This is a genomic window from Streptomyces lacrimifluminis, from assembly GCF_014646095.1.
Lineage (GTDB): Bacteria > Actinomycetota > Actinomycetes > Streptomycetales > Streptomycetaceae > Streptomyces > Streptomyces lacrimifluminis.
The window spans coordinates 1-57,671 of the sequence record NZ_BMMU01000013.1 but is presented as its reverse complement, the minus strand read 5'-3'; the positions used below and the strand labels follow the sequence as shown (position 1 = coordinate 57,671).

The following is a 57,671-nucleotide window of genomic DNA, read 5'->3' as shown; positions in this document are numbered from 1 at the left end:
GTCGGCGGGGCTGTGCCCGTACCGGGGGCGGTCGTGGGCGGTGTGGTGGGCTCGGGTGGTGGGGGAGCGGGCGGCTCAGCGGGCGGGGCGGGGGCCGGGCCGGCGGCGCCTGTTTCGTTGAACACGGCCACCACGGATCAGCTCGACACCTTGCCGGGGGTCGGCCCTGTGCTGGCGCAGCACATCATCGACTACCGCACCCAGCACGGCGGATACCGGTCCGTGGACGAGCTGCGCGACGTCAACGGCATCGGCGAGCGCCGCTTCGCCGATCTGCGCAACCTTGTGCAGCCATGAGCCGGGTACCGCACACATCGCGATCCGAAGGCCCGCCCGGGCGTGAGACAGCCGGGCCGGCACCGGACGAGCCCCGCACGCCCGACGACCGGCTCACCCCCGCCCGCCGATCACCTCGCGCCCGCCGGCCCGTGCACGCGGCCTCGGGGAAACGGCTGGGGGAATCCCATCCCCGGCAGAAGGGGCCGACCGACCTGCGGTTGGTGCCGCCCGCACTGGCAGCCTGGGCGACGGCGGCGCTGGCGCTGGATGCCCCGCCCGGGTGGGTCACCGGCGTCGCGGTCGCCTGTTCGGTCGCGGCCGGCTTGCTCCTGCTGGTCCGCCGTACTTCCGGGGGATCCGGTCTCCCGCCGACGGGACAGCCCCGGTGGGGCACCTGGTCGCGGGTTTCCGTGGCTGCCGTGCTGCTCTGTGTCGCCGCGGCTGCCGTCTCCGCCGGGCTGCACGGAGCCGATCTGCGGCGGGGGCCGGTACCGGGGCTGGCCCGGCAGTACGCCCATGTGACGGCCGAGTTGGAGGTCACCTCCGATCCGCGACTCACCCGGCCCCGCATCCAGGGCGCCCACGCCCTGCCGACCGCCGTACTGCTCGACGCCGATGTCCGGCGCGTCCAGAAGCCGGACGGAAGCACGGTGGCGACTCGGACGCCCGTGCTCGTGACCGTCGCCGTGGGCGCGAAGCCGACGCGCACGGGACCGTTCCGCCGGGCGGCGAAGGCGGCGGACGGGCCGGAGCGGTCACCCTGGCTGGGGCTGTTGCCGTCCACACGCCTACGGGTGACCGGACGGCTCGTGCCCGCGTTGACGGGCGGTGACCGGGTCGCGGCCGTGCTGCGGGTACGGGACCGGGCGGCGCCGGAGGTGGTCAGGGAGCCCTCGGCGGCGCAGCGGTTCGCGGGGCTCCTGCGTGCGGGACTGAGGGACGCCACCGACGACTTGCCGGCGGACGCGCGGGCGCTGCTGCCCGGGCTGGTCGTCGGGGACACCTCACGCGTCACTCCCGAGCTGGACGAGGCGTTCAAGGAGACCGACCTCACTCATCTGATGGCCGTGAGCGGGGCGAACTTCACGATCCTCCTCGCCCTGCTCATCGGACCACCCGCCCTCGCCCAGCAGGTCGAACGGCGTGGCCTCGCACCCCGCCTGGGTATCTCCCTCCGGACCACGGCACTGCTCGGTGGCGCGCTCACCCTGGGATTCGTCGTCGTGTGCAGACCCGACCCGAGTGTGCTGCGTGCCGCGGCCTGCGGATCCGTCGCGCTGCTCGCCCTCGCGACCGGGCGCCGCCGGTCGCTGATTCCGGCGCTCGCGACAGCGGTTCTGCTGCTCGTGCTGTACGACCCCTGGCTGGCCCGGAGTTACGGCTTCCTGCTCTCCGTCCTCGCCACCGGCGCACTCCTCACCCTCGCGCCCCGCTGGAGCCCGGCGTTGCGCAGGCGTGGGGTGCCGCCGCGCCTGGCCGAGGCGCTGGCCGCGGCCGGTGCGGCGCAGGCCGTGTGCGCGCCCGTCGTGGCCGTGCTGTCGGCACGGGTGAGCCTGGTGGCGGTGCCGTGCAACCTGCTCGCGGAGTTCGCCGTCGCCCCGGCCACGGTGCTGGGCTTCGCGGCGCTGGCCACGGCTCAGGTGGCGCTGCCGGTGGCCAAGGTGCTGGCCTGGGGCGCGAGTTGGCCCGCGGGATGGATCGTGGACATCGCCCGTACCGGAGCCGCGCTGCCCGGCGGAGGAGTGGACTGGCCGGGCAGTTGGACGGGCGCGCTGCTGCTGGGGCTGTGCATGGTGCTCGTCGTGTTCGTCGGCGCGCGCCTGCTGAAGCATCCGGGGTGGTGCGCGGCCTGCGGGGTGCTGCTGCTCCTGGTGGTGCTGCGGCCGGCGCCGCTGACCAGGGTGATCACGGGGTGGCCGCCGCCCGGGTGGCGGTTCGCGATGTGCGACGTGGGGCAGGGCGACGCGACCGTGCTCGCGGCGGGGGAAGGCGCCGGTGTGGTCGTGGACGCCGGACCCGACCCGGCACTGGTCGACCACTGTCTGCGCGAACTCGGCATCACCAAGGTGCCCCTCGTGATCCTCACCCATTTCCACGCGGACCACGTTGCCGGGCTGCCCGGCGTGCTGCGCGGGCGCTCGGTGGGCGCGATCGAGACAACGGGGTTCGAGGAGCCCGAGGAGCAGGCCGAGTTCGTACTTAGGGAGGCGGCGGCGCGGCGCATCCCGGTGACGCGTGCCGTCGCCGGTGAGCGGCGGCGGACGGGTGACCTCGACTGGGAGGTGCTGTGGCCGAGGCCGGCCCCGGCCCCCGAGCCGGAAGGCGCCAACGACGCCAGTGTCACGCTGCTCGTCCGGTCGGCCGGGCTGCGGCTGCTCCTCCTCGGGGACCTCGAACCCCCGGCCCAGCGCGCGCTGTTGAGTTCGCCGGCCGCCGCGCAGGTGCGTGCCGTGGACGTACTCAAGGTCGCCCACCACGGGTCGGCCTATCAGGACCCGGACCTCATACGGGCGGCGGCCCCGAGGCTGGCGCTCATCTCGTGCGGCGCGGAGAACACGTACGGGCATCCCGCTCCCAGCACGGTGGCGGCGCTCAGGGAGGCAGGAGCGGTGGTGCTGCGGACGGACGAGGACGGGGCGTTGGCGGTCGTCGGTGCGGGCCGGGAGCTGAGGGTGGCGAGAAACTGAGGCCATGAACTCCGCACAGGCTGATGCCTACCTCCGTCGGCTGGGCGCCGAGCGCCCGGCGTCGCCCACTCCCGGTGTACTGCGCGAGCTGCAACTGCGGCACCTGGTGTCGGTGCCCTTCGAGAACCTCTCGATCCATCTCGGTGAGGACATCGCCCTGGAGGAGAACCGGCTGTTCGACAAGGTGGTGGGCGCCCGTCGGGGCGGGTTCTGCTACGAACTGAACGGTGTCTTCGGTGCGTTGCTCACGGCGCTGGGCTTCGACGTCACGTTGCTCGCGGCGCGGGTGTACGGCGACGGGGAGCGGCTCGGGATCCCCTACGACCATCTCGCGCTGCGGGTGCGGACGGGGGACGGCGGCGACTGGCTGGTCGACGTGGGCTTCGGGGCGCACAGCCACTGTCCGCTGGCGATCGGGCAGCGGGGCGAGCAGGAGGATCCGGGCGGTACGTTCCGGATCGTCGAGGCGGGGGCGGACGGGGCGGGTGTACGGGGAGGCGGAGTGGGCGGGGACTCCGGCGACCTGGATGTGGTCCGGGACGGCCGTCGTTGTTACCGGCTGGAGCTGCGGCCACGTGTGCTCGGGGACTTCGTGGCGGGGGCCTGGTGGCACAGCACCTCGCCGGAGTCCCACTTCACGCGGTCCCTGGTCTGTTCGCGGGTCACGGAGGACGGCGGGCGGATCACGCTCAGCGGCCGGAGTCTCACGGTGACGGCCCCAGACGGGCAGAGGGAGGTGAGGGAGCTGGGGGAGCTGGGGGCGGACAGCGAGGTGCTCGCTGTGTACCGGGAGCGGTTCGGGGTCGAACTGCCGGGTGTGCCGACGATTCGGGGATCGGGCAGGGGCGACTGAGGCGGCTGCAGCGACTGGACCAAGCTTCGGAGTAGCGGAAAATGGCTGCGTGAGCGATGTGAGACATGTGCTTGTGCTGCCCGACCGTGATGCCGCCGAGGACGTGGTGGAGGCGCTGCGTGACCGGTTCGGCCTCGACGAGGAGCCGCAGCTCGTACGGGACGCGCTGGCCGGTGAGGACGACGCGGAGGACGCGCAGTGGCTCGTGGTGCTGCGGGACGAGGTGGGGCGGCTGGATCCGAAGGAGCTGGACGAGTTCGCGGGGGAGTGGGAGGGATGGCGGGAGGAGCCGTAGTTCGTGTGGAGCCGTAGCCGCCGTAGCCGCCGTAGCGGTTGCCGTGTCGGTCTGCCGGAGGCGTCGGTGGGCTTGGTGGGCGGCGGCGTTGTCAGTGGCTCGTGGGATGCTTTCGGGGATGGCCAAGAAGAGCGCACATGACGACCCTCTCGCCCCCGTCACGCTTGCCGTGGGCCAGGAGGACCTCCTGCTCGACCGCGCGGTGCAGGAGGTGGTGGCCGCCGCCCGGGCCGCCGACGCCGACACGGACGTACGGGACCTGACCTCGGACCAGTTGCAGCCGGGCACGCTGGCCGAGCTGACCAGTCCGTCGCTCTTCGCGGAGCGCAAGGTCGTGGTCGTGCGCAACGCGCAGGATCTGTCGGCCGACACGATCAAGGACGTGAAGGCGTACTTCGGGGCGCCCGCGGAGGAGATCACCCTCGTGCTGCTGCACGCGGGGGGAGTCAAGGGCAAGGGGCTGCTCGACGCGGCGCGCAAGGTGGGGGCGCGGGAGGTGGCGTGTCCCAAGATGACGAAGCCGGCGGATCGGCTGGCGTTCGTGCGGTCGGAGTTCCGGGTGACGGGGAGATCGGCAACGCCCGAGGCGTGCCAGGCGCTCGTCGACTCGATCGGGAGTGATCTGCGGGAGCTGGCGTCCGCGGTGACCCAGCTCGTCGCGGATGTCGAGGGGACGATCGACGGGGCCGTGGTCGGGCGGTACTACACGGGGAGGGCCGAGGCGTCGAGCTTCGAGGTGGCCGACCGGGCTGTCGAGGGGCGGGCGGCTGAGGCGCTGGAGGCGTTGCGGTGGTCGTTGTCGACCGGGGTCGCGCCGGTGCTCATCACCAGTGCGTTGGCGCAGGGGGTGCGGGCGATCGGGAAGCTGTCCTCCGCGCGGGGTGGACGGCCGGCGGATCTTGCGCGGGAGCTGGGGATGCCGCCGTGGAAGATCGACCGGGTGCGGCAGCAGATGCGGGGGTGGACTCCGGACGGGGTCGCTGAGGCGTTGCGGGCGGTTGCCGTGGCCGACGCGGGGGTGAAGGGGGGCGGGGACGACCCCGAGTACGCGTTGGAGAAGGCGGTCGTGGTGATTGCTCGGGCGGCTCGGTCTCGGGGGCGGGGGTAAGGGCGTGGGGGTGAGGGGGTGGGGGTTTCGCCCCCGCCGCCCCTACCCGTCCCATCCCGTCCTGGGGGCTGCCGCCCCCAGGCCCCCGTTGTCGGCCCTGAAGGGGCCTCGTCCTCAGACGCCGGACGGGCTGAAAGGTGCCGGACGGGCTGAAAGGTGCCGGACGGGCTGAAAAGGGTGCTGGCCGACGCTGCAAGGGCACTGTCCAGGGCATACCGAAGGCCCCTGTGTCCGGTTCATGCCGAAGGCCCCGTCGCTGTCCTGGGGTAGGACAGTGGGCGGGGCCTTCGGGCGGAACGTTCTGCTTGGCTTCACGCCCGCGTGGCGAACGCAGGTCGTGCGTGGAGCCTGGGTGCCGGTGGGAGCGGGAGAGAGGGCCCGCTGGGTCCTTCCGGCGGTTGGATCAGATCAACCGAAGAGAGGTTCAGCCCTTGAGGGAGGCGACCTTGGAAGCAAGCGCCGACTTCTTGTTGGCGGCCTGGTTCTTGTGGATGACGCCCTTCGCGACGGCCTTGTCGAGCTGACGCGCGGCAGCGCGCTGAGCCTCGGTGGCCTTCTCGACGTCACCCGCGGCAGCGGCCTCGCGGGCCTTGCGGACCGCGGTCTTCAGGGAGGACTTGACGGCCTTGTTGCGCAGCCGGGCCTTCTCGTTGGTCTTGATCCGCTTGATCTGGGACTTGATGTTCGCCACGAATGAGCCTTTTCAGGTTCAGGCGCACGAGGGCATGCCTCATACGCCGTTTGATTGCTTCTTTGTTGCACTGCGTTTGACCGCACCTGTGTCTCCTGCTGAGAGGGCATGAGACACAGCGACCCAGGCTACCAGCCACCTTCCGGACAGCCCAATCCGGCTGCCGGGCCCCCGCGCGGACCGCGCGAAACCATCCAAACCGGTCCCCGGTCCCCGCCCGTGGGACGATGGAGCCTACGTATCGATCCGACCCGAGACCGCAGACACTGCGGACGCCTCAAGAATCAGGACCCTGCGTGCCCGCGATCCCTAGCCATGTGCCCGAGCCGAGCCGTACCGACCCGGCGCTGCTCCGCAACTTCTGCATCATCGCGCACATCGACCACGGCAAGTCCACGCTCGCCGACCGGATGCTCCAGCTGACCGGAGTGGTCGACCAGCGGCAGATGCGCGCCCAGTACCTCGATCGCATGGACATCGAGCGCGAGCGCGGCATCACGATCAAGTCCCAGGCGGTGCGCCTGCCGTGGGCCCCGACCGACGGGGACGGTCAGGCCGGGACTCACATCCTGAACATGATCGACACCCCGGGTCACGTCGACTTCACGTACGAGGTCTCGCGGTCGCTCGCGGCCTGTGAGGGCACCGTTCTCCTGGTCGACGCCGCTCAGGGCATCGAGGCCCAGACCCTCGCCAACCTCTACCTGGCGATGGAGAACGAGCTCACCATCGTCCCGGTGCTGAACAAGATCGACCTGCCGGCCGCCCAGCCGGAGAAGTTCTCCGAGGAACTCGCCAACCTCATCGGCTGCCAGCCCGAGGACGTGCTCAAGGTCTCGGCGAAGACCGGCATCGGCGTGGACGCGCTCCTGAACCGGGTCGTCCGCGACGTCCCGGCCCCGGTCGGGGTCAAGGACGCCCCGGCCCGCGCGATGATCTTCGACTCGGTCTACGACTCCTACCGGGGCGTGGTCACGTACGTCCGTGTCATCGACGGCCAGCTCAACAAGCGCGAGCGCATCAAGATGATGTCGACCGGCGCCACCCACGAGCTCCTCGAGATCGGCGTCTCGTCCCCCGAGATGACCCCGGCCGACGGCATCGGCGTCGGCGAGGTGGGCTACATCATCACCGGCGTGAAGGACGTCCGTCAGTCCAAGGTCGGTGACACCATCACCAGCAAGGACAAGGGCGCCACCGAGGCTCTCGGCGGGTACAAGGACCCGAAGCCGATGGTCTTCTCGGGCCTCTACCCGCTGGACGGCTCGGACTACCCCGACCTCCGCGAGGCGCTGGACAAGCTCCAGCTCAACGACGCCGCCCTGGTCTACGAGCCGGAGACCTCCGCGGCCCTCGGTTTCGGCTTCCGCGTCGGCTTCCTCGGCCTGCTGCACCTCGATGTCATCCGCGAGCGCCTGGAGCGCGAGTTCAACCTCGAACTCATCGCCACCGCGCCCAACGTGGTCTACCGCGTGATCATGGAGGACGGGAAGGAGCACACGGTCACCAACCCGAGCGAGTTCCCCGAGGGCAAGATCGACAAGGTCTTCGAGCCGGTCGTCCGGGCCACGATCCTCGCTCCCAGCGAGTTCATCGGCTCGATCATGGAGCTCTGCCAGACCCGCCGCGGCACCCTTCTCGGCATGGACTACCTCTCCGAGGACCGGGTCGAGATCCGTTACACGCTCCCCCTCGCCGAGATCGTCTTCGACTTCTTCGACAACCTGAAGTCCAAGACCCGCGGCTACGCCTCCCTGGACTACGAGCCCACCGGAGAGCAGGACGCCCAGCTCGTGAAGGTCGACATCCTGCTGCACGGCGACCGCGTGGACGCCTTCTCGGCCGTCACCCACAAGGACGCGGCGTACGCGTACGGGGTGCGGCTCGTCGCCAAGCTGCGCGAGCTGATCCCGCGACAGGCCTTCGAGATCCCCATCCAGGCCGCCATCGGGTCGCGGGTCATCGCCCGCGAGACCATCCGCGCGATTCGCAAGGACGTTCTAGCCAAGTGCTACGGCGGTGACATCTCGCGTAAGCGGAAGCTGCTGGAGAAGCAGAAGGAGGGCAAGAAGCGGATGAAGATGGTGGGCTCTGTGGAGGTTCCGCAGGACGCCTTCATCGCCGTCCTGTCGAGCGACGAGAACGCGGGGTCGGGCAAGGGCAAGAAGTAGCCGACGCCCACTCGTGGGAATCGGGAGAACGGGGGCTCGCCGCGTGAGTACGCGGCGGGTCCCCCTTCGTATGCGTACCGTCGGGCCTGGGGGAGCGAACAGTCGCTCTCTGTAGGAAGTGACAGGCCGTCGCCCCTTACGCGCCGGGCGGTCGCCCCTTACTCTGATCTCTGCTCGGTAGTTACTCGCGAGTCACTCAGGTTTCGCCTCGTGATGTGCAGGTCGGTCGCGCCCTGCTGACCTGCTTTTCTGCTGGGGGTCCGGGGTTCGTCCCCCGGGAAGACGCAGTAACAACAGCCGCAAATGAGCCAGCCGCCGCACTGCCGCGGGCCCCGGAGGATGTCGTGAGCGACACACAGACTTTGATCGAGAACCGTCCGCCGTCCGTCGCCGGTCTTTTCCTGGATCGCGTGGCTGCCACGCCGGACGCCGAGGCCTACCGCTATCCGGTGCCGCCGGCCGCGGGTGAGGGCCCCGACGAATGGAAGTCGCTGACCTGGGCACAGGCCGCCGAGCGGGTCTACGCCATCGCCGCCGGCCTCATCGAACTGGGCGTGCAGCCGGAGCAGCGCGTCGCGCTCGCCTCCGCGACCCGCGTCGAGTGGATCCTCGGTGACCTGGGCATCATGTGCGCCGGCGCCGCCACGACCACGGTGTATCCGCAGACCAACGCCGACGAGTCGGCCTTCATCCTCTCCGACTCGGCCAGCAAGGTGCTGATCGCCGAGGACGTGACCCAGCTCGCCAAGGTGCAGGAGAAGCGCGCCGAGCTGCCCGAACTCACCCATGTCGTGGTCATCGACCCGGCCGGAGTCGAGAGCGGCGAGGGGGTGCTCACCCTCGCCGAGCTGGAGCAGCGCGGTGCCGCGTACCTGGAGAAGAACCCGGACCTGATCAAGGAGCGGGTCGGGGCCATCACGAAGGACCAGCTCGCGACCCTCATCTACACCTCCGGCACCACCGGCCGCCCCAAGGGGGTCCGGCTGCCGCACGACAACTGGTCGTACATGGCGAAGGCGATCGCCGCGACCGGGCTGGTCGGCGCGGACGACGTCCAGTACCTGTGGCTGCCGCTCGCCCACGTGTTCGGCAAGGTGCTGACCTCCGGCCAGATCGAGGTCGGGCACGTCACGGCCGTCGACGGCCGCGTCGACAAGATCATCGAGAATCTTCCGGTCGTGCAGCCGACGTACATGGCCGCGGTGCCGCGCATCTTCGAGAAGGTCTACAACGGGGTCGCGGCCAAGGCGCGGGCCGGTGGTGGCGCCAAGTACAAGATCTTCCAGTGGGCCTCCGAAGTCGCCCGCGAGTACGCCAAGGTCAGCCAGGACAACTTCCGGCGCACCGGTACCGCCTCCGTGCCCTTCGCGCTCTCCGCGAAGCACAAGGTCGCCGACGCGCTCGTGTTCGCCAAGATCCGCGAGGCCTTCGGCGGCAACCTGCGCGCCTGTGTCTCCGGATCGGCAGCCCTCGCACCCGAGATCGGCTTCTTCTTCTCCGGCGCCGGCATCCACATCCTGGAGGGCTACGGCCTCACCGAGTCCTCCGCCGCCTCCTTCGTCAACCCGGGCGAGGCCTACCGCACCGGTACGGTCGGCAAGCCGGTGCCCGGCACGGAGGTGCGCATCGCGGACGACGGCGAGATCCTGCTGCGCGGGCCCGGCATTATGGAGGGCTACCACGGCCTGCCCGAGAAGACCGCCGAGGTACTGGAGTCCGACGGCTGGTTCCACACCGGTGACATCGGCGAGCTGTCGCCGGACGGCTATCTGCGGATCACCGACCGCAAGAAGGACCTGATCAAGACGTCCAGCGGCAAGTACATCTCGCCCGCCGAGGTCGAGGGGCAGTTCAAGGCGGTCTGCCCGTACGTCTCCAACATCCTGGTCCACGGCGCCGACCGGAACTTCTGTACGGCCCTCATCGCGCTCGACGGGCCGTCCATCCTGGGCTGGGCGAAGGACAACGGGCTCGACGGGAAGTCGTACGCGGAGGTTGTCGCCGCGCCGGGCACGGTGGCTCTCATCGAGGGGTACGTCAAGGAGCTCAACGGAGGGCTTCAGCGCTGGCAGACCATCAAGAAGTTCCGGCTGCTGCCGCGGGATCTTGACATCGAGCACGGGGAGATCACGCCGAGTCTGAAGTTGAAGCGACCGGTTGTCGAGCGGGAGTACAAGCATCTGATCGATGAGATGTACGCGGGGGCGCGGGAGGCGTAGCGCGTTCGCACAGGGGGTGTGGGGGACCGGCGGCGGCTGCGGCGGCGCTCGCTGGGGCTGATCGCCGGTTCCCTGCGCCCCTGAGGTCCGGACGGGCGGCGCGGTTACGGGCCGGCGCGGTCTCGGGCCTGCGCGGTCAGCCGGGACGCCGTCGCGTTGACCGCTTCGGGGCCGTGTCCCGCCAACTGCCCGACAGGCCCTGCACCTTGGCGCGTCCGCCGAGCCGCCCCGCCGTACCGACCTCGCGCGGTCCGGGGCACCTCGCCGGTGGACGACGGCACCTGGTCGACCACCTTGTGCACGATCAGGCTGAGCCGGCGCAGATCACCGCGCAGCTCCCGTTTCCCGTCGTGCGGATCGTCCGCTGGGCCGGATGGCCGTCGGGCACCGCGTCCCGTACGCGTGCCGCGTTCGCCGCCCTGGGCGCGAGGGCGCCATGCGGGTTGTGGGTTGAGGGTTGCGGTCCATGATCTGGTTGGACCGGGCCGGTTTCCGCCACCTCGGTGAAGTCGTCGGCCGGGCCGCTGCCGTCCCGGTGAGCGGTGGACGCGGATCGGATGCCCGAATCTGTCCGTCTTCGAGCACTTCCGTAGCACTGTTCTCACCCATGGCGGCCCACTTCGTCACTCGGCGCTCATGGGCGTGGTCGGTCTGTCACTCTGTCCGCGTCCACTGAGGTGTATTCGTACGAACTGCCCGGGGAGCTGCCCATGGGGGTCATTCCGACGCAACGGGAGACCGCGCCCCGTGCGCCGTCCCGCGCGCCCGGCACGCCCGCGCGTCGGGGTGCGGACCGGCGCGCGGTCGCCCACGCCACGCTCGGCGGCGGCCCCCTCGCGCCCGGCGTCGCCCGGGGCCTCGTACGCGCCGCCCTCGCCGAATGGGCCAGGCTCGGGCTGCCAGGCGCCGCCTCGCTGCCCGACCGGCTCACCGACGACGCCATGGTAGTCGTCAGCGAACTCGTCACCAACGCCGTCGTCCACGCGGGGACGGACGTGGAACTGCAGTGCCGCCTGGAGGCGTCGGGAGAGCCGGAGGAGAGCGAGAGGGGTGAGGAGGGGGAGGGAGAGGGGGAGGTCGGCGTCGCGCTCGTCGTCGAGGTGTCCGATCACCATCCCTCCCGCGCGCCCCGGGACGGTAGCGTCGAACTGCCGTACGAGATACCGGAGTACGGGCGTGGCCTTCGCCTCGTCTCCCTACTCTCCGAGGCCTGGGGGGTCACCTATCGCACCGGCATCAAGACGGTCTGGGCGCGGCTCCCCGCCGAAGGCATGACGGTCGACGACGACCTGGACGCGTACGCCGGCACACAGGCCCTCGGGCACGGGTTACGGGTCGCCGAGATCCTCGCCCCCGAGCCGCAGCGCAGCCCAGGTGATCAGGAGTGGCTCGATCACGGCGCCCTCTCCTTCCTCGCGGAGGCCTCGGACCTGCTCGCCGGGCAGCTCGACGAGGACCTCGTCGCCGCGCTCACCGGACAGCTCCTCGTGCCGCGCCTCGCCGACTGGTGCGCGGTGTGGCTGGAGGACGAGTCCATGGGACGCGGAAGCTGGGGCGACGGAGGCGTAGGCGGGGACGCGGGGCACACCGGGCCGGGGCCGCGGCTCGCCCGGGTCTGGCACGGCAGCGAGGACCGTATCGAGGAGCTGCGCCGCGCCCTGGAGAAGGACCCGCCGCGCCCGCCCGACACCACCAGGACCGGGCCGGTCACCGTGCCCTGGCCCGGCGAGGCGCTCGGCGGGCACGCGGAGATCGGCTCCGCGCTCGCCTACCGGCTGGTCGCGGGCGGTCGGCCGCTCGGCACGCTGGTCATCGGTCGGGCCGGGACGATCCGCTTTCCCGACGAGGTCACCGGCCTGGTCGAGGATCTCAGCCGCCGCGTCGCGCTCGCCATCGGCGCCGCCCGTCAGTACGCCCGCCAGGCCACCATCAGCCGCATCCTCCAGCGCGGCCTGCTGCCCGGCGCCGTCGCCGAGATCCCCGGCGTCACCAGCGCCCTCGTCTACGAACCCGTCGACAAGGGCGGGCCCAGCGGAGACTTCTACGACCTCTTCCCGGCCGGCGACGGCCGCTGGTGCTTCGCCGTCGGCGACGTCCAGGGCAAGGGTCCGGAGGCCGCCGTGGTGATCGGTCTCGCCCGGCCCTGGCTGCGGCTGCTCGCCCGCGAGGGCTACCGCGTCGCCGACGTCCTCGACCGCCTCAACCAGCTGCTCCTCGACGATGCCACGGAGACGGCGGACGCGGCGGCCCGCGCGCTGGTCGCGGCGGAGGGACGTCCCGCTGTGCCGGTGGGGGTGGTGGGTCCGGCGGGTTCGGTCACTTCGGCTGTCCCCGGTGTCCTGGCTTCGGCACGGCCCGGCGAGGGGCCGCAGACCCGCTTCCTCTCCCTCCTCTACGGCGAACTCGTGCCCTTCGACGGAGGCGTGCGCTGCACTCTCGCCTCGGCCGGGCATCCGCTGCCCCTGGTGCTCCGGGCGAGCGGTGACGTCCGTACCGCCGCCGAACCGCAGACGCTGCTCGGGGTCGTCGAGGACGAGACGTACACGAGCGGGAGCTTCGAGCTGCGGCCCGGCGACAGCCTGCTGTGCGTCACCGACGGGGTGACCGAGCGGCGCTGCGGGCCCCGTCAGTTCGACGACGGCGACGGGCTGGCGACCGCCCTCGCGGGCTGCGCCGGACTGAACGCGCAGCTGATCGCGGAACGTATCCACCAACTCGTGCACGAGTTCGGGGACAAGCCGCCCGAGGACGATCTGGCGCTGCTGGTGCTCCAGGCGGAGTCGCTCGGCGGGTGACTCGCGCCCGGGGCCGGGCAGGGCATCCGGTCCGTCGCGCGGGCCGCCCCGCCGGTGCTGGACAATGGAAGGCATGCCCTCCGCACTCCCCGACGGCGAACCCGTCCCCGAAGACGGTTCCCTGCCCGCCCCCGCGCTCGCCGGGGCCGCGGACCGTCCCCTCGGGTTCTACCTCCACGTCCCGTACTGCGCGACCCGCTGCGGATACTGCGACTTCAACACCTACACGGCGACCGAGCTGCGCGGCACGGGCGGTGTCCTGGCCTCCCGCGACAACTACGCGGACACCCTGATCGACGAGGTACGGCTGGCGCGGAAGGTCCTGGGCGACGACTCGCGCGAGGTCCGCACGGTCTTCGTGGGAGGCGGTACGCCGACGCTTCTGGCCGCCGACGATCTCGTACGGATGCTGGGCGCGATCCGTGACGAGTTCGGCCTCGCGGCGGACGCGGAGGTGACGACGGAGGCGAATCCGGAGTCGGTGGACGAGCGGTATCTGGCCACTCTGCGCGAGGGCGGATTCAACCGGATCTCGTTCGGGATGCAGAGCGCGCAACAGCACGTACTGAAGGTGCTGGACCGTACGCACACGCCCGGGCGTCCTGAGGCGTGCGTGGCGGAGGCGCGGGCCGTGGGGTTCGACCATGTGAACCTCGACCTGATCTACGGCACCCCGGGGGAGTCCGACGACGACTGGCGGTCCTCGCTGGAGGCCGTCCTCGGGGCCGGGCCGGATCACGTCAGCGCGTACGCCCTGATCGTGGAGGAGGGGACGCAGCTGGCTCGGCGTATCCGCCGGGGCGAGGTTCCGATGACCGACGACGACGTCCACGCGGACCGGTATCTGATCGCGGACGAGGTGCTGGGCGCGGCGGGTTACGAGTGGTACGAGGTGTCCAACTGGGCGACTTCGCGGGCTGCCCGGTGCCTCCACAACGAGCTGTACTGGCGCGGCGCCGACTGGTGGGGCGCGGGGCCCGGGGCGCACAGCCATGTGGGGGGCGTGCGGTGGTGGAACGTGAAGCATCCGGGGGCGTACGCGGGGGCGCTGGCGGCGGGGCGGTCGCCGGGGGCGGGGCGTGAGGTGCTGTCGGAGGAGGACCGGCGGGTGGAGCGGATCCTGCTGGAGCTGAGGCTGCGGGAGGGGGTGCCGTTGGCGCTGTTGCGCTCCGCTGGGCTGGTGGCTGCGGGGCGGGCGTTGGGGGAGGGGTTGCTGGAGGCGGGGCCCTATGGGGAGGGGCGGGCGGTGTTGACGTTGCGGGGGCGGTTGCTGGCGGATGCGGTGGTCAGAGATCTCGTGGACTGAGGGGCCGGGTTTCGCCCCCGCCGCCCCTACCCGTCCCATCCTGTTCCTGGGGGCTGCGCCCCCAGACCCCCGCTTCGGCCCTGAACGGGGCCTCGTCCTCAAACGCCGGACGGGCTGGATAGTCAGCCCCTCCGGCGTTTGAGGAGCGGGGGTTCGGGGGCAGCGCCCCCGAGGATGGGACGGGGTAAGGGCGGCGGGGGCGACAGACCGACTGGGGCTACTCCGGCGCCGTGACGAAGTCGATCAGTTCCTCCACGCGGCCCAGCAACTCCGGCTCCAGGTCCCGGTACGAACCCACCCGCGCCAGAATCGCCCGCCACACCGCCCCCGTGTTCTCCGGCCACCCCAGCTCCCTGCAGACCCCCGTCTTCCAGTCCTGGCCGTGCGGGATCCGGGGCCACCCCGGGATGCCCAGTGACGCCGGTTTCACCGCCTCCCACACGTCGATGTACGGATGTCCGACCACCAGCGCGTGTTCGCTCGTCACCGACTGCGCGATCCGGAACTCCTTCGTGCCCGGCACCAGGTGGTCCACCAGGATGCCCAGTCGTGCGTCCGGGCCCGGGGCGAACTCGGTCACGATCGCGGGGAGGTCGTCGATGCCCTCCAGGTACTCGACGACCACGCCCTCGACCCGCAGGTCGTCGCCCCACACCTTCTCGACCAGTTCGGCGTCGTGACGCCCCTCGACATAGATCCGCCCCGCCCGGGCCACCCGTGCCCGGGCACCGGGAACCGCCACCGAACCGGAAGCCGTACGGGACGGACGTACGGAGGACGAAGCAGAAGACGATCCCGGAGACGGGCGTACGAGGGTCACTGTCCTGCCCTCCAGCAGGAATCCGCTCGGCTCCAGCGGGAACACGCGGTGTTTGCCGAAGCGGTCCTCCAGGGTGACCGTGCCCGCCTCGCAGCGGATCACCGCGCCGCAGAAGCCCGTAGCCGGCTCCTCGACCACCAGGCCCGGGTCCGCGGGGACCTGCGGTACGGGCTTGGGCTTCTTCCACGGCGGGGTCAGGTCCGGAGAGTACTGGCGCATTCGCATGACGATAGGAGAAGCGGCGGTGTCGTCAGTCCACCGGCTCCCGCGACACGCCGAAACGCGTTGCCAGGGTGTCCCGTTGGGCCCGTACGAACGCCGCGTCCACCACCGCGCCGTGGCCGGGCACGTACAGGGCGTTCTCGCCGCCCAGGGAGAGGACGCGGTCGAGGGCCGTCGGCCAGTGCGACGGTACGGCGTCGGGGCCCGCCTGGGGTTCGCCCGACTCCTCGACCAGGTCGCCGCAGAAGACGACGGTCGGGTCGTCGCCGTCATCGGCACCGGGTACGACGACCACCAGGTCGTTGCGGGTGTGGCCCGGGCCGACCGTCCTCAGGAGGACTTTCGGGCCGTCGCCCAGTTCGATGTCGACGGTGAGATCCGCCCGGATGCGTCGGTGCGGGACGACCAGGGTGTCCGCCGCCTCCTCCGCGGCACGGACGTCCAGCCCGTTGCGCACCGCGTCCGCGCACAACGCCTCGCGCCCCGCTCTCCCGAATTCACCCCCTGTGGCCCCTCCAGCCCCTCCAGCCCCTGCGCCGTCCGTGCCCTCCGCGGCCAGGACATGCGCACCCGCGAACGCCGCCGCCCCGAAAACGTGATCGAAGTGGGGGTGGGTGAGTGCGACGAAGTCCACACGGCGGCCGGCGAGCTTCTGGGCCTCCAGGCGGAGTCGCGCGCCCTCCGCGAGGCTCGATCCCGCGTCGATCAGCAGGGCGCCGCCCGGCCCGGTCACCAGCCCCACCGTGCAGTCCCAGACCGGCAGCCGGCACCGGCCCACCCCGGCCGCCAGGCGCTCCCAGCCCAGGTCGTCCCACCTCGGCTCTTCCCAAGTCACCTTCATGCGGCGACGCTAGCCCGGAGAGGGCCCGAGGAGTGGGCGGACAGGTTGCTGCGGACACGACATCGCAGGGCAGGTCGGTACACGTCGGCAGATCGGCGCAGGCCGCCCTTGCCGGGGGTGTACCCGACAGCCGTACACTGGGCCGGGGAACTCTGGCACTCGCACGCGAAGAGTGCCAGGGAAGGCCAATGAAGGCCGAAGAGCCGAAGGATGGCCCGGGCGGGAGACCGGGTGCCGGGTAGGGCCGGGTAGGCGCAACAGGGGACGACAGCAGCTGGAGGTGTGCGCGATGCTCAGTGAACGCAGGCTCGAAGTGCTGCGCGCGATCGTCCAGGACTATGTCGGCACCGAGGAGCCGGTCGGGTCCAAGGCGCTCACCGAGCGGCACAACCTCGGGGTCTCGCCGGCGACCGTCCGCAACGACATGGCGGCGCTGGAGGACGAGGGCTTCATCGCCCAGCCCCACACCAGCGCCGGGCGCATTCCTACGGAAAAGGGCTACCGGCTCTTCGTCGACAGGCTCGCCGGCGTCAAGCCGATGACGGCGCCCGAGCGGCGTGCCATCCAGAACTTCCTGGACGGCGCTGTCGACCTCGACGACGTCGTGGGGCGGACAGTGCGGCTGCTCGCCCAGCTGACGCGGCAGGTCGCCGTCGTGCAGTATCCGTCGCTCACCCGGTCGACCGTGCGGCACGTGGAGCTGCTCTCGCTCGCTCCCGCGCGCGTGATGCTCGTGCTGATCACGGACACCGGCCGCGTGGAGCAGCGGGTGATCGACTGCCCGGCGCCCTTCGGGGAGACCTCTCTGGCGGATCTACGCGCGCGGCTCAACAGCCGGGTCGCGGGCCGTCGCTTCGCGGACGTTCCGCAGCTCGTGCAGGACCTCCCGGACGCCTTCGAGGTGGAGGACCGGGGCACGGTCGCGACGGTGCTCTCCACCCTCCTGGAGACGCTCGTCGAGGAGGCCGAGGAGCGGCTGATGATCGGCGGAACCGCCAATCTGACCCGCTTCGGACATGACTTTCCCCTCACTATCCGGCCGGTACTGGAAGCTCTGGAGGAACAGGTCGTACTTCTCAAACTCCTTGGTGAGGCCGGGGATTCGAGCATGACCGTACGAATCGGTCACGAGAACAAATACGAGGGACTCAACTCAACGTCCGTCGTGTCGGTCGGCTACGGTTCGGGCGGCGAGGCAGTGGCCAAGCTCGGCGTGGTCGGACCGACCCGCATGGACTACCCGGGAACGATGGGAGCGGTACGCGCAGTGGCACGGTACGTCGGACAGATCCTGGCGGAGTCGTAAGTGGCCACGGACTACTACGCCGTACTCGGCGTGCGCCGCGACGCGTCCCAGGACGAGATCAAGAAGGCGTTCAGGAGGCTCGCCCGCGAGCTGCACCCGGACGTCAACCCCGATCCGAAGACGCAGGAGCGGTTCAAGGAGATCAACGCCGCGTACGAGGTGTTGTCGGACCCGCAGAAGAAGCAGGTCTACGACCTCGGAGGCGACCCCCTCTCGCAGGCGGGCGGTGGCGCGGGCGGCTTCGGCGCCGGTGGCTTCGGGAACTTCTCGGACATCATGGACGCGTTCTTCGGAACGGCGTCCCAGCGGGGGCCGAGGTCGCGTACGCGGCGCGGCCAGGACGCGATGATCCGGCTCGACATCGAACTCGACGAAGCCGCCTTCGGGACGACCAAGGACATCCAGGTCGACACGGCCGTGACGTGCGGCACCTGTAGTGGTGAGGGTGCGGCGCCGGGGACCTCGGCCCAGACCTGCGACATGTGTCGCGGGCGCGGTGAGGTTTCCCAGGTGACGCGGTCCTTCCTCGGACAGGTCATGACGTCGCGGCCCTGCCCGCAGTGCCAGGGGTTCGGGACCGTCGTCCCGACGCCGTGCCCCGAGTGCGCGGGGGACGGACGGGTGCGCTCGCGCCGGACGCTGACCGTGAAGATTCCCGCGGGCGTCGACAACGGTACGCGGATCCAGCTCGCCGGTGAGGGTGAGGTGGGGCCCGGTGGTGGTCCCGCCGGTGACCTGTACGTCGAGATCCATGAGCTGCCGCACGCGCAGTTCCAGCGGCGCGGGGACGATCTGCACTGCACGGTGACTCTTCCGATGACGGCGGCGTCGCTGGGTACGAAGGTGCCGTTGGAGACGCTCGACGGGCTGGAGGAGGTCGACATCCGTCCGGGCACGCAGTCCGGGCAGTCGATTCCGCTGCACGGGCGGGGAGTGACGCATCTCCGGGGTGGCGGGCGCGGTGATCTCCTGGTGCATGTCGAGGTCATGACTCCTTCGAAGCTTGATCCCGAGCAGGAGCGGTTGCTGCGGGAGCTGGCGAAGCTGCGGGGTGAGGAGCGGCCCATGGGGCAGTTCCAGCCCGGGCAGCAGGGGTTGTTCTCGCGGTTGAAGGACGCGTTCAACGGGCGCTGATGGTGGGGGCGGGGGAGTTTTTCGCCCCCGCCGCCCTTACCCTGCCCATCCCGTTCCTGGGGGCTGCGCCCCCAGACCCCCCATCGCGCTGAACGCGCTCGTCCTCAAACGCCGGACGGGCTGGATGGTGGCTGTCAGGCGTAAGGCCTGTTTCGGACTTGTGCGGGGGACGTGACACCATGCCGTCATGTCCTCCGCGCTGACCGATCTCTTCCCTCACCCGATCGTGCAGGCCCCCATGGCGGGCGGCGTTTCCGTCCCGCAGCTCGCCGGAGCCGTCGCCGAAGCGGGCGGGCTCGGGTTCCTTGCCGCCGGGTACAAGACCGCGGACGGGATGTACCAGGAGATCAAGCAGTTGCGCGGGCTCACCGGGCGTCCGTTCGGCGTGAACCTGTTCATGCCACAGCCCGAGCACGCCGAGCCCGCCGCCGTCGAGGTCTACGCCCATCAGCTCGCCGGTGAGGTCACCTGGTACGACACCGAGCTGGGCGACCCGGACAGCGGACGCGACGACGGTTACGACGCCAAGCTCGCCGTGCTCCTCGACAACCCGGTCCCGGTCGTCTCCTTCCACTTCGGGGTGCCCAGCAGCGACGTACTGGACTCCCTGCGCCGCGCCGGCACCCTCACGCTGGTCACCGCGACCACCGCCGAGGAGGCCCTCGCCGTACAGCGGGCCGGGGCCGACGCGGTGATCGTGCAGGGCGTCGAGGCCGGTGGCCATCAAGGCACCCATCGTGACAACGCCGAGACGGACGGGTCCGCGATAGGGCTGCTCTCCCTCATCGCCCAGGTCCGCGAGACCGTCGATCTTCCCCTCGTCGCCGCCGGCGGGCTCATGCGCGGCAGCCAGATCGCCGCCGTCCTCGCCGCGGGCGCGTGCGCCGCCCAGCTCGGCACCGCCTTCCTCGCCACCCCGGAATCCGGCGCCCACGCCCTGCACAAGCAGGCGCTGACCAACCCCCTCTTCGTCCGTACGGAGCTGACCCGCGCGTTCTCCGGCCGGCCCGCCCGGGGACTGGTGAACCGTTTCCTGCGTGAGCACGGCCCGTACGCGCCCGCCGCCTACCCCGAGGTCCACCACCTCACCTCGCCGCTGCGCAAGAAGGCCGCCGCGTCCGGCGACGCGCAGGGCATGGCGCTCTGGGCGGGCCAGGGGCACCGGATGGTCCGCGAACTTCCGGCGGGGGAACTGGTCAGGGTGTTGGCGGACGAGATCGAGGTTGCGCGGGCCGTGTTGCTGGACGGGGGCGAGCGTTCGTGACCGCTCCCGTTTTCGTCGTCGAGACCTTTCCCCCGCACCTTGCCGCCGCCGGTGGCGGGCAGTACGTCCTGGACGGGGCCGAAGGGCGCCACGCCGTCTCCGTGAAGCGGATGCGGGCCGGTGAGACGGTCGTCCTCACCGACGGGGCCGGGCGCTGGGCGGAGGGCGAGGTCATCGCCGCCGAGGGCAAGGACCGACTGGTTCTGCGACTCGGGGTGGTGGTCGAGGAAGCGGTGGAGTCGCCTCGCATCACCGTCGTCCAGGCCCTTCCCAAGGGTGACCGGGGCGAGTTGGCCGTCGAGACGATGACCGAGACGGGCGTCGACGCCATCGTTCCCTGGGCCGCCTCGCGGTGCGTCACGCAGTGGCGGGGGGATCGTGGGCTGAAGGCGCTCGCCAAGTGGCGGGCCACCGCCAGGGAAGCCGGTAAGCAGTCCCGCCGGGTGCGTTTCCCCGAGGTCGCGGACGCCGCGTCGAGCAAGCAGGTCGCCGCGCTGCTCACCAAGGCCGACTTCGCCGCCGTACTGCACGAGGACCGTGCGTACGGCAGTGCCGCGCTCGCCACCGCCCAACTCCCGTCCGCCGGCGAGATCGTGCTGGTCGTCGGACCCGAAGGAGGCGTCTCCCCCGAGGAGTTGGCCCTCTTCGAGGAGGCGGGGGCGAAGGCGTACCGGCTCGGGGCCAGTGTGCTGCGTACCTCCACGGCCGGTACCGCCGCGACGGCGCTGTTGCTCGGCCGTACCGGTCGCTGGTCCTGACCTCGTTCCCTCGTACGGCAGTTCGTTCTCCGGCGATCCTTCGCGAAGTTGCTTGCGCGCATGTCCGCATACACCCTTCCGCGGGGGGCGGGACGGTGGCAGGCTGCCCTTCCATGGTGGCTTTGAGGCGGATTCGGCCTCGGCCGCGCGGGCGCCGCAGGGCGGTCGCGGTGGCCGGACTCGTGGCGGCCGTCGTGGGGGGTGTCGTCGCCTGTGATCCCGGTGGGCTCGGTTCCGCCACCGTGGCCTACACCACCGACCAGACGACGACGAAGGAGCTGGAGCGGCGGAACGTCGGCGTCCAGTGGCTCACCTGCACGGCCTCGGTCGACAGCGGCAACAGCAACAGCAACAAGGTCTCCACGTCCGGGAGTTCGCCCACGCCGAGCGAGATCCCCGTCGCCGACGTCGACTGCCAGGGCAAGACGACGGACGGCAAGGACATCACCGTCACCGGCAAGGTGACGCGCGCCGTCAACGGCAGGTGCGTACGCGGGGACCTCACCGCCAAGGTCGACGGCAAGCAGTGGTTCCGCGTCAGCGGCCTCGGCAACTGTGACGCGCCCAGCACCCCGACGCGCACCGCACCCGTCACCTGGCAGCCTCCGGACGACGGACAGCCCGCGCCGACCGTGACCGTCACCGTGACGAGGACCATCTGGTGCCAGGAGAACCCGAACTGCCTGCCCGTCGAGGGCAAATGAGCGGGTCAACAGAGCGCCCGGGCCTCGGTGGGTTGTGCATCAAGTGATCCAAACCCCTGTCCGGAGGCGTGCTCGTTGCCTAGGGTGATCGGGTGACTCAGCCCTCTTCGCCTGCGTATCTCCGGTTTCCGCATCTGCACGGCGACCTGGTCGCCTTCACCGCCGAGGACGACGTCTGGGTCGCCCCGCTCGACGGCGGCCGGGCCTGGCGCGTCAGCGCCGACAACGTGCCGGCGAACCATCCCCGTATCTCGCCGGACGGCACCCGTCTCGCCTGGACCTCCACCCGCGACGGCGCACCCGAGGTGCATGTCGCCCCGATCGACGGCGGGGCCACCAACCGGCTGACCTACTGGGGCAGTTCGAGGACCCAGGTGCGCGGCTGGACACCGGACGGGCAGGTCCTCGCCATCAGTACCCAGGGGCAGGCCAGTCTGCGCCGCTCCTGGGCCCGGGCCGTGCCCCTCGACGGTGGTCCGGCAACCGTCCTGCCGTACGGGCCTGTTGGCGATGTCGCGTACGGTCCGGCGACCGTTCTTCTCTCCGCTCCCATGGGGCGTGAGGCGGCCTGGTGGAAGCGCTATCGGGGTGGTACGGCGGGCAAGTTGTGGATCGACAGGGACGTCCGCGACGGGGAAGGCGCCGGCGAGTTCGTACGGCTGCACGCCGATCTCGACGGGAACCTCGAATACCCGGTCTGGGTCGGGGAGCGCATCGCCTTCCTCTCCGATCACGAAGGGGTCGGGGCGCTGTACTCCTCCCTGGCCGACGGGGCCGACCTGCGGCGGCACACTCCGATCGACGGGTTCTACGCCCGGCACGCCGCGAGCGACGGCAGCCGGGTCGTCTACTCCTCCGCCGGTGAACTGTGGCTCCTCGACGACCTGGACGGGGCCGAGCCGCGTCGGCTCGACATCCGGCTCGGCGGGCAGCGCGTCGACCTCCAGCCCCATCCCGTCAGCGCCTCCCGGTGGTTCGGGTCCGGTGCGCCCGACCACACCGGACGCGGCAGCGCCATCGGGGTGCGCGGGTCCGTGCACTGGGTCACCCACCGGTCCGGTCCGGCTCGGGTGCTCGCTTCCGGGCACGGGGTACGGGCCCGGCTGCCCCGCGCCTTCCGCGTGGACGGCGAGGAGTGGGCCGTGTGGGTGACGGACGCGGAGGGCGACGACGCGCTGGAGTTCGCCCCGGCGACCGGTGTCGCACCGGGGACCACTCCGCGCCGGCTCGCCGCCGGGCAGCTCGGGCGCGTCCTCGGCCTCGCCATGGCGCCCGACGGCAGCCGGGCCGCGGTCGCCTCCCACGACGGGCGCGTCCTGCTCGTCGAGCGGGAGTCGGGGGAGGTGCGCGAGGTCGACCGCAGCGGCGACGGCGATGTCTCCGGGCTCGTCTTCTCGCCCGACTCGGCCTGGCTGGCCTGGTCCCACCCGGGGCCGCGTCCGCTGCGTCAACTCAAGATCGCCAACACCACCGATCTGTCGGTGACCGAGGCGACGCCGCTCCGGTTCCGGGACTACTCGCCCGCCTTCACCGCCGACGGCAAGCATCTCGTCTTCCTGTCGGCGCGGTCCTTCGACCCCGTCTACGACGAGCACGTGTTCGACCTCGCTTTTGTCGGAGGTTCGCGTCCGCACCTCATCCCCCTCGCCGCGACCACGCCCTCGCCCTTCGGGCCACAGCGGCACGGGCGGCCCTTCGAGGCACCGGACAAGGACGAGACCCCCGACAGCGAGGGCGCCCCGGCCACCCGTATCGACCTCGACGGGCTCGCCGACCGCATCGTGCCGTTCCCGGTCGAGGCCGCCCGCTACTCCAACCTGCGCGCCGCCAAGGACGGCGTCCTGTGGCTGCGCCACCCGGTGCGCGGAGTCCTCGGCTCCTCCCGGGCCACCCCGGACGACCCCGACCCCAAGACCGAGCTGGAGCGGTACGACCTCGCCCAGAACCGCATCGAGCACCTCGCCGGAGACGCCGACCACTTCGCCGTCAGCGGCGACGGCAAACGCGTCCTGCTGTGGACCGACGGCAAGCTGAAGGTCGTACCCAGCGACCGGCGCGCCTCGAACGACGACGAGAGCGACTCGAACATCACCGTCGACCTGTCGCGCGTACGGCAGAGCGTCGACCCTGCCGTCGAGTGGCGGCAGATGTACGACGAGAACGGTCGCATCATGCGCGACAACTTCTGGCGGCCGGACATGGGCGGCACCGACTGGAACGGCGTCCTCGACCGCTACCGGCCGATCCTCGACCGGGTCGCCACCCACGACGACCTCGTCGACCTTCTCTGGGAGGTCCAGGGCGAGTTGGGCACCTCGCACGCCTACGTCACCCCGCGCGGCGGACGCGGCCACGGCGAGCGGCAGGGCCTCCTCGGCGCCGACATCTCCCGGCACGAGGACGGCCCCCAGGACACACCCCTGTGGCGCGTCGACCGCATCCTGCCCGCCGAGACCTCCGACCCCGACGGCGTCTCCCCGCTCGCCGCACCCGGCGTCGCGGTGCGCCCGGGTGACGCCGTCGTCGCGGTCGCCGGACAGCCCGTCGACCCGGTCGCCGGGCCCGGCCCGCTGCTCGTCGGTACGGCGGGCAAGCCCATCGAGCTGACCATCTCGCCGTCCGGCGGCGGCGACCCGCGCCACGTGGTCGTCGTACCCCTCGCGGACGAGGAGCCGCTCCGCTACCACGCGTGGGTCAACGACCGCCGGGCGTACGTCGCCGAGAAGTCCGGTGGGCGGCTCGGTTATCTGCACGTGCCCGACATGCAGGCGCCGGGCTGGGCCCAGATCCACCGTGACCTGCGGATCGAGGTCGCGAAGGAGGGTCTGGTCGTCGACGTCCGGGAGAACCGGGGCGGGCACACGTCCCAACTGGTCGTCGAGAAGCTGGCGCGGCGGATCGTCGGCTGGGACCTGCCGCGCGGGCTACGGCCGTACAGCTATCCGGAGGACGCGCCTCGCGGGCCCGTCGTCGCCGTCGCCAACGAGTTCTCGGGGTCGGACGGGGACATCGTCAACGCGGCGATCAAGGCGCTGGGGATCGGGCCGGTCGTCGGCACGCGGACGTGGGGCGGAGTGATCGGCATCGACAGCCGGTACCGGCTCGTCGACGGGACGCTGGTCACGCAGCCCAAGTACGCGTTCTGGCTTGAGGGTTACGGGTGGGGCGTGGAGAACCACGGGGTCGATCCGGATGTGGAGGTCGTGCAGGCTCCGCAGGACTACGCGGCCGGGCGGGATGTACAGCTGGACGAGGCGATTCGGCTGGCGCTGGAGTCGCTGGAGGAGCGGCCTGCGAAGACGGCGCCTGGGTTGCCGGAGCTGTAGGGGGTGCGGTGGGTGGGGGTGGGCGTGGGGTTCCTCGCCCCCGCCGCCCCCACCCGTCCCGTCCCGTTCCTGGGGGCTGCGCCCCCAGACCCCCGCTGTCGGCCCTGAAGGGGCCTCGCCCTCGAACTCCCCCAGAGGGGGGACCCCCAGACGGGCTAGAGGTGCGGGCCTCGGTTCAGGAAGGCCGGGCGGGTCGAAGTGTCAGGAGCGCTCGATACGATGCCGACGTAATGACGGTCGGCGCGAGGAGGCACACGCATGGCGGACGAGAGCGGGACACCGCAGGACGACTGTCTGTTCTGCAAGATTGTTGCCAAGCAGATCCCGGCGACGATCCTCCGGGAGACCGACACGACCCTCGCCTTCCGGGACATCAACCCCCAGGCGCCGACGCACGTCCTGGTGATCCCGAAGGTCCACCACCCCGACGCGGCCTCCCTCGCCGCCGCCGAACCGGGCGTCGCCGCCGATGTGCTGCGCGAGGCCGGGGAGATCGCCGTCGAGGAGAAGCTGGACAGCTACCGCGTCATCTTCAACACGGGCAGCGGTGCCGGCCAGACCGTCTTCCACGCCCACGCGCACATCCTCGGCGGGCGTGGCCTGCAGTGGCCGCCGGGGTAACGGGCCTTGTCCGCACGTGAACTGGTGGTCCTCGGCACCGCCAGCCAGGTACCCACCCGGCACCGCAACCACAACGGCTACCTCCTCCGCTGGGACGGCGAGGGGATCCTCTTCGATCCCGGCGAGGGCACACAGCGCCAGATGCTGCGTGCCGGGGTCGCCGCCCACGACCTCAACCGGATCTGCGTCACGCACTTCCACGGGGACCACTCGCTCGGGCTCGCCGGCGTCATCCAGCGCGTCAACCTCGACCGTGTCCCGCACGAGGTGACCGCGCACTATCCGCGCTCCGGGCAGAAGTTCTTCGACCGGCTGCGGTACGCCACCGCCTACCGCGAGACCGTCGAGATCGGTCAGGCGCCGGTGGCGGGGGAGGGGGGAGTGCTGGCGACGACGGGCGGGTATCGGCTCGAAGCCCGGAAGCTCTCGCACCCCGTCGAGTCGTACGGCTATCTCCTCGTCGAGCCCGACGGGCGCCGCATGCTGCCGGAGCTGCTCGCCGCGCACGGGATCAAGGGGCCGGACGTCGGACGCCTCCAGCGAAAGGGCTCCCTCGGCTCCGTCACCCTCGACGACGTCAGCGAGCTGCGGCGCGGACAGCGGTTCGCCTTTGTGATGGACACCCGGTTGTGCGAGGGGGTGCACGCGCTGGCCGAAGGGTGCGACATGCTCGTCATCGAGTCGACCTTTCTCGACGAGGATCTGCAACTCGCCGCCGATCACGGGCACTTGACCGCCGGGCAGGCGGGGGCCGTCGCGCGGGAGGCCGGCGTACGGCATCTCGTCCTCACCCACTTCAGCCAGCGCTACTCCGATCCGGCCGAGTTCGAGCGGCAGGCGCGGGCGGCGGGGTACGAGGGGGAGCTGACCGTCGCCTACGACCTACTGAGGGTGCCGGTTCCGAAACGCCGGTAAACCGGTCGTACGATTCTTTGATGTCCCTCCCCAAAGCTGAACTACACCTCCATATCGAAGGCACCCTCGAACCCGAGCTGGCCTTCGCGCTCGCCGCTCGCAACGGTTTCGCGCTGCCGTACGCCGACACCGACGAGCTGCGGAAGGCGTATCTCTTCGAGGACCTGCAGTCCTTTCTGAACCTGTACTACGAGCTCATGGCCGTCCTGCGCACCGAGCAGGACTTCGCGGACCTCGCGAACGCCTATCTCGCGCGGGCCGCCGCGCAGGGCGTACGGCATGCGGAGATCTTCTTCGATCCGCAGGCCCACCTCGCCCGGGGTGTGAGCATGGGGACGGTCGTCGACGGGTTGTGGCGGGCGTTGGGGGAGAGCGAGTCCGCGCACGGCATCTCCACTCAGCTCATCATGTGTTTCCTGCGCGACGAGTCCGCCGAGTCGGCGATGGAGACGCTGGAGGCGGCCAAGCCGTACCTCGACCGGATCGCCGGGGTCGGGCTCGACTCCGCCGAGGTCGGGCATCCGCCGGTGAAGTTCCGCGAGGTGTACGAGGCTGCCGCCGGGCTGGGGCTGCGGCGGGTGGCGCACGCGGGGGAGGAGGGGCCGCCGGAGTACATCACCGAGGCCCTCGACATCCTCGGCGTCGAGCGGATCGACCACGGGCTGCGCTGCATGGAGGACCCGGAGCTGGTCGCGCGGCTCGTGCGGGAGCGGGTGCCGCTGACGCTGTGTCCGCTGTCCAACGTGCGGCTGCGGGCCGTCGACGTCCTGGCCGAGCACCCGCTGCCCGCGATGCTCGACGCCGGCCTCCTGTGCACGGTCAACTCCGACGACCCCGCCTACTTCGGCGGCTACGTCGGTGACAACTTCGGGGCCGTACGGGAAGCCCTGGGCCTGGGCGAGGAGCGGCTGCGGGAGCTGGCACGGAACTCCTTCCTCGCGTCGTTCCTGGAGCACGACGAGGAGCGCCGGGCGCGGTACCTCGCCGAGGTGGAGGCGTACGAGTTCGGGGGGTGACCGTCTCCCGCAGGCGCCACGTGCGGGTTCCGGGGCGGGAGCGACGGGTTGCTGTCAGTGGTGTGGTGCAGACTGGCCTGATCCGCACCATCGTCAGGGAGCGCACCGTGATCGCGTCCACCGCGTCCACCGGAGAGGGATCGTCCCACCGCCAGGCCCAGGTCGATCCCCTGGCCGCCCTGCGCACGCCCGGCGAACCGCCGTGGGACGTGTATCTGACGGGCACCGTCTTCCTCGACATCATCTTCACCGGGCTCGCTTCCGCCCCCGTGCGCGGCACCGAGTCCTGGGCGCGCGGGATGGGGTCCAGCCCTGGCGGGGTCGCCAACATGGCCACCGCGCTCGCCCGGCTGGGGCTGCGGACCTCCCTCGCCGCCGCCTTCGGCGACGACCACTACGGGGAGTACTGCTGGGACGCCCTCGAACAGGGCGAGCACATCGACCTCTCCACGTCACGCACGGTCCCCGGCTGGCACTCCCCGGTCACTGTTTCGATGGCGTACGAGGGCGAGCGCACGATGGTCTCCCACGGCCACGAGCCGCCTCACGAGGAACCGGCGCCGGAGTGTCCGCCGCACTCCCGCGCCGCCGTCGCCTCCCTCACCCCGGGTGTCCGCGCCCCCTGGATCGCCCAGGCCGCCCGTAAGGGGGCCAGGATCTTCGGCGACGTCGGCTGGGACGACACCGGCCGCTGGGACCTCGCCGGCCTCGCCGACCTGGAGCACTGCGAGGCCTTCCTGCCCAACGCGGAGGAGGCGATGCGCTACACCCGCACCGATTGCCCCCGCAAAGCCGCCCGCGCGCTCACCGACCATGTGCCGCTCGCCGTGGTCACCCTCGGTGCCGAGGGCGCGTACGCGGTGGACGGGCGCACGGGGGAGACGGCCGAGGTGCCCGCCATCGCCGTCGAGGCACTCGACCCCACGGGCGCCGGCGATGTCTTCGTCGCGGGCTTCGTCACCGGCACCCTCGCCGACTGGCCGCTCGCCGACCGCCTCGCCTTCGCCGGTCTCACCGCCGCCCTCTCCGTCCAGGACTTCGGCGGCTCCCTCTCCGCACCCGGCTGGTCCGAGGTGGGGGCGTGGTGGCGCGAGATCCAGTCGCACCAGCACCAGGACCCCACTGCCCTGCGCCGGTACGCGTTCCTGGCGGACCTGGTGCCCAGGAGCGCCAGACCGCGCCCCTGGCCCCTGCGGCGGGCCGTTCCGACGATCGGTTTCCGCGGCTCGGCCTGAGCGTGGCCGCGGACCCACCGCGGACGCCGGACCCTGACCGCGGACGCGGGACGCGGGCCCCTGGACCCTTTCCGCGGATGCTGGACCCGTGCCGCAGAGCGGACCCCGGCCTACCGGCGCGCAGATGCCCGACCGTGACCGTGTACACCGGACCGTGAGCGAAAAGCCCTACGGCGTTGTCAGTGCACCGTCGTAGGCTGGGAGCGGAAGGCTACCCACGTGGTAAGCGAGCCTCATTGAGGAGGTCGTGCAGGCCTACAGGGCCGGCCCATGACTCAGACACCCACAGCTCAGCCCCCTGCGCGGGGGCAGGCACGAGCGCAGTTCACCGTCCCGGCCGCCCACCCCATGGTGACCCTGCTGGGTTCCGGCGACTCCCTCCTGCGCGTGATCGAAACGGCCTTCCCGGGGGTCGACATCCATGTCCGGGGCAATGAGGTCAACGCCACTGGCGAAGCGGGCGACGTCGCCCTCGTCCAGCGGCTGTTCGACGAGATGATGCTGGTGCTCCGCACCGGACAGCCGATGACGGAGGACGCAGTGGAACGCTCGATCGCCATGCTCAGAGCGAGCGGGAACGGGGAGGGCGACGGCGAGGAGACCCCGGCCGAGGTCCTCACGCAGAACATCCTGTCCTCGCGGGGGCGCACCATCCGCCCCAAGACCCTCAACCAGAAGCGCTATGTCGACGCCATCGACAAGCACACCATCGTCTTCGGCATCGGCCCGGCGGGTACCGGCAAGACGTACCTCGCCATGGCGAAGGCGGTGCAGGCGCTTCAGGCCAAGCAGGTCAGCCGCATCATCCTGACCCGCCCGGCGGTGGAGGCGGGGGAGCGCCTCGGCTTCCTGCCCGGCACGCTCTACGACAAGATCGACCCGTATCTGCGCCCGCTGTACGACGCGCTGCACGACATGCTGGACCCGGACTCGATCCCGCGCCTGATGGCGGCCGGGACGATCGAGGTCGCGCCGCTGGCATACATGCGAGGACGCACCCTTAATGATGCTTTCATCATCCTGGACGAGGCCCAGAACACCAGCGCCGAGCAGATGAAGATGTTCCTCACCCGCCTCGGCTTCGAGTCGAAGATCGTGATCACGGGTGACGTGACGCAGGTCGACCTCCCCTCCGGGACGAAGTCGGGTCTGCGGCAGGTGCAGGACATCCTCGAAGGCCTCGACGACGTCCACTTCTCGCGGCTCACCTCCCACGATGTCGTCCGGCACAAGCTGGTCGGCCGTATCGTCGACGCGTACGAGAAGTACGACAACGAGAACGGTACGGAGAACGGCACCCACAAGGGCGTCCGGGACAGCCGCAACAAACGGAAGTAGACAGACCAGCACCATGTCGATCGACGTCAACAACGAGTCCGGAACCGAGGTCGACGAGCAGGCGATCCTCGACATCGCCCGCTACGCGCTCGCGCGGATGCGCATCCACCCGCTCTCCGAACTCTCGGTGATCGTCGTGGACGCCGACGCCATGGAGCAGTTGCACATCCAGTGGATGGACCTGCCCGGTCCGACCGACGTCATGTCCTTCCCCATGGACGAGCTGCGTCCGCCGTCGAAGGACGACGACGAGCCGCCGCAGGGGCTTCTCGGTGACATCGTGCTCTGTCCCGAGGTCGCCGAGAAGCAGGGCAAGGAGGCCGAGACGCAGCACTCCATGGACGAGGAGCTCCAACTCCTCACCGTCCACGGCGTGCTGCACCTCCTCGGGTACGACCATGAGGAACCGGACGAGAAGGCCGAGATGTTCGGTCTCCAGGCCGCCATCGTCGACGGCTGGCGCGGCGAAAAGGGAATGACCGGCCCGTCGCCCGCCCCGACGGTGTCATGAACCCCCAACTCGTCACCGGTGCCATAGCGCTGGTCGTCGTCGCCTGGCTCGCCGCCTGCGCGGAGGCGGGCCTCGCGCGCGTCTCCAGCTTCCGCGCCGAGGAGGCCGTACGCAGTGGTCGGCGGGGCAGTGCCAAGCTCGCGCAGATCGCCGCCGACCCGACCCGCTATCTCAACGTGGCGCTGCTGGTGCGCGTGGCCTGTGAGATGGCCGCCGCCGCGCTCGTCACGTACGCCTGCCTCCAGGCGTTCGACCGGACCTGGCAGGCACTCGCCGTCGCCATCGGCGTGATGGTGCTCGTCTCGTACGTCGCCGTCGGGGTCTCGCCGAGGACCATCGGGCGTCAGCATCCCCTCAACACGGCCACGGCAGCCGCGTACGTCCTGCTGCCGCTCGCCCGTGTGATGGGGCCGATCCCCTACCTCCTCATCCTCATCGGCAACGCCCTCACGCCCGGAAAGGGCTTCCGGCGCGGCCCGTTCGCCTCCGAGGCGGAGCTGCGAGCGCTGGTCGACCTGGCCGAGAGGGAATCGCTGATCGAGGACGACGAGCGCCGCATGGTGCACTCCGTCTTCGAACTGGGCGACACCCTCGTTCGCGAGGTCATGGTCCCGCGTACGGATCTGGTCGTCATCGAGCGGTACAAGACGATCCGGCAGGCGCTCACTCTCGCGCTGCGCTCCGGGTTCTCGCGCATACCGGTCACCGGGGAGAGCGAGGACGACGTCGTCGGGATCGTGTATCTGAAGGACCTGGTCCGCAAGACGCACATCAGCCGGGACGCGGAGAGCGAGCTGGTGTCGAGCGCCATGCGGCCCGCCGCCTTCGTACCCGACACGAAGAACGCCGGTGACCTGCTCCGCGAGATGCAGCGCGACCGCAACCACGTCGCCGTCGTCATCGACGAGTACGGCGGCACGGCCGGCATCGTGACCATCGAGGACATCCTGGAGGAGATCGTCGGCGAGATCACCGACGAGTACGACCGTGAACTCCCGCCCGTGGAGGAACTGGGCGACGAGCGTCACCGCGTCACGGCCCGCCTCGACATCACCGACCTCGGTGAGCTGTACGGCCTTGAGGAGTACGACGACGAGGACGTGGAGACGGTGGGCGGGCTGCTGGCGAAGGCGCTGGGCCGCGTACCGATCGCCGGGGCCTCGGCCGTCGTCGAACTGCCCGACGGGCGCGAACTGCGGCTCACCGCGGAGGCTGCGGCGGGGCGCCGGAACAAGATCGTGACGGTGCTGGTGGAGCCGGCCGATCAGGCCGGTTCACCTGAAGAGGAGAAGGAGAAGGAGAGGGGCGAGGTGTGACTCCGCAGGAACTGCGCGCGTTCTGCCTGTCCTTCAACTCCGCTGCCGAGGACTTCCCGTTCAGCCTCGAGATCTCGGTCTTCAAGGTGCTGGGCAAGATGTTCGCCCTGTCCTGGACGGACAACCTGCCCCTGAAGGTCAACCTGAAGTGCGGCCCGGAGGACGCGATCCGGCTGCGCGCCGATCACCCGGGGCTGATCATCCCCGGCTACCACATGAACAAACGGCACTGGAACACGGTGACGGTGGACGGGGAGTTGCCCGATCAGCTCGTCCGGGAGCTGATCGAGGACTCCTACGACCTGGTGGTGGCCGGTCTGCCGCGCGCGGAGCGGTTGCGGCTCGACCGGCCCTGACGGGCTGTGACCGGATACGGTCCCGGTCCGACCGGCTCCGGTCCTAGTGCCGCTCTAGCACTCGCCGCGCCAGGTCACCTTGGTGAAGACGACGTCTTTGTTGAAGGTCATGGAGATTGCGCCCGGGTCGGGGTTGTAGTGCAGGCAGACCGAGGAGCCGCCGCCTATGCCGTCCGCCCATCTCCAGTCGACCTGGATGTGGTCGAAGCCAGGAAACGGTGTGCCGTTGTTGAAGATGGACCGGCCGGTCACCCCGCCCGACCAGTTGCCCTCCGACTTCAGGACGAGCCGACCCGTCTCCCATTCACCCGAGTAGACGCAGAAGTTGCCCTTGTCGCAGCCCGGCGGATCCGGGACGGCCGAGGCCGTCGGCGCCGCCCCCAGCACGCCGGCGAACGCCGCCACCGCGGCCAGGGCTCCAAGTGCGCGCTTGTTCATCACAGTTCTCCCTTTTGCTTCGAGGTCGTCTCACCACGAGGACGGCGAGTCGGCCCGCGCCGTATGAGTCCCGGGCCGTTTTCCGCCGCCCGGTCAGCAGACCGGTACTCCGGGAACCTGGTTCTCCGGCACGCTGAGGTAGATGTTCGTCATGTAGCCGCCGTACTGCGGCAGTTGGGCCCACCAGTCGTTGACGTAGGGCGGTTGGCTGACCTGCTGGCCGCGCTTCTGGCAGCCGACCAGGACCTCGACGCCGTCGGGCAGCGTCGTGATCGCGCCGGAGGTGGTCGTCGCCTGGGTGCGGACACGTACGCCGCTGCCCCAGGTGCCGACCCACGTACCGGCCGGGCGGGTGGCGCCGGGGACGTTCAGCGAACGGGTCAGCCGGCCGATGTCCGTGTAGGCCTTGCCGTAGGACGTTCCGCTGGGGTGCAGGGTGAAGACCGCCACGATGGAACGGTCGCCCGCGCCCACCACACCCGTCGAGTGGAGTGCCGGACGAGCGAGGTCGACGGCGTCGGCGCCCGCCTGCGTCCGTGCGGCCTTTCCGGTGGCCTCCTTCGCGACCGCTCCGTCCTGCTGCTTCGCGACCGCCGCGTTCGGCGCCGTGCATCCGCCGGAACTGAAGCCCGACCAGCCCTGCTTGACGGCCCAGGGCCGGTTGAAGGAGCCGGCGATGCCGAAGTGCTGGTCGTAGCCGTCGGTGGCGCAGCGGGTGGACTGCCGCAGGTCGCCGAGGAGGTAGTCGCGTGTCGCCGCGGGAGCGGAGTCCAGCATGTGGCGGTAGATCTTCACGGTGTCACGGGCCGAGAGAGCCGTGTAGCCCCAGTAGCCGGGGTGGGTCGACGGCGGCCGGGCGGTGTCGGTCAGGCCGAGCCGCGTGACCATCCGGTCGACGATCGCCCCCGAGCCGTTGCTCGCCCAGAACGTGCTCGCGGCCGTGTCGTCGCTGCCGCGCAGCATGGTGTCGATCCTGGCCCGGTCGGTGGCCGACAGGGCGTCGGGGCTGCGGTTCCAGAGAACGTCCAGGGCGATCAGCAGCTTCACCACGGACGCGGACCGGAACTGCCCGGCGCTGTTCACCTGCTCGGTGAACGTGCCGGTCTGGCGATCGAAGACGGCGACGCCCGCCGTCACCCCGGCCGGCACGTCGGCCTGAACCGCCGGGAGCGGTGAGGAGGAGGGTGATGCCGTGTTCGCGGCGGTCGCGGTGGTGCACACGAGCGCGGTGAGGGTGGCGGCCAACACGCCTGCCCGCACCGCGCCACGGCGGGCGGACCGGACAACGGTCCCGCCACGTGAGCTGCTCAAGGTCATCATGGTCATCCTCGGGATGGGTGGAAGACGTGCGTCGCTCGCACTACAGACAGGACGGCGTCACGTCCCGCGCCGTATGAGAACCCGGTCGATGCTTCTGCGAACGCCGGATGCCCCCGGGACCTGTCGTGGTCCCGGGGGCATCCGGTTGGTGCGGGTGGCCGTTCAGCAGGTCGGCAGACCCGTGTCCGGCTCGTCGTTGCCGCCTCCGACGAGGAAGATCTCGCTCATGTACGCGGACGGGGCAACGCCCACCGCCGGGGTCTTGACCCACCAGGTGTGCCAGTAGCCGTCGTAGGTCGCCCGGCCGCCCTTGGTCTGGCACAGCACGCTGAGCCAGCCGCCGGCGGGTGACGTCGCGGTGACCGGGGCCTGCGGGTCGGGGGCGGAGCGCAGATTGACGTTCGACCCCCAGATCGGGCACCGGTACCACCCGCGGCGGTCCGGGTCGGGGGTGCAGGGCGCCGAGTCGGCGGCCCGCGCGGACGAGGTGAGGCCGGGGGAGAGGAGCAGCGCGGCGGCCAGAGCTACCGCCGCGGCACCCTTCGTACCGGTGAGGGCGCCGGTCAGCGGCATTCGTCCACCCCCGGCAGCCAGGCGGCGGGGTGGTCGATGTAGATGTTGGTGATGTAGCCGCCGAGCGCCGGGATGAAGGACCAGGCGTTGTTGCTGTAACCCTCGGCGTTGACCGTGTCGCCGCGCTTCTGACACTGCACGAAGACCGCCGTCGGCCCGGTCAGCGTGCGCACGACCGGCGCGTTCAGCTGCGGCTCGGTGCGCACCCGGACCGAGGTGCCCCAGGTGGTGAAGTTGTTGCCGGGGCTGGGCGTCCCGCCACCGCCGCCCGGGGTGCACGGCAGGCTCACACCGCGCGCCGACAGGTAGTCGACGGGGTTCATGCCCCGGCCGGCGGACGACGAAGCGTACGTCCTGAGGTGCAGGTGGTTGCCGCTGGAGACGCCTTCGGAGCCCATGCGCGCGATGTGCTGACCGGCGCTCACCCGCTGGTTCACGAAGACGAGACGCTCGTACATGTGGCCGTACTCGGTGATGGTGCCGTCGTCGTGCTTGATGCGGATCCACTGGCCGTAGCCGCTGGCGGGGCCGGAGGCGATCACGGTGCCCGACCCGGTGGCGTAGATCGCCGTACCGCGGCCGTTGGCGATGTCGACGCCGTCGTGACCGGAGTGCCACCCCTGGGTCACCGTGCCGGCGGCCGGGCAGGAAGCGGCCTCGGCGGCCTTGGCGGGGGCGGCGTCGGCCTGGCCGGCGGCCAGCGGGATCAGCCCGGCCGCGGCGACCGTGGCGACGAGCATGCCGATGGACTTGGAGCGCTTGAGTACGCGCATGACGAAATCTCCTCTGTGGGGAAATGAAGGAAAAGAAGGCAAAGAAGGGGAAGAAGGACGAGCGGGTTGGTTCGGTGGTGTGCCGGTCTCGCGGATCAGCACTCGGGAACCCCGGGCAGCCAGGCCGCCGGGTCCTGGATGTAGATGTTCGAGATCCACGCGTTGTACTTGGGCAGGTACGACCAGGCGTCGTTGGTGTAGCCCTCGGCGGTGACCCTCTCCCCGTGCGCCTGGCAGAGCACGTCCACGGCCGTGGGGCCGGGCAGCCGGGTCACGGGAGGCTTCTGGGTGCTGGGATCCGGACGGAGGCCCACGTTGGTGCCCCAGGTCATGAACCGCTTCGTACCCGCGGGCGGCTGCTCGCCGCCGCCGGCGATGCGCAGGGCGCCCGCGTACTGGGAGTTCAGGCGTACGTCACTGACCATCACGAGCGTCCCGGACTCCCGGGCCTCGACCATCTTGCCGTTGCCGAGGTAGATGGCGATGTGGTGCACACTGCCGAGGTTGGCCGGGTCCGACCCCCACAGCAGCAGATCGCCCGGCTGCAACGGGGCGATCCCCTGGTCGCGGGTGAACCGGGCGGTGGCGCCGCTCCACTTGGCCTGGTTCCACGACCCCTCCGGCAGGGCGATGCCCGCTCCCTGCCAGGCCGCGTACTGCACCAGGTGCGAGCAGTCGAAGCCCTTCACCTGGCTGTCGTGGGCGCCGGGACCGCCGCCGGGGTAGTCCTGACCGAACGTCGGCCCGTGGATGGAGCCGCCGCCCCACGAGTACGGCACCCCGATCTGCGAGCACGCGGCGTTGACGATCGCCTGTGCCTGGGCGGTCGCGGTCGCCAGGGCACGGCATTCGGCGGCGGCCACGGACGTCGAGGGGAGCGGCGATGCGGTGGCCATCGCCGTGCCGGTACAGGTCAACGTGGTGGCGAGCAGCAGTCCTCCTGCCACCGCGAGTGTGCGGTTCGTGCGACGCGTCATGGGTTCCCCCTGGTGTGGTTCGCGTGAGGTGCGGAGCAGCGGTACGGGTGAGCCGTGCGCGGATGGACCGCGTACGGGTGAGTGGTGTCCGATGGTCGGTCGGACCGCCTCATATCGTCGTCGTGCAGGCCGCCGGGGCGGGCAGTGTGGGTCGGCCGCCCACCCTCGTGCCGGGTATCGGGGCGAAGGCCGGTTCGTACGTGTCGAGTGCGGCGCGGATCTTGGCGAGGCCGCGCATCCGGTTGCGCTGCACCGTGCCGCGGTGCGCGCCGAGCCGTTCCCCCGCCATGTCGTGGGTCAGGCCCTCGATGTCGACCAGGATCACGGCGGCCGCCTCCTTGGGGGACAGCCCGCGCAACAGCCCGGTCGCCACCGTCTCGGCCTCCCTGCTCGCGAAGCCGCCGTCCCAGCTCCGTTCCGGCAGCCGGTCGGTGCAGCGCTCCTGGCGCGAGGGATGCCGCCACAGGTCGCGCAGCAGGTTCAGCGCCGCCGCGCAGGTGTAGGCGTACGGCTGGTGCTGACGCGCCAGGGTGTGGGCACGCGCCCGGCGGGAGAGTCTCAGATACGTCTCCTGCAGCAGGTCGTCGGCGTCGTGCGGATTGCCGGTCAGGGCCAGCAGCCGGAGCCGCAGCCTCGGCATCACCGCCGTGAACGCCTCGTCGAACTCGGCCGGGGTCATGTGGTCGGTGATGGTCGTGGTGGTCGTCGTGTTCGCGGTCGTGACTGTTTCGGCGGTTGTGGACGACGTGGTCATCGTCGTCGCGATGCAGGTGTCCTTCACGGTGTTCCCCCGGGGTCTGTCTGTCTCAGACTGCGGTCGGGCAGGTGCCTTCGGACGAGCGGCGCTACGGGTGGCTCAGAGCGGCGGGACCGTACCTGGCGGCGGGCGCCTCGCTCAGCAGCGCCCAGTACCGGTCTCCGTACGACCAGTGCCACCACTCCGTCGGGTAGTTGACGAACCCCGCGGCCGTCATGGCCCGGCCCATCGCCGCCCGGTTGGCCCGGGCGGCGTCGTCGATGTTGAGCGCGGCGGTGCGGCAGCCGCCCTCGCTCTCCTCGGGGGTGGCGTTGACCTCCGTACCGAGGGAGAGCTCGACACCGTCCTCGGTGCACAGCGTCAGATCCACCGCGCCGCCGCTGACGTGCGGGGCGACCTCCGGGGGCGAGATGTACGCGCTGGCCAGCTCGCGTATCCGGTCCGGCCCGGCGTCCGGATGGGCCGTGCGCAGTGTCGCCGCGTACTCGTCGAAGTAGCTGCGCTGCAGCGCGGGGGGCCGGAAGCCCTCCACCATCAGCAGGTGAACGCCCGGGGGCAGCGCGTCCTGCGCGAGCAGGAGCCGGCGCAGCACGTCGGTCCGCAGATGTGCGTACGAGCCGTCGTCGTCGGCCTTCCGTGTGTCGACCCGCAGTGCGGCGACCTCCCGGACGTCGACCAGGGGTTCACCGTTCTCGGCGACACGCGTGGCGGCGACTCGGTGGTCCGAAAGCAGGATGATGTCCGTCACGCTCACAGCGTGGAGGCGGGCTCTGCAGGAACGATGCAGATCCTCTGCAGGACGTATGCAGCGCCGGTACGGAGCGCCTGCAGCGCCGCACATGAGGGGCGTTCCTACGGCGGGGCGGTTACGTCCGTCCACGGGTCGAAAGTCGGACAGTCTTTTCTTCGTATTGGGGGGAATTCTCACCGGAAACCCAGCGAATTCCAGCCACCCGCACTCCCTACCGGTCTGCCGTGAAAAACGGGCGGTCCGGTGCGAGGCATGACTGTCGGCGGGTGCCGGTATGTTGTCCCCGACTGCGGGAACGTGAAATCGGGGGACACGGGTGGACGTTCGCCTTCTGGGTCCGGTCGAGGTGTCGAGCGAGGGACACCGCATTCCGCTGAACGGCGCCAAACCGACGGCGATACTCGCGGCTCTCGTCGTGCATCTCGGTGAGGTGTTGTCCGCCGAGCGGTTGGTCGATCTGACCTGGGAGGAAGAGCCACCCGCCACCGCGCGGGCGCTCGTCGCCTCGCACGTCTCCGGACTGCGCCGCGCCCTGGCCGGTACGCGCGCCGGCGACGCCATCCGCACCCGCTCCCCGGGTTATGTCGCCGAGTTCCCGCCCTCCGCCGTGGACGCCCGGCGCTTCGAGGAGGCGTTCGCAGCCGGTCGGAGTGCGGCCCTCGCCGGGCGGGCCGAGGAAGCCGTCGACACCCTGCAGGCGGCGTTGGGTCTGTGGCGCGGCCGGGACGCCCTGGAAGGGGTCGGCCAGTCCTTCGCCCGTGTCGAGGCCATGCGTCTGACGGAACTCCGGCTCGAGGCGAAGGAGTTCCGCTTCGCCGCCGAGCTGGACCTGGACCGTGGCACGGATCTCGCCGCCGAACTCGTCGCCCACGTCGCCGCCCACCCCCTCCGAGAGCGCCCGCGCGGCCAGCTGATGACCGCCCTGTTCCGTACCGGCCGGATGCCCGACGCGCTGCGCTGCTACGACGAGGGCCGCCGCCTGCTCCGTACGGAACTGGGCGTCGACCCCGGCCCGGAACTGCGCGCGCTGCACCAGGCCCTGCTCCGGGCGGACACGACCGTGCTGGGAGCACCGGCCCGCCGAACGGCCACGCCCTCGGGGAAGGCACCCGGACACGCGGAGGCGGCGGCTCCCCCGCGCCCGGACGAAGACACCCCGTCACACCACCGTTTCGAGCAGTCCCACGACGACACAGGTCGTCCGGCGCCCTCCCAGCTCCCTCCCGACGTCGCCGACTTCATAGGCCGCACCGAGCAGATCGCGTGGGCGACCGCTCTCCTGGAGGGGGTGCGGAACCCGCTGCGTACCGCGCCGCCCATCGGGGTGATCTCCGGCCGGTCGGGCACCGGCAAGACCGCCCTGGCCGTCCACGTCGGCCACCGCACCGCCGAGCTCTTCCCCGACGGACAGCTCTTCGTGGACCTGCGCGCCTCGGACTCCGAGCCGGTACGGACCGCGGACGCCCTGGCCCGGCTGCTGCGCGCCCTCGGGGTGGACTCCGAGACCCCGGCGCGCGACGAGGAGGACCTCCTCGGCCTGTACCGCACGCACATCGCGCGCCGCCGGGTCCTGCTCATCCTCGACAACGCCGTCAGCGAAGCCCTGCTGCGCCCGCTGCTCCCACCGGGCGGCGGCTCGGCCGTGCTGATCACCGGCCGCCGCCGGCTCGTCGCCCTGGAAGGCGCCGCCCACCTCGATCTGGGTGTGCCCTCCGAAGCGGAGGCACTGGACCTGCTGGCCCGCGTCGCCGGACCGACACGGCCCAGCCTGGAGCCCGACCGGGCCGCCGAGATCGTCGCGCTGTGCGGCCGTCTCCCGCTCGCCGTCCGCGTCGCCGGCGCCCGTCTGGCCGCCCGCCCCCACTGGACACCGGCACGGCTCGCGTCCCGCCTCCGGGACGAGCGCCGCCGCCTGGACGAACTGCAGGCGGGCGACCTGGAAGTGCGCGCGAGCCTCGGACTCGGCTACGCGGACCTCGACACGCAGGAGCAGCGTGCCCTGCGCCGCCTGGCCCTGATGGATCTGCCCGACTTCGCCGCCTGGGTCGCCGGGCCGCTCCTCGACGTGGGCGAGGACGACGCGGAGGACGCGGTCGAGCAGCTCGTGGACTGCCACTTCGTGGAGGTCGTACGCACCGACGAGACGGGCAGAACGCGCTACCGCATTCACGACCTGGCGCGCGAGTACGCCCGGGAACGCTGTCTGGCCGACGAGACCCGGCAGGACCGGGAGACGGCGGTCCAACGGCTGGTCGACCGCTGGCTGGTCATGGCCCGCAGCGCGGCGGCCCACGGACCGGGCGGCGCGTCGCGGCTCCTCCCGGTCACCACGACGGGCGGGTCCCCACATGTCGCGGACGACCCGGCACCGCTCACGGAACCGTCGGCACACCTGGAGGGTGAGCCGGCCGCGTGGTTCGCGGCCGAACAGCGGTGTCTGCTGGCCGCGGTCACCCACTGCGCGGAACACGGGATGTTCGACGCGGCGCGCGGACTCGCCGCCACCCTCATGGCCGCCTCCGCGGCCCTCTACAACCAGTTCGACGCCTGGTCCCACTCCCACGACGTGGCCCTGGAGGCGGTGCGCCGCGGCGGGGACGTCGAGGGCGAGGCCCGGCTGCTGAACGGTCTCGGCCAACTCCGCCTGGAACAGGACCGCTTCGACGAGGCTCACGCGTTCTTCGCGGCGGCACTGCACCTGTTCGAGGAGCGCTCCGTACGAAGCGGCCGTGCGGACGCGTGGGCCGGCATGGGCGCGGCCCGCCGCGAACAGGGCCGCTTCGACGAGGCACTGACCCTGCTGACCTCGGCCCTCGACCAGTACCGGGAGCCGGAGGACATCGCGGCCATGGCCCATGTGCTGTACGGCATCGGATACGTCCACCGGGAACAGGGCCGCGACGACGAGGCATGGGAGGCCCTGTCCCGCGCGCACCGGCTGTACGTGACCGCCTGGGACCGGCACGGTGAAGCGCTCGCGCTGCGCTCACTGGGCCTGTGTCACCGGGCGCGGGGTGACATGCCGAGTGCGGAGACGCTGCTGCGGCAGTCCCTCGCCATCTTCGAGGAGACGGACGACGTCTTCGGCGTCATGTACGCGAGTCAGTCCCTGGCCAAGGTCGAGTTCCGGCAGGGCCGGATGACCGAGGCCCGGCAGCGTCTCGACCGGTGTCTGGAGACCACCCGCGAGCGCCAGGACATCTTCGGCGAGGCCCTCGTCCTGCGCACCATCGGCGAGTGGCATCTCGCCGCGTCCGACTGGGAGAGCGCGTCCGAGACCCTGCGACGGGCTCTCGGACTGTGGGACAAACTGGATCTGCCGCTGTGGCGCGCCCGCACCCTGCGGGACCTGGCCCGCGCCGAACGGGCCAGGGGCGCGGCCGGAACGGGGCGCGAGCTGGAGGACGAGGCGTACGGGATCTTCCTCCGACTCGGCAGCCGCGAGGCGCGGGAACTCCCGGAGCCGTAGGACGCGCGCCGGGAAAAAATTGCGAACAGGTCCGCGACACCGTCATACGGGCACGCATCCCCTTCCGTCACAGAGCCGAACAGGAAACATCCACGGCCAAGGGGAAAACAATGGCGAAGACCTCCACCAGACTGGCGGCGATGGGGCTGGCGCTCGGCGCGGCCCTCACCCTCCTCGGCACGACGGGCAGTGCGCACGCTGCCGCACAGGCTTCCGGCACCACCCTGCAGCCCAACAGCAACGTCCGGGCGGAGCCCAACACCAGCAGCCGTGTCTTGGGCACCACCACGAGCCAGGCCCTGATGTATATCGTGTGCTTCAAGCACGCCCAGTACGTGAAGGTCGGCAACTACGGCACTGACGTCTGGTACTACGGCGACGTCGACGACCGGGGCACGAACCCGATGACCTGGTACCACAACCCGTGGGTGTGGGGCGGCAACGTGAACGTGGGCGCCGACCCGGCCCCCGGCATCCGCGAGTGCTCATGACCAGGCGAAGTGTGTCGACCGCGGCTGCCGGGCTCGTGCTCGGCGTCGCCGGGACCGCCGGGGCCGCGCCCTCCGGTTCCTCCCGGCTACGCGATGACCGTGCAGCCGAACAGCAACCTGCGCGAAGCCCCCAACACGAGCAGCCGGATCGTGCGCACCACGATTCGGGAGTTGGAGGGCGGCATCGAGTGCTACACGCGCGGTCAGTACGTGAAGGTCGGCAACCACGGCACCAACGTCCGGTACCTCGGCACGGTCCTTGAGACCGGCATCGGCCAGTTCCTCAACGACGTGTGGATGTGGGGCGGCAACGTCAACGTCGGTGCCGACCCGGCCCCCGGCATCCCCGTCTGCTGACCGGTTCACCCCGCCCGATCCCTCTGCGCATGTCGCCCCCGAGGCCTCCGTCCTGTACGGAGACTCGGGGGCGCGGTCGTGTGCGGGACGATGCACAGCTCGGGTCCTAGTACGGCAGGATGCGGCCCGAGGGCGTCCTGCGGTCGATGGGGAGGTCGCGGGGCGAAGGAGCGCTGGGCCGACGAATGACGCGGATGCGGGTCTGGCGGTTCATAACGCCTCCTCATGGCTCGCGGTTCCTGGGTCATGCCCTGATCGCCCGTACCTGATACCTGTTCTTGTGTGACTTCCTTGTGTCATGACGCCCCAGGCGGCCTCAGCAGGGGACAAACCGCGTAAGTATGCTCGGGGCATGACCGAAAGCACCGCGCCGGACCTCGATCCCGAGGACCGCAAGATCGTCACCCTCGCCCGCTCCGCCCGGGCCCGCAACGGCGTCCCCGAGGGGGCGGCCGTACGGGACGAGACCGGGCGTACGTATGTCGCCGGGACGGTCTCCCTCGACTCGCTGAAGCTGAGCGCGCTGCGGACGGCCGTGGCCATGGCGGTGGCGTCCGGCGCGAATTCGCTGGAGGCGGCGGCGGTCGTGACCGCCGCGGCGGAGGTCCCGGCGGAGGACCTGGCGGCCGTACGGGATCTGGGCGGACCTGCGACCCCCGTGCATGTGGCCGCGCCGGACGGAGTCGTACGGGTGACGGTGTCCGCCGGGTGAGGTGAGCCCCGGGCGCCTGGGCGAGGGTTGTTCTTCGGCCACTTTCGCGGCGCCCCGCAAGAACCCGTCGAGCGTCTCTTGCAATCGCGAGCAACCCACGCATCAATGGAACCCGCTCTTCCGACGGACCGTCAGATTCCCCCGCGCGGCGCCCCGCACCCGCCCCGCGGCTGACCGCACCCGGCCGCCGTACCCCCCACATCGCAATTCCCCACATGGCAATTCCCGTACCAGGGAAGGGAATCCGATCGATGAGAAGCACGTCAGTACGCCCGCCTGCGCGCAGGCGGTTCGGTATCGGTGCGGTACTCGCGGCGGGCTCGCTCGCCGTCACCGGTCTGGCCTTCGCTCCGGCAGCCGCGGCCGTCGCCCCCACCTCCGCGACGGTCGCCTACAACTGCGGTCTGTTCGGCGGCGGTTCGACGGTCCTCACCGCCACTCAGGCCGGCACCTCGGCCACGATCACCGTCAGCTCGAACATCACCGCCCCGCTCCCTCTCGCCGCCGACTCGATCGCCTCCACGCTGACCCTGGCGAAGGCGACCGGCGGTACCACCGCCTTCACCGGCACCAAGAACCCGGCAACGGCCACCGGTGCCACGGTCACCGTCGGCCCGCTGACCGGCACCGTCGCCTCCGGCGACAGCCTGGAAGCGGGCGGCGGCACCCTCAAGATGGTGCTCTTCGGCATCACCGTGACCTGTAACCCGACCGCAAACCAGTCACCGGGACCGTTCGTCTACGAGTGACGGGCCCGCTTGACCGCACCTCCTCAGGTGAAACGACCGGCGTCGCCCGCTCCACGGCGGCGTCGGTCATTTGCCATCGTGAACTGATGGGTCGTCAGTTCACTTGCCGCGGCTGCACGTGGGTCCGGGGGCCAGTCCCCCGGAAAGGAGCAGCATTCCGTGAGATTGCATTGACTTCTCACACGGCCTGCACATCAATGGCCCCCTGTCGGCGCAGATGAGCCGCTGCGCCCGCATCCCTCAGAGGGGGCAACCATGGCCAACACGGCATCCATGGGTTCGACCGGTCGAAGACGACGCCTGGCCGCACTGCTCGGGGCGACCGCGCTGGCGGTCACCGCGGGCGGTGCGCTGGCCGTCCCGGCCGGAGCAGTCACCACGGCGTCCGCCGCCGTGGACTACGCCACGCACTGCGTACCGCCGCCGATCGCGGGCCTTCCGCCGATCGACGGCACCACCACCGGGCAGATAACGGTGGACAACGCCACGCCCAAGGTCGGCGACACCGTCACCGTGACGTACACGGTGGTCAAGCCCGCCGCCAGCAACCCCACCGATCTCGCCCTGCCCGCCGACATCATGACGCCCACCGGAAAGGTCACCCTGGGCGGAGCGCAGACCGGCACCCTCACCGTCGCGGGGCCCAAGAAGAACGACCCCGTGCCCGGCAAGGGCGCCTTCCCGCCCTTCTCGATGACCGGCACCTTCACCGTCACCGCGCCCGGCGCGATCACCCTCTCGCCCGGCGACTACAACATCCACACCAGCTACATCCTTGAGCTGGACACCCCGTGCACGCTCATCACCCCGCCCGCGCCCGTCTCCGAGACGATCACGGCAACGGACGGGACCCAGACCAACACCCGTGCCATCACGCTGGGTTCGGCCTCCGGGGCACCCGGAGCCGGGGTCGCCGTGAGCGGCGCCAACTTCACCCCCGGTGCCACGGTCACGCTCGCCGGCCGGTCCGGGTCCGCCCAGACCGCCGACACCGCGACCGTGACCGCCAACTCCCAGGGCTCCTTCAGCGGCACCCTCGCCGTCAGCGACAAGACGACGACCGGGGTCGTGGCGTACGAGGGCAGCGCGTGGAGCGACAGCAAGGGCGCCGGTCCGGCCGCCTACGTCGTCATCGACGACACGCCCGTTCCCGACAACAGCCAGAAGCTCACCACCACCGTCAAGGCCGGTGACCTGTCCATGACCCAGGCCGGGGACGCCGTCCAGTTGAAGACGGTCGACTTCGGCAAGGGCGGGCCGTCCACGGGCTCGCTGCAGACAGTGACCGTCAAGGACTTCCGCGGCGGACCCGCGGGCTGGTCCCTAACAGGCAAGGTCACCGACTTCACCGGACCCGGCGCCAAGATCGATGCCGGCAAGCTCAGTTGGACCCCGGCCTGCGCCACCAAGGCCGGAAGTCCCAGCACCTGCCGGCCAGGGTCCCCCGGTGCGGTGGGCGGTACGGGAGCCACCCTGGCCTCCGCACCCGACGGGGCGGTCACCGGCGGTGAGTTCACCGTCGACGCCGGACTGTCGCTGGACGTACCGGCGTTCACCCCGCCGGGCTCGTACTCCGGCGTCCTGACCCTCACCCTCACCTGAGCACCGTCCGTCCGGACAACGCTCATCCGAACATTCCCATCCGAACTACCAGTTCCTGAAAACCCGGTTCCTGAACAACCAGCACATGAACTACCAGTACCTGAACGGCCGTTCGTCATCCGGTGGCCGGGCGCGCACCCGCCCGCCCACCTACCTCTTCCGTGGGGGTCCGCACCCATGCGTAAGCCGTACGTCCTTCTCGCGCTGCCCATGCTGCTGCTGGCGGCGCTCGGTGCGTCACTCCTGACGCCCGCCCCCGCCCGAGCCGCCGACAACGGCAGTTGGTCGGTCTTCCCCATCGCCTCCGCCGTGGCACAGCGCCCGTACTTCTACCTCTCCGCCGATCCCGGCACGACCGTCCAGGACAAGGTCACCGTCTCCAACAAGACGGGCGAGCCGCTCACCTTCCGGCTGTACGCGGCCGACGCCTACAACACCGCCCGCGACGGCGGGTTCGCGGTACGCACCCTCGACGAGAAGCAGCGCGGCGTCGGCGCCTGGGCGCGGCCCGCGAAGCCCCGGGTCACCGTGCCCCCGCACAAGTCGGTCACCGTCCCCTTCACCCTCCGGGTGCCCGAAGGGGCCGAACCCGGCGACCACGTGGGCGCGTTGGTCGCCCTCGACGAACGGATCGACGCGGGCGACGGCTCCCTGGCACTCGGGGTGCAGCGGGCGGTCGGAGCGCGGGTCTATCTGCGGGTGAACGGGCCGGCCGTCTCCGCGATCGCCGTCGAGCGGGTCCGGATCAGCCACCACCAGCCGCTCGTCCCCGGCCTCGGCGACAGCACCGCCACGATCTCCTACACCCTCCACAACACCGGGAACGTCACTCTCGACCCCCGGGTGGAGGTGCGGGCACAGGGCTTGTTCGGCCGTACGCTGCTCGCCCGCGACCTCACCAGGATCCCCTCCGAGCTGCTGCCCGGCCAACGGGTCCGGCTCACCGAACCCTGGCACGGCGCACCCCAACTCGACTGGGGCGACATCACGTTGACGGCGTCCGCCAAGGACACCCGAGAGTCGGCGAGCGTGTCCTTCTTCGCGCTGCCGTGGCTCATGGCGGTGGTGCTGGTCGTGTTCGGCGCGGTGGGGACCGTACTGGCGGTCAGGGCACGCAGGGCGCGGCCCGGAAAGCGCGGGCGGCGCGCCGATCACGCCCAGGCCGCCTAGGGCATACTCCGCCGGGCTCTAGTCGCGGCCCAAAGCCCGGCGCAGTATGCCCTTCTTCCCGGCGGGGGGTTCGGCGGGCGGGGTCTCCCGCGACCCCACGAGCTGCGCGACGGATATCCGCACGTGCTTCGTGGCGGTCCTGGGCTCGTCCCGGCCCTCGAACCAGAACTCCCGGCTGAGTTCGACGAGCCAGCTCGTCTCGGACGTACGGAACGAGAGGTAGCCGTACAGCGCCCCGCCGCCCGGTTGGTCGTCCGCGTAGGAGAGGCTCAACTCCTCGGCACGGGACAGGGCTTGTTCCCTCCCGCCGTCGACGTGCAGCTTCTCGTCGAGACTCCAGGTGGAGTCGCTGTGACCCGCCGACATCCTCTCGACGAGCACGTACCACCCGCCACCGGGCCCCCCGATCACGGCGCGTCCCCCCTCAGAGCGCGTCCGGGCCGCGTTCGCCCGTCCGCACCCGTACGACCGTCTCGACGGGCAGCGCCCACACCTTGCCGTCGCCGATCTTGCCCGTCCGCGCGGCCCTGACGATCGCCTCGACGGCCGTCTCGGCGTCCGCGTCGTCGACGACGACCTCGATACGGACCTTGGGGACGAGGTCGACCTGGTACTCGGCGCCGCGGTACACCTCGGTGTGCCCGCGCTGGCGCCCGTACCCGCTGGCCTCGGTCACGGTCAGACCGTGTACGCCGACTTCCTGGAGCGCGGTCTTGACCTCGTCGAGGCGGTACGGCTTGACGATCGCGGTGATGAGCTTCATACCTGGCTCTTGACCTTCTGCGCGGAGGGGTGGACCGGGGAGTGGGCGGGGGAGTGGGCGAGGGAGCGAACGGAGGACGGGACCGGGGCTCCGTGGCCCAGGACGCCGTGATCGTATGCCGTCCGGGCGTGCCACCGTAAGGTCGTCGCCGGTGTGCCGTGGACCCGTCGGAGGGCCCTGGCGGGGCTCTGCGTGCGGTGGGGCCCCGTGGATCAGGGACAATGGGCGCCATGAGTGTTCGTACACCGTCATCCGAGCCGACCGAGCCGACCGTTCCGTCGGGCGGATCGGCCGCGCACCGCGCCGGCTTCGCCTGCTTCGTGGGCCGCCCCAACGCGGGCAAGTCCACCCTCACGAACGCTCTGGTCGGCCGGAAGGTGGCGATCACCGCGGACCAGCCGCAGACGACGCGGCACACCGTACGGGGCATCGTGCACCGCCCGGACGCGCAGCTGATCCTGGTCGACACCCCGGGGCTCCACAAGCCGCGCACGCTGCTGGGCGAACGCCTGAACGACGTGGTGCGTACGACCTGGGCCGAGGTGGACGTCATCGGCTTCTGCCTCCCGGCGAACGAGAAGCTCGGCCCCGGTGACCGTTTCATCGCGAAGGAACTGGCGGCGATCAAGAAGACGCCGAAGATCGCGATCGTGACGAAGACCGACCTGGTCGAGGGCAGGGCACTGGCCGAGCAGCTCATCGCGATCGACCAGCTCGGCCGGGAACTCGGCTTCGAGTGGGCCGAGATCGTGCCCGTCTCGGCGGTCGCCGACAAGCAGGTGGACCTGCTGGCAGACCTGCTCGTGCCGCTGCTGCCCGAGGGCCCGCCGCTCTACCCGGAGGGCGACCTCACGGACGAGCCGGAGCAGGTCATGATCGCGGAGCTGATCCGGGAGGCGGCGCTGGAGGGCGTACGCGACGAGCTCCCCCACTCGATCGCGGTCGTGGTCGAGGAGATGATCCCCCGCGAGGACCGCCCCGCCGACAAGCCGCTCCTCGACATCCACGCGTTCGTCTACATCGAGCGGCCCAGCCAGAAGGGCATCATCATCGGCCCGAAGGGCAAGCGGCTGAAGGACGTCGGCATCAAGAGCCGGAAGCAGATCGAGGCGCTGCTGGGCACGCCGGTCTTCCTGGACCTGCATGTGAAGGTCGCGAAGGACTGGCAGCGGGATCCTCGCCAGCTGCGGAAGCTCGGGTTCTGACGGGCTCTCCTCCCCACTGGCCCGCCTGTTTCCCGTCTGTTTGCGCACGCTCTTGAAGCTGGCGCCGCGGGTTGGCGTTTCCCGTCCAGGCGGTATGCCTGCGGTACTCCTGCGGTGTCCCTCAAGCGCCGGTCGGCACTCCCAGCCCGTCTGGGGGTCCTCCTCTGGGGGAGTTCGAGGGCGAGCGCGGTCAGCGCGACAGGGAGTCCGGGGCGGCAGGGGGCCCGGCACCGGATCGTCGGGCCGGGCCGCTCCGGCCCAGGTCAGTCCACCCCCCGGATCCGTCCCACCAGCACCGCCCCCGCCAGCCCGATCACCGCGGCCACCAGATACAGCACCCGGTACCCGCCCAGATACGTCACGATCGGTGCCGCGAGGGCCGGCGCCGCCACCTGGGGCAGGGCGTTGGCGACGTTGATCACACCGAGGTCCTTGCCCCGGTCCAGCGCCTTCGGCAGGACATCCGTCATCAGGGCGAAGTCGACCGACGTGAAGACGCCGAAGCCGACCCCGAGGACCGCCGCCGCGACGATCGCCCCCGGCCAGGTCTGCCAGCCGGCCAGCATCGCCGTCGCCACCGCCATCAGCACGCCCGACCAGAGCACGAACGGCTTGCGGCGGCCCACCCGGTCCGACCAGGCCCCGCCGACGACGACGGTGGCGAGCAGCGTCACACCGTTCACCGCCGTCAGGACCAGGACGCCCTGCTCGGGGTCGGAGTGGTCGAGGCGGTCGCGCAGGTAGTACAGGAGGTACAGCAGCACCAGCGCGTTGCTCAGGTTGATCAGGAAACGGGTCAGCCACGCCCAGCCCAGGTCCGGATAACGCCGCGGGCTCAGCCAGAACCCGGCCAGGAAGGTCCGCCAGGACCACGCGGGCAGGTCCGCGACCGCGAGCCGCAGATCCTTGTGCCGCAGGACGTACGGCAGCACACCCAGCAACGTGAACGCCGCGCATGCCGCGTAGCCGGCGCCCACCCCGCCCACCGCTGTCGCCAGGCCCGTCCCACCGACCACGCCGAGGATCTGCGCGACACCCAACCAGCCTCCCACGGAGCCTCGTTGGAGCCGGGGGACGCGGTCGGGGACGGCGGCCGTGACGGCGGCGAAGGCCGCGTTCAGGGCCAGCTGGACCAGGCACCACCCCGCCACCATCGTCCACAGCCCGCCCGCCCCCGCCAGCAGCAGCAACGCCAGCGCACCTCCCACCGCGCCGGCCACGATCCACGGCGTACGGCGCCCCCACCGTGACGTCGTACGGTCCGACAGCGCGCCGAAGAACGGGTTCGCCGCCAGCGACACCAGGGCACCCGCCCCCGCCACCCACGCCAGCAGGGTCTCCTTCGACATCCCGGTGCCGGGCGCGAAGTCCTCGGCCTGGGAGGCGAGAAGGATCTGCAGCGGCCCGAACCAGCCCACCCAGATCGCCCCGTTGGCGAGCGAGAGCGAGGCGGTCCACCCCCGCCCGACCCGCTCCACGGGCTCGGCGAGCGCCGCGGACGTCCCCGTGGCCTCCTCCGCCCCCTCGGCCGTCGTCACTCCTGGGTCACCCGTCCCGCCTGTCCCTGCTTCTCCTGCTGCGCCCGAAGGAGATCCCTGAACCAGCCGTACGAAGCCTTGGGTGTCCGGGTCAGCGTGGTGGGGTCCGCGAAGTCCACGTGGACCAGCCCGAACCGCCGCGCGTACCCCTCCGCCCACTCGAAGTTGTCCAGCAGAGACCACACGAAGTAGCCGCGCACATCCACACCCGCCTCCAACGCCCGGTGCAGGGCCCGGACATGACCGTCCAGGTAGGCGATGCGGTCCTGGTCGTCGAGCCCCTCGTACGAGCAGCCGTTCTCGGTGATGACGACGGGCGGCAGCCGGTCGCCGTAGCGGTCCCGGAAGGTGCCGAGCAGCTCCGTCAGGCCCTCGGGTACGACGGGCCAGCCGAAGTCCGTCACCGGGACGTCCTCGATCTCCTGGACGGAGAAGGGGAGTTCGGCCGGGATCGTCATTCCGCCGAACTCGATGTCGGCGCCCTGCGGTGCGCCCACCTTCGTCGGCGCGTAGTAGTTGACGCCGTAGAAGTCGAGCGGCTCGCCGATCACCTTCAGGTCGGCCTGCACGTCGCCCGGCATCAACTCGCCCAGACCGTCCGGGTACTGGCCCAGGAGGATCGGGTCGGCGAACAGCCGGTTGAGGAGGAGGTCGTAGAAACCGGCCGCCTCCAGGTCCGCCGGCTCCTGCGACGCCGGCCAGGTCGGCCCGTGCGAGTTGGCGATCCCGATGTCGGTGGCGCCGGCGGCCCGCAGTGCCCGTACGGCCAGACCATGGCCGAGGAGTTGGTGGTGGGCGGCCGGGAGCGCGTCGAACATCAGCTGCTTCCCCGGCGCGTGCGCGCCCAACGCGTGCCCGAACAGGGTGTGTTCGGCGGGCTCGTTGAGCGTGATCCACTTGTTCACCCGGTCGCCGAGCCGCTCGGCGACGACGGACACGTACTCGGCGAACCTGGACGCCGTGTCCCGCTCCAGCCAGTCCAGGTCCACCGGCAGGTCCCAGTGGAAGAGGGTCGGGACGGGACGTACGCCCGCCGCGCACAGCTCGTCCACCAGCCGGTCGTAGAAGTCCAGGCCGCCGGGGGAGTTCACGCGGGGCCAGGAGACGGAGAAGCGGTACGCGTCCACGCCGAGGCCGGCCAGCAGGGCCACGTCCTCGGGGTAGCGGTGGAAGTGGTCGCAGGCCACCGCCGCCGTCGAGCCGTCCTTCACACGTCCGGGCTCGGCCGTGAAGGTGTCCCACACGGACTGTTCACGCTGGTCCGCCGCGCCCTCGATCTGGTGCGCCGAGGTGGACACGCCCCACAGGAAGCCGGCCGGGAACTGGGGTATTGGGTTGGTCGCCATGCGCCGGATCATCGGTACCGGGGGTAACGGGTGTCAACGGGCCTGGGTGACGATGCGGTCACACCCTGTCCGTCGGCACCCGCGACACCCGTTATGCCCCCTCTTTCAACACCCTTGAGATCAGCTTCCGTTGCTCTTCGGTGAGCCGGGGATCGGCGCAGTACACCGTCTTCCCGTCCACCGTGATCTCGTAGCGGAAACCGTCCGGCACCCCGGCCGGCGGGGCGCTCCCGCCGGCCGCGACCGCCTGATCGGCCAGGGCGTGCCACTCGGCGGCATCGGGCCGCCCGGAGGTGTCCACCTCGGCACAGCGCTCGATGCCCGCGAACCCGCCCGTACGTCTCACCTGAATACGCATGGGTCCTGTCTAGTACGAGAACGACTCCAGTACGAGCGCCGTGTGCCGTGTGACGTGTGCCGTGTGACGTGTGACGTGTGACGTGTGACGTGGGACGTGGGACCGGTGCCGGGTGCCGGTGCGGCCGGAACGGGTCCGTACGGCTACAGGCGGGCCCGGGGTGTGATGGGCACTCCGACCCGCTCCCAGGCCTTCAGCACGGCCTGGAGTTCCTCACCGTCGCCGTAGCGCTCTTTCGCGGTGGCCACGGTCAGCTGGGCGAAGTCGTCGAAGAACGCCTTCTCCTTCAGCTCGCCGCCGGTGAGCACGTCGTACCAGATCTGCCCGGCCCGTTCCCACGCGTTGCCGCCGAGCGTGGTGGCGACGATGTAGAAGGCGTGGTTGGGGATGCCGCTGTTGATGTGGACGCCGCCGTTGTCGCGGCCGGTGCGGACATAGCCGTCCATGGTCGCGGGCTGCGGGTCCTTGCCGAGCACGTCGTCGTCGTACGCGCTGCCCGGTGACTTCATGGAGCGCAGGGCCGTGCCGCTGACGCTCGGGGCGAGCAGGCCCGCGCCGATCAGCCAGTCGGCCTCGGCGGCGGTCTGGCCGAGCGAGTACTGCTTGATGAGCGAGCCGAAGACGTCCGACATCGACTCGTTGAGGGCGCCGGGCTGGCCGTAGTACGTGAGGTTCGCCGTGTGCTGGGTGACGCCGTGGGTGAGCTCGTGGCCGATGACGTCGATGGAGTGGGTGAAGTCGACGAAGATCTCGCCGTCGCCGTCGCCGAACACCATCTGCTTGCCGTCCCAGAAGGCGTTGTTGTAGCCCTCGTCGTAGTGGACGGTCGCGTCGAGGGGCAGGCCGTCGCCGTCGATCGAGTGGCGCTGGTAGGCCTTGAGGTAGAGGTCGAAGGTGGCGCCGAGGCCGGCGTAGGCGCGGTTGACGCTGGCGTCCCGGCCGGGCTCGGAGCCCTCGGCGCGCACCTTCGTGCCGGGCAGCGCGGTGCGGTGCTCGGCGTCGTAGATCGTGCGCAGCGGCTGGTCGGAGGGCGCCCGCACGGCCGGGGCGGCGCGCAGGCCGTACTCGGCGGCGAGGCTGCGCCTGGTCCGGTTCTCGGCGTCGAGCAGCAGCGTGTGCTGTGCGGGGCCGGAGACGGCAGGGTCCTCGTGGCGGGCGAGTGTGTTGAGGATGTGCGGTGGGACGATGGTGCAGAAGACGGGCTCAGAGCCCCCGTTTGTCGTCATGCCCGGCACCCTTGCACCGAGTCATAGGGCTGTCACTACCCGCAACCATGATTGGTGAATACCGGGACAAGGAGCCCATCGTTCGGTGACGCAGTGGTATGTGCTGAGCGGCGCCGAGTGGCGACGGGTGGCGCCGAGTGGGATGGCGCACTTTTTGCCCCTTTTGTTCTCCCACTCCCGCATACTGATGGTCCCGCATAGTGATACAGGCCCGCGCGTCCGGCGCGGCTCGGCTACAGTGCGGAGCATCATGCGTTTCGGGCTGCTCCTCCTTAGCTGCCGCGGCGAGGGCCTGTAAGTAGAGGCCGACCCCCTCCCCGCGGAGTCTGGCGTTGCGCCGTCGGCCGTCCTTCAGGACACCACGAGGAGCCCACGCATCATGGCCCACAGTGCCAATCGCCAGCAGCCCACCTCCATGCCGATCCACAAGTACGGCCGGTACGAGCAGGTCGACATCGCCGACCGCACCTGGCCCGGAAACCGGATCACCGTCGCTCCCCGCTGGCTCTCCACCGACCTGCGCGACGGCAACCAGTCCCTGATCGACCCCATGTCCCCCGCCCGCAAGCGTGCGATGTTCGACCTGCTGGTGAAGCTGGGCTACAAGGAGATCGAGGTCGGCTTCCCTGCCTCCGGGCAGACGGACTTCGACTTCGTCCGCTCGATCGTCGAGGAACCGGGCGCGATCCCGGACGACGTCACCATCTCCGTACTGACCCAGGCCCGCGAGGACCTGATCGAGCGGACCGTCGAGTCCCTGAAGGGCGCCAAGCGCGCCACGGTCCACCTGTACAACGCGACCGCCCCCGTCTTCCGCCGGGTCGTCTTCCGCGGCTCCAAGGACCAGATCAAGCAGATCGCCGTCGACGGCACACGGCTGGTCATGGAGTACGCCGAGAAGCTGCTGGGCCCGGAGACGGAGTTCGGCTACCAGTACTCGCCCGAGATCTTCACCGACACGGAGCTGGACTTCGCGCTGGAGGTCTGCGAGGCGGTCATGGACGTCTGGCAGCCCGGCCCGGGCCGCGAGATCATCCTCAACCTGCCCGCCACGGTGGAGCGTTCGACCCCGTCGACGCATGCGGACCGCTTCGAGTGGATGGGCCGCAACCTGACCCGCCGCGAGCACGTCGTCCTGTCGATCCACCCCCACAACGACCGCGGTACCGCCGTCGCCGCCGCCGAACTGGCGCTGATGGCCGGCGCCGACCGCGTCGAGGGCTGTCTCTTCGGCCAGGGCGAGCGCACCGGCAACGTCGACCTGGTCACCCTGGGCATGAACCTGTTCTCGCAGGGCGTCGACCCGCAGATCGACTTCTCCGACATCGACGAGATCCGTCGTACGTGGGAGTACTGCAACCAGATGGAGGTCCACCCGCGCCACCCGTACGTGGGCGACCTGGTCTACACGTCCTTCTCCGGCTCCCACCAGGACGCCATCAAGAAGGGCTTCGACGCCATGGAGGCCGACGCCGCCGCGAAGGGCGTCACCGTCGACGACATCGAGTGGGCGGTCCCGTACCTGCCGATCGACCCGAAGGACGTCGGCCGGTCCTACGAGGCCGTGATCCGGGTCAACTCCCAGTCGGGCAAGGGCGGTATCGCGTACGTCCTGAAGAACGACCACAAGCTGGACCTGCCGCGCCGGATGCAGATCGAGTTCTCCAAGCTGATCCAGGCGAAGACGGACGCCGAGGGCGGCGAGGTCATGCCGAAGGACATCTGGACGATCTTCCGGGACGAGTACCTGCCGAACCCCGAGAACCCCTGGGGCCGTATCCAGGTCAGCACCGGCCAGTCGACCACCGACAAGGACGGCGTGGACACCCTCACCGTCGAGGCCGAGGTCGACGGTGTCGAGACCACCCTGGTGGGCACGGGCAACGGCCCGATCTCGGCGTTCTTCCACGCCCTGCAGGGTCTGGACATCGACGCCCGGCTCCTGGACTACACCGAGCACACGATGAGCGAGGGCGCCTCCGCGCAGGCCGCCTCCTACATCGAGGTCGCCATCGGCGACAAGGTCCTGTGGGGCATCGGCATCGACGCCAACACGACCCGCGCCTCCCTGAAGGCGGTCGTCTCCGCCGTCAACCGCGCGAGCCGCTGACTCACCCGACCGGTTGGTTTCCCGCCCTGTCCGCCCTCAGTGGCGGGCGGGGCGGCCGTCGTTTACCGGCCAAACCAGGGGTCGGTCATGGGCAGGTCTGGTCCTGGGTACTGACTACGCATCAACAATGTGGCTAACATCACGCCAGCGCGGCGGTGTTGCCGGTGGGGGTACCTCCCGCGCCCTGCAACAGGCAGTGGGGGAGTTACCGGAGGTGCGAAGTGCTCCCAGGACGGGGACGATACGGCCGGGACGGCCGAGCCGTGCGTGGAGGCCGGACGGCACGCGTCCTGGGCTCCCGTACGGTCTGGGCCGGTGTCGGTGACGGCGAGTTCTTCTGCCCCGGTTGCGGCGGAGACCGCAACTACCAGCGCCTGACGGGCCGTCGCCGCTTCACCTTTCTCGGCGTACCGATCTTGCCGCGCGGCGAGACCGGCCCGGTCGTCGAATGCGCCGCCTGCCAGAGCCACTTCGGCACGGACGTCCTCGACCACCCCACCACGACCCGCTTCTCCGCGATGCTCCGGGACGCGGTCCACACGGTCGCCCTCGCGGTCCTCGCCGCCGGAGGCACCCACGCCCGCCTCGCCCTGGAGACGGCGGTGACCGGCGTCCGCGCGGCCGGTTTCGACGACTGTACGGAGGACCAGCTGGCGGCCCTGGTGGACGCGCTGGCCGCCGACACGGGCCGCCTCTTCGGCCCTCCGTGCGGCCCCGGCCTCGCCATAGAGCTCCACGAGGCCCTGGACCCCCTGGCCCCCCACCTGGCCGCCCCCGGCCGCGAATCGATTCTCCTCCAGGGCGCCCGCATCGCCCTGGCCGACGGCCCGTACACACCGGCGGAACGCGACGTCCTGGCCACGGTCGGCGCGGCACTGACGATCTGCGGGGACGACGTGACCCGGCTGCTGGCGGCGGCGGCACGCACGCCGTCCTAGGCGCCTCTCCGGGGCTTCTCCCGGGCCTTTCCGCTCCTTTCTCGGGCCTCTGGGGCCTTCCGATTCCGCGTCGCGTACTCCCCGGGGAGTAATACGGCCTGAGGGTCACCCCGGGTAGTACTGCCGAACTCGCCCTCCCACGCGACGAATCCGCCCCGAATGCCTGTCGGAACGGGAACGCGGGGTGCTGAGGCTGGTCGCGCGCGGCCTCAACAACACGGAGATCGCGGAGACCCGGGGCCTGAGCCCACTGACCGCGAAGACCTACGTCAGCCGGATCATGGGGAAGCTGGGCGTGCGGGACCGGGCGCAACTGGTGATCGTGGCGTACGAGTCGGGGATGGTGACGCCGGGGGCGGGATGAGGTATCGAGGGGCCGAGGGCAAGTGGCGCAAAGGGGTGGGGTGGGCGTGCGGGTACGTATGTTCCTTACGTGCCCTGCATGGTGACGACCCGTCAGCGGGGTTACTGTCGCCTCCACTCACCCCCTCTCACTTCCTGTCATCCCCTGTCGCCTGGCTGCCGGCACGCACCCGGCAGCCAGGCACCCGCACCCCTCGTCCCCCCACTCCACTCCGCAAGGGAGAGCGATGACGCCCCTGAGCCGTATCCTGCTCGCCGCGACCACCGGCGCGGCCCTGATCGCCGGCACCGGCATCGGCACCGACCTCACCGCGACAACGGCCCAGGCGGCCACCCGCTCCTCCTGCACCTCGTCCGTCCCGTACGTCGCGGGCCAGGGCGGCTACGACACCTACCGCATCCCCGCCACCGTCAAGACACGCAAGGGCACCGTCCTGGCCTTCGCCGAGGGCAGACACAACGGCGCGGGGGACAGCGGCAACATCGACGTGGTCCTGCGCCGCTCCACGGACGGCGGCTGCACCTGGGGCCCGCTGTCGGTGGTCGCGGCCGGGGGCGGTGACACGCGGGGCAATCCGGCGCCGGTGGTGGACGAGAAGACGGGCCGCATCGTCCTGGTGACGTCGTACAACGACGGCGCGGTGACGGAGGCCCAGATCATGCGCGGCGAGGCGACGCCGCAGCAGAGCCGCAGGGTCTTCGTCCAGACCAGTTCCGGCACGAGCGACGGCCGCCGCTTCACGCCCCCGCGCGACATCACGGCTCAGACGAAGCTGCACAACTGGCGCTGGTACGCGACGGGCCCGGGCCACGCGCTCTACCTGGCGAAGGGCCCGCACGCGGGCCGGATCGTGATCCCGTCCAACCACTCGGCGGCCCCACCGGCGGGTTCTGCCGACACCGGCCAGGAGTCCAAGTACTACGGCGGCCACGCGATCTACAGCGACAACGCCGGCCGAACCTGGCACCTGGGCTTTATCGACGACTCGTACGACGGCATCGAGAACGCCAACGAGACGAGCGCGGCCCAACTCCCGGACGGCAGGCTGTACTTCTCGTCCAGAGACCAAAACGGCCTGATGCCGGGAAACCGGCTGGACTCCTATTCCAGCGACGGCGCGGAGTCCCTGGACCGCCCGTACACCGTCCAGCCCACTCTGAACGACGTCCCGATCGTCCAGGGCAGCGTGCTTCAGCTGCGGGGCGCCGGCTCGGACGCGTTGCTGTTCTCGGGGCCTTCGGAACCCACGGCTCGGCGGTCGATGGCCATCTGGCGGAGCGGGGACGGCGGAGAGACGTTCGAGAAGGCGGCGACCCTGTCGAATCGGCGGGCGGCCTACTCGGATCTTGTGCGCGTGGACCGGGCGGTGCTGGGGGTGTTGTACGAGACGGGGACAGAGGGGACTTACGAGTCGATCGAGTTTCGGCGGGTGTTGGTGGGTGGGGTGGGCTGAGCAGACCTCACCAAGTGGTCGGTCGGCGCTTCCGGCAGGGACCACCAATGCGTCGACTGGCCGGTCACGCCCGTGATCATGTCTTACTGATCGTTTCAGAATGCTGTCCTGCGGAGACGCTGGCGGCCCCATGGAACAATCTCT

Annotated in this window: 50 protein-coding genes and 2 pseudogenes (1 of these 52 running past the window's edge); 35 read left to right on the top strand and 17 right to left on the bottom strand. The window is 70.9% G+C overall.

Features of this window, described 5'->3' with window-relative positions; translation table 11 throughout:
- The 5 genes from IEY89_RS20415 to holA form a co-directional block, all read left to right on the top strand.
- Nucleotides 1-297, top strand: the 3' end of a protein-coding gene (locus tag IEY89_RS20415) for a ComEA family DNA-binding protein (protein WP_189148890.1). 816 nt of this gene lie to the left of the window's left edge; 297 of the gene's 1,113 nt are visible here — the last part of the coding sequence; the start codon falls outside the window, past its left edge; its stop codon occupies nt 295-297.
- Between the two features lie 131 nt (nt 298-428).
- Nucleotides 429-2,966 carry a ComEC/Rec2 family competence protein gene (locus IEY89_RS20410; protein WP_189149019.1) on the top strand — a complete coding sequence of 846 codons (2,538 nt, stop codon included), beginning with the start codon at nt 429-431 and terminating at the stop codon, nt 2,964-2,966.
- A 4-nt stretch (nt 2,967-2,970) separates the two neighbouring features.
- Nucleotides 2,971-3,819, top strand: coding sequence for an arylamine N-acetyltransferase family protein (locus tag IEY89_RS20405; RefSeq protein WP_189148889.1), 849 nt, complete (start codon nt 2,971-2,973; stop codon nt 3,817-3,819).
- Nucleotides 3,820-3,868: 49 nt separating this feature from the next.
- Nucleotides 3,869-4,114, top strand: a complete 246-nt coding sequence (locus tag IEY89_RS20400; RefSeq protein WP_189148888.1) for a hypothetical protein — start codon at nt 3,869-3,871, stop codon at nt 4,112-4,114.
- A gap of 118 nt (nt 4,115-4,232) precedes the next feature.
- Entirely contained in the window at nt 4,233-5,222 is a 990-nt protein-coding gene (gene holA, locus IEY89_RS20395; protein WP_189148887.1) for a DNA polymerase III subunit delta, read from the top strand.
- Between the two features lie 424 nt (nt 5,223-5,646).
- Here holA and rpsT read toward each other — a convergent pair whose 3' ends face one another.
- Complete coding sequence (gene rpsT / locus IEY89_RS20390; RefSeq protein ID WP_189148886.1) at nt 5,647-5,913, bottom strand: 30S ribosomal protein S20; 267 nt, start codon at nt 5,911-5,913, stop codon at nt 5,647-5,649.
- A gap of 296 nt (nt 5,914-6,209) precedes the next feature.
- Between rpsT and lepA the strand changes: the two genes are divergently transcribed.
- The gene (gene lepA / locus IEY89_RS20385; RefSeq protein WP_189148885.1) at nt 6,210-8,084 is read left to right on the top strand and encodes a translation elongation factor 4; all 1,875 of its coding nucleotides are present in this window, start codon (nt 6,210-6,212) and stop codon (nt 8,082-8,084) included.
- Nucleotides 8,085-8,428: 344 nt separating this feature from the next.
- Nucleotides 8,429-10,303, top strand: a complete 1,875-nt coding sequence (locus IEY89_RS20380; RefSeq protein WP_189148884.1) for an AMP-dependent synthetase/ligase — start codon at nt 8,429-8,431, stop codon at nt 10,301-10,303.
- A 113-nt stretch (nt 10,304-10,416) separates the two neighbouring features.
- Here IEY89_RS20380 and IEY89_RS40755 read toward each other — a convergent pair.
- Nucleotides 10,417-10,736 (bottom strand): annotated as a pseudogene (locus IEY89_RS40755) (hypothetical protein); the annotation flags it as partial.
- Nucleotides 10,737-11,013: 277 nt separating this feature from the next.
- Here IEY89_RS40755 and IEY89_RS20375 point away from each other — a divergent pair.
- Both IEY89_RS20375 and hemW read left to right on the top strand, forming a co-directional pair.
- Nucleotides 11,014-13,098 carry a SpoIIE family protein phosphatase gene (locus IEY89_RS20375; RefSeq protein ID WP_189148883.1) on the top strand — a complete coding sequence of 695 codons (2,085 nt, stop codon included), beginning with the start codon at nt 11,014-11,016 and terminating at the stop codon, nt 13,096-13,098.
- A 73-nt stretch (nt 13,099-13,171) separates the two neighbouring features.
- Nucleotides 13,172-14,404: a radical SAM family heme chaperone HemW gene (gene hemW / locus IEY89_RS20370; protein WP_189148882.1), complete on the top strand. Its 1,233-nt coding sequence runs from the start codon at nt 13,172-13,174 to the stop codon at nt 14,402-14,404.
- 217 nt (nt 14,405-14,621) lie between these two features.
- Here the strand turns inward: hemW and IEY89_RS20365 are convergent, their stop codons facing one another.
- Together IEY89_RS20365 and IEY89_RS20360 are read right to left on the bottom strand one after the other, a co-directional pair.
- The gene (locus tag IEY89_RS20365) at nt 14,622-15,443 is read right to left on the bottom strand and encodes a DUF3097 domain-containing protein (RefSeq protein ID WP_189148881.1); all 822 of its coding nucleotides are present in this window, start codon (nt 15,441-15,443) and stop codon (nt 14,622-14,624) included.
- A 31-nt stretch (nt 15,444-15,474) separates the two neighbouring features.
- Nucleotides 15,475-16,287 carry an MBL fold metallo-hydrolase gene (locus IEY89_RS20360; RefSeq protein ID WP_189148880.1) on the bottom strand — a complete coding sequence of 271 codons (813 nt, stop codon included), beginning with the start codon at nt 16,285-16,287 and terminating at the stop codon, nt 15,475-15,477.
- A 289-nt stretch (nt 16,288-16,576) separates the two neighbouring features.
- On the opposite strand from IEY89_RS20360, the gene hrcA reads away from it, so the two are divergent.
- From hrcA to IEY89_RS20290, 14 genes are all read left to right on the top strand, one after another.
- Complete coding sequence (gene hrcA / locus IEY89_RS20355) at nt 16,577-17,593, top strand: heat-inducible transcriptional repressor HrcA (protein ID WP_189148879.1); 1,017 nt, start codon at nt 16,577-16,579, stop codon at nt 17,591-17,593.
- The gene (gene dnaJ, locus IEY89_RS20350; protein ID WP_189148878.1) at nt 17,594-18,727 is read left to right on the top strand and encodes a molecular chaperone DnaJ; all 1,134 of its coding nucleotides are present in this window, start codon (nt 17,594-17,596) and stop codon (nt 18,725-18,727) included.
- Between the two features lie 187 nt (nt 18,728-18,914).
- Complete coding sequence (locus IEY89_RS20345; RefSeq protein ID WP_189148877.1) at nt 18,915-19,991, top strand: nitronate monooxygenase; 1,077 nt, start codon at nt 18,915-18,917, stop codon at nt 19,989-19,991.
- Complete coding sequence (locus tag IEY89_RS20340) at nt 19,988-20,749, top strand: 16S rRNA (uracil(1498)-N(3))-methyltransferase (RefSeq protein WP_189148876.1); 762 nt, start codon at nt 19,988-19,990, stop codon at nt 20,747-20,749. The genes IEY89_RS20345 and IEY89_RS20340 overlap by 4 nt, the downstream gene beginning before the upstream one ends.
- Nucleotides 20,750-20,862: 113 nt before the next feature.
- Nucleotides 20,863-21,453, top strand: a complete 591-nt coding sequence (locus tag IEY89_RS20335) for a hypothetical protein (RefSeq protein WP_189148875.1) — start codon at nt 20,863-20,865, stop codon at nt 21,451-21,453.
- A 92-nt stretch (nt 21,454-21,545) separates the two neighbouring features.
- On the top strand, nt 21,546-24,779 hold the full coding sequence (locus IEY89_RS20330) for a S41 family peptidase (RefSeq protein WP_189148874.1): 3,234 nt from the start codon (nt 21,546-21,548) through the stop codon (nt 24,777-24,779).
- Between the two features lie 258 nt (nt 24,780-25,037).
- Nucleotides 25,038-25,400 carry a histidine triad nucleotide-binding protein gene (locus tag IEY89_RS20325; protein WP_189148873.1) on the top strand — a complete coding sequence of 121 codons (363 nt, stop codon included), beginning with the start codon at nt 25,038-25,040 and terminating at the stop codon, nt 25,398-25,400.
- A 6-nt stretch (nt 25,401-25,406) separates the two neighbouring features.
- Nucleotides 25,407-26,315, top strand: a complete 909-nt coding sequence (locus IEY89_RS20320; RefSeq protein ID WP_189148872.1) for a ribonuclease Z — start codon at nt 25,407-25,409, stop codon at nt 26,313-26,315.
- A gap of 20 nt (nt 26,316-26,335) precedes the next feature.
- Complete coding sequence (locus tag IEY89_RS20315; RefSeq protein ID WP_189148871.1) at nt 26,336-27,331, top strand: adenosine deaminase; 996 nt, start codon at nt 26,336-26,338, stop codon at nt 27,329-27,331.
- 107 nt (nt 27,332-27,438) lie between these two features.
- On the top strand, nt 27,439-28,566 hold the full coding sequence (locus IEY89_RS20310; protein WP_189149018.1) for a carbohydrate kinase family protein: 1,128 nt from the start codon (nt 27,439-27,441) through the stop codon (nt 28,564-28,566).
- A gap of 270 nt (nt 28,567-28,836) precedes the next feature.
- On the top strand, nt 28,837-29,904 hold the full coding sequence (locus IEY89_RS20305) for a PhoH family protein (protein WP_189148870.1): 1,068 nt from the start codon (nt 28,837-28,839) through the stop codon (nt 29,902-29,904).
- A 13-nt stretch (nt 29,905-29,917) separates the two neighbouring features.
- The gene (gene ybeY / locus IEY89_RS20300) at nt 29,918-30,415 is read left to right on the top strand and encodes an rRNA maturation RNase YbeY (protein WP_189148869.1); all 498 of its coding nucleotides are present in this window, start codon (nt 29,918-29,920) and stop codon (nt 30,413-30,415) included.
- Complete coding sequence (locus IEY89_RS20295; RefSeq protein ID WP_189148868.1) at nt 30,412-31,731, top strand: hemolysin family protein; 1,320 nt, start codon at nt 30,412-30,414, stop codon at nt 31,729-31,731. Before ybeY ends, IEY89_RS20295 begins: the two co-directional genes overlap by 4 nt.
- Nucleotides 31,728-32,087, top strand: coding sequence for an MmcQ/YjbR family DNA-binding protein (locus tag IEY89_RS20290; RefSeq protein ID WP_189148867.1), 360 nt, complete (start codon nt 31,728-31,730; stop codon nt 32,085-32,087). The genes IEY89_RS20295 and IEY89_RS20290 overlap by 4 nt, the downstream gene beginning before the upstream one ends.
- A 54-nt stretch (nt 32,088-32,141) precedes the next feature.
- On the opposite strand, the gene IEY89_RS20285 is transcribed toward IEY89_RS20290, so the two are convergent.
- From IEY89_RS20285 to IEY89_RS20255, 7 genes are all read right to left on the bottom strand, one after another.
- Nucleotides 32,142-32,525, bottom strand: a complete 384-nt coding sequence (locus tag IEY89_RS20285) for a hypothetical protein (protein WP_189148866.1) — start codon at nt 32,523-32,525, stop codon at nt 32,142-32,144.
- A gap of 93 nt (nt 32,526-32,618) precedes the next feature.
- Nucleotides 32,619-33,836, bottom strand: a complete 1,218-nt coding sequence (locus tag IEY89_RS20280) for a hypothetical protein (RefSeq protein WP_229695328.1) — start codon at nt 33,834-33,836, stop codon at nt 32,619-32,621.
- 171 nt (nt 33,837-34,007) lie between these two features.
- A complete protein-coding gene (locus tag IEY89_RS20275) occupies nt 34,008-34,418 on the bottom strand; it encodes an SH3 domain-containing protein (RefSeq protein ID WP_189148865.1) in 411 nt (136 codons plus the stop codon).
- Nucleotides 34,409-35,191, bottom strand: a complete 783-nt coding sequence (locus IEY89_RS20270; RefSeq protein ID WP_189148864.1) for a M23 family metallopeptidase — start codon at nt 35,189-35,191, stop codon at nt 34,409-34,411. Before IEY89_RS20270 ends, IEY89_RS20275 begins: the two co-directional genes overlap by 10 nt.
- 95 nt (nt 35,192-35,286) lie before the next feature.
- Nucleotides 35,287-36,168 (bottom strand): C40 family peptidase, encoded by an 882-nt coding sequence (locus IEY89_RS20265; RefSeq protein WP_189148863.1) that lies wholly within the window; start codon nt 36,166-36,168, stop codon nt 35,287-35,289.
- A gap of 109 nt (nt 36,169-36,277) precedes the next feature.
- Nucleotides 36,278-36,949: an RNA polymerase sigma factor gene (locus IEY89_RS20260; RefSeq protein WP_373287266.1), complete on the bottom strand. Its 672-nt coding sequence runs from the start codon at nt 36,947-36,949 to the stop codon at nt 36,278-36,280.
- Nucleotides 36,950-37,013: 64 nt separating this feature from the next.
- Nucleotides 37,014-37,673, bottom strand: a complete 660-nt coding sequence (locus IEY89_RS20255; protein ID WP_189148862.1) for a M15 family metallopeptidase — start codon at nt 37,671-37,673, stop codon at nt 37,014-37,016.
- A 319-nt stretch (nt 37,674-37,992) separates the two neighbouring features.
- On the opposite strand from IEY89_RS20255, the gene IEY89_RS20250 reads away from it, so the two are divergent.
- The 7 genes from IEY89_RS20250 to IEY89_RS20220 all read left to right on the top strand — a co-directional run bounded on the left by IEY89_RS20250 (nt 37,993) and on the right by IEY89_RS20220 (nt 46,226).
- Nucleotides 37,993-41,145 (top strand): AfsR/SARP family transcriptional regulator, encoded by a 3,153-nt coding sequence (locus tag IEY89_RS20250; RefSeq protein WP_189148861.1) that lies wholly within the window; start codon nt 37,993-37,995, stop codon nt 41,143-41,145.
- Nucleotides 41,146-41,255: 110 nt separating this feature from the next.
- Nucleotides 41,256-41,636, top strand: coding sequence for a hypothetical protein (locus IEY89_RS20245; protein ID WP_189148860.1), 381 nt, complete (start codon nt 41,256-41,258; stop codon nt 41,634-41,636).
- Nucleotides 41,637-41,729: 93 nt separating this feature from the next.
- Nucleotides 41,730-41,993, top strand: coding sequence for a hypothetical protein (locus IEY89_RS20240; protein WP_189148859.1), 264 nt, complete (start codon nt 41,730-41,732; stop codon nt 41,991-41,993).
- Nucleotides 41,994-42,345: 352 nt separating this feature from the next.
- A complete protein-coding gene (locus IEY89_RS20235; protein WP_189148858.1) occupies nt 42,346-42,705 on the top strand; it encodes a cytidine deaminase-like protein in 360 nt (119 codons plus the stop codon).
- A gap of 251 nt (nt 42,706-42,956) precedes the next feature.
- Nucleotides 42,957-43,454: a hypothetical protein gene (locus tag IEY89_RS20230; protein ID WP_189148857.1), complete on the top strand. Its 498-nt coding sequence runs from the start codon at nt 42,957-42,959 to the stop codon at nt 43,452-43,454.
- 273 nt (nt 43,455-43,727) lie between these two features.
- The gene (locus IEY89_RS20225; RefSeq protein ID WP_189149015.1) at nt 43,728-45,056 is read left to right on the top strand and encodes a WxL domain-containing protein; all 1,329 of its coding nucleotides are present in this window, start codon (nt 43,728-43,730) and stop codon (nt 45,054-45,056) included.
- 177 nt (nt 45,057-45,233) lie between these two features.
- Complete coding sequence (locus IEY89_RS20220) at nt 45,234-46,226, top strand: WxL protein peptidoglycan domain-containing protein (protein WP_189148856.1); 993 nt, start codon at nt 45,234-45,236, stop codon at nt 46,224-46,226.
- Between the two features lie 18 nt (nt 46,227-46,244).
- On the opposite strand, the gene IEY89_RS20215 is transcribed toward IEY89_RS20220, so the two are convergent.
- Together IEY89_RS20215 and IEY89_RS20210 are read right to left on the bottom strand one after the other, a co-directional pair.
- A complete protein-coding gene (locus IEY89_RS20215) occupies nt 46,245-46,637 on the bottom strand; it encodes a hypothetical protein (protein WP_189148855.1) in 393 nt (130 codons plus the stop codon).
- A gap of 13 nt (nt 46,638-46,650) precedes the next feature.
- On the bottom strand, nt 46,651-46,989 hold the full coding sequence (locus tag IEY89_RS20210; RefSeq protein ID WP_189148854.1) for a P-II family nitrogen regulator: 339 nt from the start codon (nt 46,987-46,989) through the stop codon (nt 46,651-46,653).
- Nucleotides 46,990-47,210: 221 nt separating this feature from the next.
- Between IEY89_RS20210 and era the strand changes: the two genes are divergently transcribed.
- Nucleotides 47,211-48,194 (top strand): GTPase Era, encoded by a 984-nt coding sequence (era, locus tag IEY89_RS20205; protein WP_189148853.1) that lies wholly within the window; start codon nt 47,211-47,213, stop codon nt 48,192-48,194.
- A gap of 263 nt (nt 48,195-48,457) precedes the next feature.
- On the opposite strand, the gene IEY89_RS20200 is transcribed toward era, so the two are convergent.
- The 4 genes from IEY89_RS20200 to IEY89_RS20185 all read right to left on the bottom strand — a co-directional run bounded on the left by IEY89_RS20200 (nt 48,458) and on the right by IEY89_RS20185 (nt 52,662).
- On the bottom strand, nt 48,458-49,732 hold the full coding sequence (locus tag IEY89_RS20200; protein ID WP_229695327.1) for an MFS transporter: 1,275 nt from the start codon (nt 49,730-49,732) through the stop codon (nt 48,458-48,460).
- Entirely contained in the window at nt 49,729-51,090 is a 1,362-nt protein-coding gene (locus IEY89_RS20195; RefSeq protein WP_373287265.1) for a GH1 family beta-glucosidase, read from the bottom strand. Before IEY89_RS20195 ends, IEY89_RS20200 begins: the two co-directional genes overlap by 4 nt.
- A gap of 79 nt (nt 51,091-51,169) precedes the next feature.
- Nucleotides 51,170-51,436, bottom strand: coding sequence for a protealysin inhibitor emfourin (locus IEY89_RS20190; protein ID WP_189148851.1), 267 nt, complete (start codon nt 51,434-51,436; stop codon nt 51,170-51,172).
- Nucleotides 51,437-51,579: 143 nt separating this feature from the next.
- Nucleotides 51,580-52,662 (bottom strand): M4 family metallopeptidase, encoded by a 1,083-nt coding sequence (locus IEY89_RS20185; protein WP_189148850.1) that lies wholly within the window; start codon nt 52,660-52,662, stop codon nt 51,580-51,582.
- Nucleotides 52,663-53,041: 379 nt separating this feature from the next.
- On the opposite strand from IEY89_RS20185, the gene leuA reads away from it, so the two are divergent.
- The 4 genes and pseudogenes from leuA to IEY89_RS20165 all read left to right on the top strand — a co-directional run bounded on the left by leuA (nt 53,042) and on the right by IEY89_RS20165 (nt 57,527).
- On the top strand, nt 53,042-54,772 hold the full coding sequence (gene leuA / locus IEY89_RS20180) for a 2-isopropylmalate synthase (RefSeq protein WP_189148849.1): 1,731 nt from the start codon (nt 53,042-53,044) through the stop codon (nt 54,770-54,772).
- A gap of 221 nt (nt 54,773-54,993) precedes the next feature.
- Entirely contained in the window at nt 54,994-55,710 is a 717-nt protein-coding gene (locus IEY89_RS20175; RefSeq protein ID WP_189148848.1) for a TerB family tellurite resistance protein, read from the top strand.
- A gap of 154 nt (nt 55,711-55,864) precedes the next feature.
- Nucleotides 55,865-56,074 (top strand): annotated as a pseudogene (locus IEY89_RS20170) (response regulator transcription factor); the annotation flags it as partial.
- 226 nt (nt 56,075-56,300) lie between these two features.
- Nucleotides 56,301-57,527, top strand: a complete 1,227-nt coding sequence (locus IEY89_RS20165) for a sialidase family protein (RefSeq protein ID WP_189148847.1) — start codon at nt 56,301-56,303, stop codon at nt 57,525-57,527.
- Nucleotides 57,528-57,671 lie beyond the last annotated feature (144 nt).

Coding starts and splice junctions, on each gene's coding strand:
- IEY89_RS20275 (WP_189148865.1), bottom strand. CDS start 34,418: ATGCCGCTGACCGGCGCCCTCACCGGTACGAAGGGTGCCGCGGCGGTA.
- IEY89_RS20235 (WP_189148858.1), top strand. CDS start 42,346: ATGACCGAAAGCACCGCGCCGGACCTCGATCCCGAGGACCGCAAGATC.
- IEY89_RS20185 (WP_189148850.1), bottom strand. CDS start 52,662: ATGACGACAAACGGGGGCTCTGAGCCCGTCTTCTGCACCATCGTCCCA.
- IEY89_RS20295 (WP_189148868.1), top strand. CDS start 30,412: ATGAACCCCCAACTCGTCACCGGTGCCATAGCGCTGGTCGTCGTCGCC.
- IEY89_RS20375 (WP_189148883.1), top strand. CDS start 11,014: ATGGGGGTCATTCCGACGCAACGGGAGACCGCGCCCCGTGCGCCGTCC.
- IEY89_RS20165 (WP_189148847.1), top strand. CDS start 56,301: ATGACGCCCCTGAGCCGTATCCTGCTCGCCGCGACCACCGGCGCGGCC.
- IEY89_RS20230 (WP_189148857.1), top strand. CDS start 42,957: ATGAGAAGCACGTCAGTACGCCCGCCTGCGCGCAGGCGGTTCGGTATC.
- IEY89_RS20315 (WP_189148871.1), top strand. CDS start 26,336: ATGTCCCTCCCCAAAGCTGAACTACACCTCCATATCGAAGGCACCCTC.
- hemW (WP_189148882.1), top strand. CDS start 13,172: ATGCCCTCCGCACTCCCCGACGGCGAACCCGTCCCCGAAGACGGTTCC.
- IEY89_RS20345 (WP_189148877.1), top strand. CDS start 18,915: ATGTCCTCCGCGCTGACCGATCTCTTCCCTCACCCGATCGTGCAGGCC.
- IEY89_RS20335 (WP_189148875.1), top strand. CDS start 20,863: ATGGTGGCTTTGAGGCGGATTCGGCCTCGGCCGCGCGGGCGCCGCAGG.
- IEY89_RS20210 (WP_189148854.1), bottom strand. CDS start 46,989: ATGAAGCTCATCACCGCGATCGTCAAGCCGTACCGCCTCGACGAGGTC.
- IEY89_RS20305 (WP_189148870.1), top strand. CDS start 28,837: ATGACTCAGACACCCACAGCTCAGCCCCCTGCGCGGGGGCAGGCACGA.
- IEY89_RS20225 (WP_189149015.1), top strand. CDS start 43,728: ATGGGTTCGACCGGTCGAAGACGACGCCTGGCCGCACTGCTCGGGGCG.
- IEY89_RS20325 (WP_189148873.1), top strand. CDS start 25,038: ATGGCGGACGAGAGCGGGACACCGCAGGACGACTGTCTGTTCTGCAAG.
- IEY89_RS20365 (WP_189148881.1), bottom strand. CDS start 15,443: ATGCGCCAGTACTCTCCGGACCTGACCCCGCCGTGGAAGAAGCCCAAG.
- ybeY (WP_189148869.1), top strand. CDS start 29,918: ATGTCGATCGACGTCAACAACGAGTCCGGAACCGAGGTCGACGAGCAG.
- IEY89_RS20190 (WP_189148851.1), bottom strand. CDS start 51,436: ATGCGTATTCAGGTGAGACGTACGGGCGGGTTCGCGGGCATCGAGCGC.
- IEY89_RS20265 (WP_189148863.1), bottom strand. CDS start 36,168: ATGACGCGTCGCACGAACCGCACACTCGCGGTGGCAGGAGGACTGCTG.
- IEY89_RS20195 (WP_373287265.1), bottom strand. CDS start 51,090: ATGATCCGGCGCATGGCGACCAACCCAATACCCCAGTTCCCGGCCGGC.
- IEY89_RS20285 (WP_189148866.1), bottom strand. CDS start 32,525: ATGAACAAGCGCGCACTTGGAGCCCTGGCCGCGGTGGCGGCGTTCGCC.
- IEY89_RS20270 (WP_189148864.1), bottom strand. CDS start 35,191: ATGCGCGTACTCAAGCGCTCCAAGTCCATCGGCATGCTCGTCGCCACG.
- IEY89_RS20360 (WP_189148880.1), bottom strand. CDS start 16,287: ATGAAGGTGACTTGGGAAGAGCCGAGGTGGGACGACCTGGGCTGGGAG.
- era (WP_189148853.1), top strand. CDS start 47,211: ATGGGCGCCATGAGTGTTCGTACACCGTCATCCGAGCCGACCGAGCCG.
- IEY89_RS20220 (WP_189148856.1), top strand. CDS start 45,234: ATGCGTAAGCCGTACGTCCTTCTCGCGCTGCCCATGCTGCTGCTGGCG.
- IEY89_RS20240 (WP_189148859.1), top strand. CDS start 41,730: ATGACCGTGCAGCCGAACAGCAACCTGCGCGAAGCCCCCAACACGAGC.
- leuA (WP_189148849.1), top strand. CDS start 53,042: ATGGCCCACAGTGCCAATCGCCAGCAGCCCACCTCCATGCCGATCCAC.
- holA (WP_189148887.1), top strand. CDS start 4,233: ATGGCCAAGAAGAGCGCACATGACGACCCTCTCGCCCCCGTCACGCTT.
- IEY89_RS20405 (WP_189148889.1), top strand. CDS start 2,971: ATGAACTCCGCACAGGCTGATGCCTACCTCCGTCGGCTGGGCGCCGAG.
- IEY89_RS20245 (WP_189148860.1), top strand. CDS start 41,256: ATGGCGAAGACCTCCACCAGACTGGCGGCGATGGGGCTGGCGCTCGGC.
- hrcA (WP_189148879.1), top strand. CDS start 16,577: ATGCTCAGTGAACGCAGGCTCGAAGTGCTGCGCGCGATCGTCCAGGAC.